A 57,671-nucleotide genomic window follows, 5' to 3' on the forward strand; every position below is an offset into this window, starting at 1 on the left:
GATGTCACGTTGAGCAGATTTTGTTGGAAGCGGGGCGAGCTGTAGGTGTAAAGTTACGAAATGGTGAAATCCTCAATGCGCCCATAGTGATTTCTAATGCCACAATTTGGGACACCTACAATCACTTGTTACGTCCTGAAGATTTACCAGCTAATTATCGTCAAGAGGCGTTACAGACACCAGCTGTAAAAAGTTTTATGCACCTGCATCTAGGTATCAGGGCAGATGGGTTAGAAAATTTAACAGGACATCATGTAGTAGTCCATGATTCTGGTGAAGATATTACTACCCCAGGCAATACTTGTATGATATCGATTCCCAGTGTGTGGGATGCGGCTCTTGCCCCAGAGGGACATCATGTAGTTCATGCCTATACCCTAGAATCCTACGCTGGATGGGAACGGAACGATGGGTATGCAGTGAAGAAAAGGGAAAAAGCCGAGTCTTTATACCGTGCTTTAGAACGCATCATTCCCGATATTAGAGAGCGTGTAGTCTTGGAACTCATCGGTACACCCTTGACTCATGCTCATTATCTACGCCGCCATCAAGGAACCTACGGCCCTGCCATTGCGGCTGGTCAGGGAATGTTTCCGAGTACACATACACCCATTCAGGGTTTGTATCGTGTTGGTGATAGCACTACCCCAGGCATTGGTGTACCGGCGGTGGCCGCTTCTGGTATTTTATGTGCAAATACCTTGGTAGAGCGATCGCAAACAACTGATTTATTAAATATTCTCCATAAAAAATAAGGGAGAAGAAAAAGACAAACTTTTAACTCCCTAGTTACCCACAAACAACTCATCCCAATCAGTAATTGCTTCCTGTTGGGCAATTAATAGTTGCTGAATTCCTGTTTCGGCGCAATCTAATAGCTGATTCAATTGGGTACGGCTAAAACTACCTGCTTCTGCTGTTCCCTGAACTTCAATAATTCCTAAGTTTTTATTCATCACAACGTTGAAATCTACCGTTGCGGCTACATCTTCTATATAGTTCAAATCTAAATATGCTTCTTGTTCTAATAAACCCACAGAAACGGCGGCGACTTGTCCGCATAGAGGCGATCGCTCTAATACCCCTCGCTGCAATAATTGAGAAATAGCCTCAGCTAATGCGACAAATCCGCCTGTAATTGCTGCCGTTCTTGTACCTGCATCGGCTTGTAACACATCTGCATCTACGGTTAAAGTCCTCTCTCCCAAGGCCTCAAAATCTAACGCTGCTCGTAAACTACGCCCAATTAAACGTTGAATTTCTTGCGTCCGTCCAGATAACTTCAATAATTCTCTTTCATGCCGTTGTTGTGTAGCTGATGGTAGCATCCGATACTCAGCCGTTAACCAACCTTTGCCACTACCTGCAAGAAACTTGGGTACACTTTCTGCAACACTCACAGTACACAATACCTTCGTCTCACCGCATATTGTCAGAACCGAGCCAGGGGCAAAACGAGTAAATTTAGTATGAAAATTGATAGGACGGAGTTCATAGGGTTTTCTACCGTCGGGACGCTGCCAAACCATGAGAGTCACCTCTAACTTTTAATTGTAGAATACCCCTTTAAAGTTACCTTAGTGGTGCAAAACATTAAGTACTATGCGGGATCAGCATCTAATAACCAGAATCAAATCAAGGAAAGCTGGCAGATATAGCTGTTGCCAGTAGTGTTAGGACATCAATAGATGATACAACCTAGACGCACCAAGACCCTTCACCCAGTCCCCAGTCCCTAGCTATAACTAAAAACTCTAAGTTACTAAAAGTAGTTTGAGGATATTTTGCAACACTAATTCTGGCGCTTGATCACCGTTAATTGTCAACAGGCGGCGGCGACGGTCGTAATACTCTAAAATGGGAACTGTGCGATCGTAAAAAATCTCTACTCGACGCTGTACAATTTCAGGTTGGTCATCTGGTAGAGAACGCCCCAAAGAACGACTCACCATCACTGCTTCTGGTACTTGTAAATAAATTGCCCAATCTAATTTTTGTCCCAACTCATCAAGCAAAAAGTCCAACTCTTCAGCTTGGAAGGCAGTACGCGGATAACCTTCCAAAACCCAGCCATCACTTACATCAAACTTTTTCAAACGCAGTCGGATTAATTCAATGATCATTTCGTCAGGAACTAGTTCTCCTTTAACCATGTAAGGTTGGGCCTGACGGCCTAATTCACTCAGGTGGGAAATGGCTTCCCGTAAAATCTCGCCCGTAGAAATCTGAGTAATTCCTAAATGACTGCAAAGCCTTTGTGCTTGAGTGTTTTTTCCCGACCCTGAACCTCCCAGAATCACTAATCTCACAACAATTCACTCCTCAACCAGTAATATTTAAAACATAATAAATTTGTTTTGCCCAACCCCGTCAGAAATCTAACATTTAGCCAAAGAGTATGAGTCAGGGAAGATGAGGAAAATACATAATTATTCGTCTATCAATCTCCGCTCTTCTATACTCAACTAACTCTTGACTTCAGACAAACCTAGTGTTTGACTTATAAAGCAGATTGCCAGACATATAACGCTGAATCAAAATCAGATTGATTATACAGGTAGATTTTCTCCAAGAATCCCTGCACAACCTATTTTATCTATTGTAATTTTTTGAAATTTACCCTATGGTTGCCCAGTTAGAAACGCCCAGTGCAAATTCGTCCCTCAGCTTACCTTACCCAATTGAAGGGCTAGTACAAGTTTTCACTAGCTCACACCGTAACTTTTTTACCAGTGTCATGGGACAAGCCCTGAGAATTGCTGGGCAAGGTACACCAGTGTTAATTGTGCAGTTTCTCAAAGGTGGTATCAAGCAAGGACAAGACCGACCAATTCAATTGGGTCAAAATTTAGATTGGATTCGGTGTGATTTACCACGCTGCATCGACACCCCACATTTAGATGAATCAGAGAATCAGGCTTTACAAAAGTTGTGGCTACACACACAGCAGGTTGTCGATGAAGACAAGTATTCTCTTGTTGTTCTAGATGAGTTAAGTTTGGCGATTCACTTTGGGCTAATTCCTGAAAGCGATGTTCTAGCCTTTTTAGCCAAACGCTCTCCCCATGTCGATATTATTTTTACTGGAACAGAAATGCCCCAGTCTATTTTAGATGTGGCAGATCAAATTACAGAGATTAGGCGTAGTCATTGCCCCTAAACAAGATATCCTAGTAATTCGGTTGCAATTACCTGTGAACTTGTGATTAAGAACGACATCTGGATTACTGAAATGGCTCAAAAAGGGATGATTGCTCCTTTTGAGTCTAGTTTAATCCGAAAAATTCCCAAAGATACCCTTGTAGCCGCTCAACCCGTCATCAGCTACGGCTTGTCTTCTTACGGCTACGATATTCGCCTCTCATCAGCTGAGTTCCGCATTTTTCGCCACATCCCTGGAACTGTAGTTGATCCCAAAAACTTTAATCCCCAAAATTTGGAACCAACACCACTACATACAGATAAAGACGGCAGTTACTTTATCTTGCCAGCTCATAGTTATGGTTTGGGGGTTGCCCTGGAAAAATTAGAGGTGCCAAATAATATTACAGTAATTTGCATAGGTAAAAGCACGTATGCTCGTTGTGGTATTATAGCTAACTTAACACCTGCGGAAGCGGCTTGGCGGGGTCATTTAACTCTAGAGTTTTCTAATTCTTCTAGTGCTGACTGTCGTATCTACGCTAATGAAGGCGTTGTACAATTACTCTTCTTGGAGGGTGAACCTTGTGCTATAAGTTACGAAACACGTCAAGGTAAATATCAGGATCAGTTGGAGAAGGTGACTCTGGCTAAAGTTTAGTTTTTGAATCTGGGCATATTCTTTGGCGATCGCTCTTCATCCCATCCCAATATTATAGAGATGATAGGGCGATCGCCTCTGATAGTTCATTCTGAATGAATCAAGTGGGATTCCAGTAATATAGATAGAACAATAATTAATCGGTTTTTATTAAAAGCTTATGTCTTCTACTCCTCTTGTGCTGAACCTAGTTGAAGGTTCAGTGTCTTTCAGTTTTTCCCCCCAGGCGGCGCGGGAATTAAAAGCAGCTATTAATCAATTAATGGAGAGTCTAAAGGCTGTTAGCAGCAAACCAGCTTCAGGTGGTAAGGTCAATCCCCAGCCACCATTAGAATATCGTTACACTGGCGATGTCTTTTTAGAAATTTTCTGTAATCCCAATATCTGGCCTACTCCCTTTGCAGCAAAAGTACTACTGACAATTCGTGATGTCAGCATTCGTTTGACTACAGAAGCTGAACTCACACGAGTAATTGAAGATATTAATCAGTATTTAGAGCAAGTGGGTTAGGCTTTCTCGATGGGAAATTATGAAGTTTTTATCAACAAGTTTGATATTGTGAGTCAGTGGTACTTAGACTTATGAGTCGTTCTTATGGAAATATTCCCTGAGAAATTAACGGGGCAGTTTAACACGGTAAACTACCCCGAACAGAGATTTTACATAAGTTAATCAAGTTATTACACAGGATCTACACAAAAGCTTGTTTTTTAGACGTTCATTAATGGGAAAAGTTGTAAAAACAAAAAATAGAGGATTCTGGATCGGGACGGAGTTATTAAAACCAGAGATTATCCCTCAGCTTGGGAAGTGAATCTTTTGTTGTCAAATCCAGTCATCCAAAAATAAACTCCCAATCCAAAATCACCAGTATTTATGGATCTTGGATTAGTCGTTGTCCCATTGTTCACGACCAATGAGGTCACCAATGCGATCACGTAATAGAAAGTCACATTTCTCTAACTCACACTCTACACAAACCCACTCTCTAGCAGGAATATATTGGCACAGAGTATAGATAGGCTGTTGTCTGCTGACCATTCCTTTTTCTACTAGTCGGCGTGCTTCGTCCTGAATTACGTCTAGGGAGTAGTAATTGATAGAGGGCACCGTATTCACACTCATGGTTTTTACTCACAAATTTACACTTAAGATAGTGTTCCCACCAAATCAAAGGGAACAAACATGACAGGAATTGGACTTGCGCTTAGGGTTTTGTATTTTGCTATACGGAACTAATTTCATTTTGACGCTAGACACCCTCAAATAATTTAAAGAAATGTTAAGTTTGTCAAAATTTCCTGACATTAGTGACATAAGCATCACACAATCAGATATTTAGTCTGCTAACTTAATTCGTGAAAGAATTCATAGTTAATGTGAATCAATAAGGTGTGAAACTCTTGCTGTTTCCGGCTTGAGGTATTAATGGGTAGATGACAATTCTTCATAAAGACAGATTGCTGAGGTCAAAAATCATCGAAGTGGGAGCATTTATTACCACCCAAAAATCAGCAAACTCAACAGTTAAGGGAGAATAAAGGTATAAACTGTTGCGTAGCCAAGGTTACCCTACACTAGGAAGACTTGCAAAGTGCCATAAGTTAATAATTTCTTAAAGCAACTCATAAGGTATGAAGTTGATGAATTTCATTTGAATGAAATGATCCCTTGAAATCAACATCTGTCGTCCCTTGAGATGACATCCCTCTAGAGTAGCAGTGTTTATATAAAGGTATATCCTGCTTGAGATGTAGCTAGAAAGGATTGATTGTTACAACTATTACTTGAGTCATAATTTCATGACATATATTTACGTAAGTAAATTTTGTGAAGAATATGAATTTTTGTTAAAGATAAGGATTTTCCTGTCAGTGAACTTATCAAGACCGGAAACAATAAGTTTGGCGTTCAAATCCTAACATTGCCGACCAGTAAAGTCTTAGGGGTTCTCACCCCTGATAATGGAAGTCCAACTAAAAAAATATCCAAAATGTAGGATGCGTCAGTGGGATGTAACCTAAATCTAGTCAGAAATTATTCATCCTTAACCACCTTACCGAACCATCTATTTCGGATAATTTATTTTTTGGTGTTCTCTAAGGAATTAGATACTAATAAATTTAAACAGACGCGATTGAGTCACGTCTGTCAACTGTTGGTGAGTTCTGCGGAGATTGATTGTTCTCTAGTCACATTATGATTGAGGCCACAGGGAAGTTATGAACGCTGAGAGTGATTGCTGGTGGCTTCATGTCTCCTGGTTCCTCTTAATCCCTAGTCTCACAAAAAATTATGCCGAATCTATGCCTAATCTTCGTCTAAAGAGTCATCTGCTGACGGTATATCATCAAGCGATCGCGCATTCTCAAGTTTGTTCAGCAAAGTTAGCACTTTTGTTCCTCGTTCTATGGAACGATCTTCAATGAAAGTCACTTCGGGAGTGCGACGTAACCTTACCCTTGCCCCTAATTCACTACGGACAAAACCTGTGGCTGATTTCAACCCCGCCATTGTTTCTGCTTTAGCTTCTTCTGTACCATATATACTGACATAGATTTTGGCGTGTTGCAGATCCCCAGAAACATCTACGTCTGTGACACTGACCATGCCCGTACCCACACGATCATCTTTAATACCGTTAATTAGCATTTGGCTAACTTCCCGTTTGATCAATTCAGCAACACGGGAGACGCGGCGATTTGTAGCCATAAAAACATTCCCTCCTCACAGAGGTTGGACAACAACATAAATTTTAGTTAGATAGGACAGCAAAACTATGGGGAATACCCTCTAGAAAAACCTGCCGACAAAATCTACAAACCTTATTCATTAAGCATTTCCTTGATTTTGTGGTCTGAATTTCTTTCTTCGCTTTGGTATGTCCTAATCTAGATTGTACCGAAGCCAAGCATGGCTCTTAATGTAAAAGTGATGAACGCTAGCCCGCCTACCAACAAACCCACAATGGCGATTAAAGTAACGGGGCGTTTTAACAGAGGGAATAGTGGCTCAAAAGTGTTTAGGAAAATACCTAATACAATAGTGATCAAGTAACGGGGGTAGCGAAAAACGTTATCCCAAAATCCATCAAACATTTTAATTGAAACTGCCTTCTTATATACTTAACGTTCATTTTGATTTACTTTATCAACATAATTGTAATATATGACGCTAGAAAAATACTCGATCAATATAAAATATGGTTCGTTGGTTATATTTGCTATATTTAATAGCCTATAGCGTAGTTCCAGCCTTATGGTAAGCCAAATCCCTAAAGAAACTTGCCCACGTCCATTTTTAAAGTGGGCTGGGGGTAAAAGTAGGTTAATTCCGCAATATCTGTCACATTTACCCAAGAATTATCGGACTTACCATGAGCCATTTTTGGGAGGTGGTGCTTTATTTTTCTATCTCCAACCGAGCAAATCTATTTTAACTGATATTAATTCTGAGCTAATTACTACTTATCGCTGCGTCCGCGATCGCATCGAGGAATTAATTAGCCTTTTAAAAGAGCATAAAAGTCAACATAATAGAGATTATTATTATAGTGTCCGAGGAAAAACTGTTGATAATGAGTTAGAACAAGCCGCACGATTTATTTATCTCAATAAAACTTGTTACAACGGTCTTTATCGAGTAAATTCTCAAGGTCGATTTAACGTTCCTTTAGGGAAGTATCATAATCCTAATATTTGTCAAGAAGATTTACTGAGAGCCGCTTCCAATGTACTGGCTACATCAGAAATTAAACAAGCAGATTTTACAGAGGTGCTGAATTACGCTACTGGTAGTGAGGATTTCGTTTTTTTTGACCCGCCATATTATCCTATTAGTAGTACTAGCTATTTTACAGGTTATAGTAAAAATTCTTTTGGAGAAAAAGACCAGTTAATTTTAAGAAATACTTGTGTAGAACTGGCTAGCCGAGGTGTTAAAGTAGTTGTGTGCAATTCTGACTCCGAATTTATTAAGAATATATATCAAGAAATAGGGTTTAATATTTATTTTATTGAGGCAAAAAGGTCAATTAATTCTAATATAAAAAAACGGGGTTTAGTTAAAGAGTTACTCATCACGTCATATTAAAATTCTGGCGCTAATGAATGAATTAATAATTTAATTTATCTAGGCAAAACTTGATATTTTCTATAATGAAGTAATAATTTAGAGGTTTTTTATAAAGAAAAAATAAAATTACTGTAGGGTGTGTTAGGCGCTGATTTCCCAGATGATTGGTCACAAAATAAATATCCTCGCGCCTAACGCACCATCCGTGAGGCGGTGCGTTACGGCTAAATTTTCTTGTCTTTCCGTCCCAAATCCTTTCATAGCCGTAACACACCCTACTTAAGATTTACTTTATAAATAGTCTCTTAACAGAGTGTTTTAGCATTTCTTGTAGGATTCATACTTAATTTTTGAAACACACGTAGGTGGGCAATGCCCAGCAAAACCATGATACGGTGGATATTACCACACCCTACAGATACTTAGATTCTTGTACGTAAGCGCAGGCTAAGCCAACAATAATCAAATTGGATTCCTATATGAGTGGTTAGTGATAATCATATCCCCCAATTTTTGCCTGCATAATTAATGCGATAGACCACTAGCCAGTGCTACAGTCACCATAAATCCAGTGTAAAGCTCAGTATATTGAGGAAGTTCCTCAAATGTTACACATACTTTTCCCAAAATACTGGAAGCATAAAATGTCAGAATGTTAAATGTAAACTTTCATCACAAACACACTTATGCCAAGAGCCATCTGGAATGGAGCTGTGTTAGCCGAGAGCGATAACACCGTAGTCGTGGAAGGTAACCATTATTTTCCGGCTGATGCAATTAACAAGGAATATTTTCAAGCGAGTGAAACTCACACCACTTGTCCGTGGAAAGGTGTCGCCAGTTACTACAGCATCGAAGTTGATGGACAAGTTAACAAAGATGCTGCTTGGTACTATCCCAGCACTAAAGAAAAAGCAAAGAATATTGAAGGTTACGTAGCCTTTTGGAAAGGTGTAAAGGTTGAGACTAAATAAGCATAATTAGCCAAAAAAACTCAACCTTGTGGAGACGCGAGTAATCGCGTCTTTTTTTGTATCATCATAAATTTTTTTCATCTACCATCAGGTTCTCTTGTCACCAGGAAATAATTAGGAAATTTCAAGTAAGCTTTAAATTTCATATTCAAAATTTAGTCGTAAATTAGATAATATTCATTATTTTTATCGTAAAAATTACTGTTACTAGTGAATTAAACTATACCTTGGGAGAAATTTAATTATTTGTTGATGTATATTTGTTTTCGAGCAAATCAAAATGACGACGATGTTTCTTTAAATAAAGAATAAAAAATTTAGTTGTAATTATTTTAGCGATCGCCCACACCTACACTATCCCTAAAAGCCCTAAAAAAATTAGAGATATTGCCTTACATACTAATATGTATAAGTAATACAAGTCACTTAATTACATTCAAGTGAATTAAATATATTTGTATTTAAAATATCCTTACATATAAAAAATTACCTGACTACTGATTAATTAGTGGCGTTATTTATAACAACCTGTTAGTTGAAAAAATCATCTAAATATTACTTCTAGGATATCAATAAGGATATCATGAAAAAATATCAGAGAAGTTGACACTACAAATACTCTTGTTTTAAGCTCAATATGCTTGTTGCCCATTTACTATGCAATCAATAATTTTAGTTATTGTACAAGCAATATTTGTATTTAAATCAAGTATAAATCTGTCCGTAATATGACTTTTGATATAAACATTATGCTTAAGAGAATATTCAAGTAAAAATATTCATTTCTTCTAGAAGCTGACCGATATTAGAGGGATTATATAGTGGCTAACATCAGTTTAAAACAAGGACAATTTGTTACCAACTCTTTGTCAAATGAATGGAAGTTTAGACATCTTACTAAAATTCTTCTAAGACGACGTTTTATAGTGTTGGGCGTTTCTTGTATGGTGATGTCAGCTACTAGCTTTACAGCCATAACAAACAAACCCACTTATAAAAGCCAGATACAAATATTAGTCAGCCCTAATGTATCTGAAGAGGTAGGTGCAACAAATAATAATATAGATATTCCCATAAATATTGAGCAATACTCTGTGCAGAAAAACTTGATGCAGAGTTCTAAATTAATAGATAAGGTGGTAAACATACTAAGTTTTGACTATCCCAATATTACTAAAGAACATATTTTAGGGAACACAGAGAATAGTGAAAATTCTCGCTTAAAAGTAACTCAGATAGAGACTAACAAAGGAGCAAAACAAGTTCTTAGCCCCGTATTTGAAATTTCTTTTCAAGATAACGACCCATTGAAAACTAAAAAAGTACTTCTAGCTTTACAAAAGGTCTATCAGGATTACAATCTAGAGCGAAGACAAGAGCGATTTAATCAAGGATTAGCATTTATTAATGCTCGGTTACCAGTAATTAAACAACAGGTAAGACAAGCTGAGAGAAAATTAGAACAGTTTCGTAAGAAGCACAATTTACTAGATCCAGAATTACAAAGTCAAGTTTTAATAAAATCCTTGACTAAAACGCAAGAACAGTTACAAGTAACTCGTACCCAATTACAAGATATTAATTCCCGCTATCAAAACTTAGAAGAAAGAATCACAGAGGCTAGTCAAAAAGCGCTCATATCAATGCGTTTGGCTCAATCAAGTCGTTATAAAACACTGACGAGTGAATTACAAAAGACTGAACAAACTCTGGCCAAAGAGCAGCTACGTTATACAGATGACTCCCCTATTGTGCAGAGTCTCAAGCAGCAACGCCAGAGTCAATTAACTTTAGTACAGCAAGAGTTAAAACGGTTAACTGCGGAAATTAGAACAGAAACAACTCCAGAACCAGGACAACTGGTTGGAGTTGATCCAAATTTAGTGGAAGAATTTGTTCAAGTACAGACGACGGCTTTAGGATTAATTGCTAACGAAAAGAGCCTCAGAGAATCAGAACAACGTATCCGTTCTGAATTGAGAAAATATCCTAGTTTGATAGCAGAATATCAACGTCTTTTACCAGAACTAGAAACGCAACGCAAAACACTTGAGCAAATGTTGCAAGCACAACAATCAATGGGGATGAAAATTGCTCATGGAGGTTTTGATTGGTTGGTATTAGAGGAACCAAATCTGGGAACTTATGTTGGTAATGATAGGTTTTGGTTAGTACTTGTCGGTATGATTACTGGCCCGATTTTGGGTGTTGTCTTGGCGCTGATTTGGGGAATGCGTCATCAGATTATTCATTCTGCACAAGATTTGCAGAAGGTAAGTAACTTAAGATTACTGGGAACAGTACCGAAGTTAGCACCCCGGACGATGGAAAAACGCCTTCCCAATTTATCTTGGCTTGGGGGACGCAACGTAGCTGAGTCTGAGGAAGTAGGTAATTCTTGGCTACCTTGTCACGAAACCTTGGATATGGTCTACCAAAACACTCAAATATTGAAGTATCCTGTCCCTTTTAAGTCCGTGATGGTAACTTCAGCGCTACCAGGGGAAGGAAGGACAACTTTAGCGATGGGGTTAGCAGCTAGTGCGGCTCATATGCACAGACGAGTGTTACTAATTGATGCTAACTTGCGATCGCCTAAACTCCACAAAATTCTCCAACTATCAAACGACTGGGGATTATCTTTACTACTCCTCGATGAGACAAACACTGAAGTTCAAGATTATATCCAGCCAATTCACCCTTCTATTGATATTTTGACTGCGGGGCCAACACCAGAAGACACGGTAGAATTGCTCAGTTCTCAGCGATTGAAAGATTTAATTGAGTTATTTGAGGAAACCTACGACTTAGTATTGATAGATGCTCCACCCATTTTAGGCACAGTCGATGGTAGGATTGTTGCCTCCTACTGTCATGGAATTATGATGGTAGGGCGCATTGGTTGGGTAACACAAACTGAACTCACCCAAGCTGTGGAAATCTTAAACAGCTTAAACTTAGTTGGCATTATCGCTAATGATATGAGTAGTTATCACAAGGGTTGAAATATTTTCTTAGAACTTACGCACTCAGAGGGTGTTTGAAAAGTCGAAAAGTATACTAGAAACCCCTCTCCAAACCTCTCCCCGAAACGGAGAGAGGCTTTGAAACCCCCATTCCCTCGCAGGGAAGGGGGGCTAGGGGGTTAGGTTTTTAAGATTTTGGTGTTAGCAATGATACTTTTCAAACACCCTCTCAGGTAATCTGTTGAGAATGGGTGTAAGGGTGTAAGGGTGTAAGGGTTTTCAAAATTTATACCCCTATACCCCTATACTCAACTAACTAAAACCTTGGATTCTACTTCTGGTTGATAACGGATCTCATTGGGACAAGAACGACCTTGCTCAATATCAGCAATGTTGTTTAAGGTTGTCTCTGCTATGTTGCGTAAAGCATCTTCTGTAAAAAATGCTTGGTGTCCTGTGATAAGTACATTGGGAAATGTTGTCAGTCTTTGGAAGATATCATCTTGAATGATTTCCCCTGATAAATCCTCAAAAAACAATTCTGATTCCTGCTCATAAACATCTACACCCAAAGAACCGATTTTGCCAGTCTTGAGTCCTTCAATTACAGCTTGGGTATGAATGAGCGCACCTCTGCTGGTATTGATTAACATTACCCCTGGCTTTACCTGCTCGATTGCTTCCGCGTTGATTAAGTGATGAGTTTGCGGCATCAGGGGGCAATGGAGAGAAATAATATCAGAATTGGCAAATAGTTTCGGTAATTCTACGTATTCCCCCCCTAATGCTAACATTTCTGGGTTGTGGTACACATCATAGGCGAGTAGGCGACAGCCAAACCCTTTCATGATTTGTCCCAAAATCAAACCGATTTTACCAGTACCGATAATTCCCACCGTACGTCCGTTGATGTTAAAACCTAAAAGTCCATCTAAAGCAAAATTACCTTCACGGACGCGATTATAAGCGCGGTGGATTTTGCGATTGAGGCTCAAAATTAAACCTACTGCGTGTTCGGCTACACCATAGGGTGAATAGGCGGGAACACGAACTACATTAACACCCAACTTATTAGCAGCTTTTAAATCTACATTATTGAAACCTGCACAACGGAGGACAATCAAGCGAGTTCCTCTTGAAGCAAGAATTTCTAAAGTAGCTGCATCAACTTGATCATGTACAAATACACAAACCGCCGGAAATCCGGCGGCTAAAATGGCGGTATCTTGATTGAGACGGGGTTCAAAAAACACCAAATCATGTTGCTTTGGAGCATTTGCAGCTTCTAAAAACTGCCGATCATAGGCTTTTGTACTGAAGACTGCTACTTTCATGCCAAACCTCAGGCTATATGCCGGATATTTTTCACATACATATTAGCTTGGTGTTTGAACAGTTGATGTCCACTAAGGGCTAGCTGAAAATCTCAATTATGCTTACCAGTTATAGATTTTAGGTTTTTTTTACCTGTAAATATAACTAAAGCAAAAATTAATGCTTTGAGTATCATCAATCATTCATTAGCTGGTATAACTTTCCTTAGTGAATCAATGTTGAGTTCTAACTTTTCTCCCAGCCACAAGGCAAAACGGGTATGGTCGCTGACATCATCTCCTGTCAAGGGATGAACGAGAATATCTAATTCCTGACGGTGAAGCATTAACCAGGGGACAATTTGAGCGAACTCTGTTGACGGGAAGGCAACTTGGTACATGGATTTAGGGTGGGGGCCAATGGGTTTTTCATGCGATCGCCCAAGCTGTACATTGAATCTATTACCTAATTCTTCACGGATACTCATAGCTGTAGCAAAACTAGCGCTATCAAAGTAAACGTGAGCGTGAAAACCAGTGATGTTGAGAGATTCTTCTTTCATAGCTTTAAGTGCCAATTTATTGCGCTGCTCGTGTCAGTTTTTGAAAGGATCTGGTTTAATACCCCATCCTCTCGTGGGTAGTTTTTAGGCGTTTTTGCCACTGACCACTGACAAATGACGCGAAATCCCACTACCTTATGGGTGGAGTTTTTATAAGCTTATTTACTCCGAATATTTGTTGATTTTGAATTAACTTCTTGAGTTAGGGTATTTTTTATTTGCCAAAGTCTTCCAGGCTCAAACACTGGAAGCACCTGTTTTTTATTTTGTTTTAAAGCTCCTAATATTTGCTGTGACGGACGAAATGTCAACAATTGATTATTTTGGGAAAGGAAAAGATTTAAATTAGCATTCTCCAAATTAGTAGGCTGAGTTAAGAGCAGTAATCTTACATGATCTTGAAGTGAATAACTCTGGGCAATTAGATCGCCAGTGTTGGTGTATTCATCTCCAATATCACTGACTATCACTGGTGAGGAACTACCGTTAATCCGATTAATTATTTCAAAATTATGATAGCTTAAATCCTTGCTCCACCAAGTATGTGCAGAAGCACTAACAGTAGCTGATGCGATACTGCTTGTGAAAATAAGTAGGGTCACACCTTGCCATAACCAGCGTTGGGAAATAATTTTAGTTCCTAATAAATAAGCAACTGCAAGTTGCACACCAGGATAGGAAGATATCAAGTAACGGCTGACAGTAGAGCGTCTACCCCCTAGTAGTAAATCTGGCAAAGCTAAACTGAGAAAAGGAACGAGAATTGTAGTAATAATAAATAACCAGGTTGCTCTTTTAGTTTGATGACACACTAAATAAGTTGCCCCAGCTATTAACATAATAACGGCTAGTTTCAATAGAGAAGAACGGATACCGTTCCAGATAGTGTCAAAACCAAAGTCTAAGTCAAAAAATAAAGAACTAAAACTAACTAGCCATAGTTTTAATAAATACCATATATCAACTTTATCTCCAGTCCAACTTGTGGTTTCTACTACCCTTTGACGGTTGGTGACTAGTATTACTAACCAAGGAAGATATAAAATAAGCGAGCTAGCGATCGCCACTAAGAAATATATGAGATTCTTTCTCAAAGATTGCCTATTTTCTTGCCGGAATGTCTGCCCTAAAAATATATAAGTTCCTTGAGCAACTACCGTTAGAACAAAAAAAGGATGGGTGTACCAGCCTATAATATTACTGAGAGTATACAAACTCCAATTTTGCCAGGTAGATAAGCGCCAAGCCCGTAATAATAAAAAATTGCTCCCAATGACTGCTACTGTTAGTAAGCTGTACTGTCTGGCTGTCTGAGCAAACAGAATATCAAAAGGAGACAAAGCTAAAAGCACTGTTGCAAACAAAGCCACTGTTGTAGAAGCAAATAACTCCAGCCCCAAAGCATACATTAATGGCAACGCCAACAAACTCAGTAAAGCGGGCAATGTCCGCGACGCAGTGAGAGAACTGCCAAACATCTGCATCCAAAAGCGAGCCATTAAGAAATAAAGTGGTGGATGATGCGGGTCTTCAATTTTTAGTGAGTTAATTGTATCTACTACGGTGCTTCCTGGTTTCAATCGCTGAAACTTCAGTAAATATGGTGCTGGTATGATGTGATTTTGAAAAATTTCTTGGTCTATTTCTTGCCGTGTGAAGCCCGCCGCCCGTATAGATGTATAGGCTTCATCGTGCCAGTAAATTTTGTAGTCGAGATGAAAAAAGCGGAAAAATACACCTGTTACCAATAGTATTAGTAAAAATAACCTCAACCAACGCGGAGTAAGTTTGAGATCCCGCATAGCAAAATCACCGCATGAATTACAAATCTAAAGCATAGTGACTGTAATCATCACAATCACTCATGCTTCAGCGAAGTACCTGCTTAATTTCGTGTAGTGATACTAGTTGCGGTGTAAATACACGCCCATCGGCAATGTCTATAACTTTGACAACAGCGTAATTACGAATTACCCTACTAGCCACCATACACAATTTCACTGCGGTTAGTATTCCCCAGATCGGGTAAAGATTTAGGTGAATGGGGGGTAAGGGCTGTGGGTGTGCTAGGGGCTACTTGTAATTGCTGTACTAGACGTTGTAAAAGTTTGTCTTGTTGTTGGCGGAAAGCGCCAATTTGGGGGCCACGGTTAATAATAGCGAACCAAACCAAACCGCGATCGCGTGTGGGTACAACGCCAGCTAAAGCACTCACATCCCGCAACGTCCCAGTTTTCATCACAGTAGCCATCGGCAAATGTCGAGAGTGCATTGTGCCTCGGTGATCAAAGCCAGAGATGGGAAACAAGTCTGCTAGATTGAGTTGAGCCGCAGCAGCTTCATGTTGCAGCGCCATTAACATTGCACAAACCGCCCTGGGAGAAATCCGATTTTCTGGGCCAAGTCCCGAACCATTAATTAATTGAATTTCTGTCTCTGGCACTCTTGCTAGTTTGGCAGCTTTGGCTTGGACTACAGTATGGCCTCCCACCGCTTCTGCCAACATCTGCGCCATCTCATTATTGCTGTAAACGTTCATCTCCTTGATCAATTGTTTCAAGGGTAAGGAACGGTGACGCACAAGTAAAGTTTGTTTGGGGTTGGGCTGGGCGAAAAATTTGATTGTGCCATTAATTACTACCTGGGGCTTTGGTGTTCCCTTAGGCATGATGGAATGTATATAATTTGCTGGACGAGTCCAGGTTTTAGAATTTAGTGATTGTTTGAGCATTTGCCCAGCCAAGAGGGGATGGCGTTGGAAATTCATGGCGAAATTGCCTGTAATTACCAAATTGCCCTTTACCTGCTTGATGCCCATTTTATTGAGCGTATTACCCAGGGCGATCGCTTCTTCCCAAACAAACATCGGGTCGCCGCCGCCATTAATGATTAAATCACCTTGTAATACGCCATTAACAACTGAAGCATTAGTGGCGATCGTCGTTTCAAATTGATGTTCTGGGCCGAAAGTAGTAAAAGCCGCCAGTGAAGTAGCAATTTTAGTGAGAGAAGCTGCCGGCAGAGGAGTAGTTCCTTGATGATTAGCCATCAACATCGGCCCTGACTGCAACCAAATTCCTTGGCTTTCTGCTAAATTCTCAGCAATCAATTTTGTCGTGACTAATCCCTTCAGATATTCCTTGACTGTATTAATTCCTGCTGGATTCGGATCAGGTGCAATAACCAAGCCTGGGCTACTTTGCCAAGTTAGTGCATCTAAAGCATCCGCAGGCTTGATTTGCACACCGGCCATTTCCAGCCAGATAGAAACCAAACCCGAACTCAACAATTCCAGCATGATTCACTCCCCACTTATGACTGTAATATATTGTTTCCTGTGCTAATATACGCGCTTTATGGTGTTCATCAGCATTGAGTCATCATAACTGGTATTTTCTTCTCCTCTCAAAGTAAGTTGGACGGTATTAAGTATTAGGTATTAATTACCAATTACCAATGACTATTTCCTCTCTGGATGTACCTGCTCTTTGGTAGCAGGAATACCCATTTGATTAATTACCGCAATCATCTGATATAAACGTCCCAAGTCCCGTTGATTGAAGGATAAAACTAGGCGAGGTAGTCCCACAGTTTCATCTTGGTTTTCTTGAGGCAAAGACTCACTTCTTTCTATCTTTCCTTGGACGAGAATGTCACTAAATTCAGCATTCAGTTGCTCAACCTCAGCATCTGATAATTCTTGGGTTAAGCGAATTACCAAGCGATCGCCTACATAGCGACAGGAATGATAAACCTGATAAAAGCGGGTTATGGCATCACAGGCTACTTCTAGACTATCTGTGACGGTGTACAGGCTAGGGTCTTCAGGATTTACCAAACCTGTTTTCACTAGATGCTGATTGATGTATTCGCTCCAAGATTGCCAATAATCACCGCCAGGATGATCTATTAAAACTACTGGTACAGGGCCAAATTTACCTGTCTGGCTTAAAGTCATGCACTCAAACGCTTCATCTTGAGTACCAAACCCACCAGGAAACAAAGCTATAGCATCGCTTTCTTTGAGGAGAAACAGCTTGCGGGTAAAGAAATATTTAAAGTGAATCAGCTTGGGATCACCCTCAATAATTGGGTTTGCTTGCTGTTCAAAAGGCAGGTGAATGTTCAATCCAAAGGAATTTTCTCGTCCTGCACCCTCGTGACCAGCCTGCATAATACCACCTCCTCCTCCGGTCATTACCATAAATCCCATCCGAGTTACCGCACGGCCAAATTCCACTGCCATTTGGTACTCTGGGGCTTGTGGCAATAGACGAGCCGAACCGAAGATGGTTACTTTGCGGACGTGTCGGTAATCATAAAATAATTGGAAGCCTCGTTCCATATCTGCTAAAGCCGCAGATAATATTTTCCAATCGAGACGTTCAATATCGCTGTCCGCTAGACGGACTATTGTTGCCAAAGCATTATAAATAAGTTGCCGATTTTTTAATGTCGGTAAGCGATCGATTAGTTCAACAAGATCGGCTTGGAGAGACTCAAATGTTTCAAACGACGCAGATGAGGTCATGATAGATGCCACCACAATGGCATTACATTCTACCTAATTTTCGAGTGCAATTTTACGAATAAACCGGATTCCTATCACGTCTCAAAATAATAGCTTAGGAACACCTCTTAAGTAGGAAGAATTTATTAGTTTACTAATGGTGACGTATATTTGTTTCGTCCATAAGAAATATTATGAGGTGCTATAATTTGCACCTCATAAAGTATTGGACAAATATTACCTAAACTTAATGGCAATAGATTACTCAACAAGAGCTTACTATTGATTGAGTTTCACAGATGCTTTTCTAGGGTTTGAGATAATGTTGTTTTAGGCACCGCACCGACTACCATATCGACTTTCTGCCCACCTTTAAAAATCATAAGTGTGGGGATGCTGCGGATGCCGTACTGACTTGCAACTTGCGGATTCTCATCAGTGTTGACTTTCACCACTTTTATTTTACCTTCGTACTGTTGAGCTATTTCATCGACAACAGGAGCGACCATTCTGCAAGGACCACACCAAGGGGCCCAAAAATCAACCAAAACTGGTACATCGCTGTCGAGTACTTCTTGCTTAAAAGTAGAATCTGTAACTTGTGCGGCTGCTGACATGCCTAAAAACCTTTGCCAATTATATTTCTGACTTTCGTGAAAATTCTACCATAGCAAAAACAACTGCCCAAAACACAAGGATGTACATTTGCAAAGAAGCTGAAGAATTTATGTAATACATAAGGAACCGCCCGAACAGTAGTCCGGGCGGAGTGTGGTGTGAGGAGTGAACGGAAACATGCGTCTCCGCTATATCTATTGTAGGCGACATATGTGATTTTTCCAGTGGTTGTTTAAGAGTCTGGAAAAAATTTCTGAATAATTTAAAGTTGGTAATCCGGGATAGGGTAGAAGGCATACTAAAAAATTTATTTCTAATTAATCATTCGCCATTCCCTATTCCCTTTTACCTATTCCCTTTATTTACCCATACCTAATTGTTGAGCTTTTTGGTAAACTTTGCCCTCAGTTAACAAGGAAGGAGCAATTACAACTTCAACTTGCTGCATTTCTTTAATATCTTTTGCTCCCAAAGTACCCATGCTAGTTTTTAAAGCTCCCAATAAGTTATGAGTACCATCATCTAGGCCGGCTGGCCCAGTTAATATTTGTTCAAGAGTGCCAGTTGTACCGACGCGAATCCGTGTCCCACGGGGCAATACAGGGCTAGGTGTTGCCATACCCCAATGGAAGCCTCTTCCTGGAGCTTCGGCGGCTCTAGCGAAGGGAGAACCGATCATTACGCCGTCAGCGCCACAGGCGATACATTTACAAATATCACCACCAGTAATTAAACCGCCGTCAGCGATGATGGGGATATAATTACCTGTTTCCCGATAGTAATCATCCCGTGCGGCGGCGCAGTCAGCGATCGCAGTTGCTTGGGGTACTCCTACACCTAATACCCCACGAGAGGTACAAGCTGCACCAGGGCCAATCCCTACTAAGACAGCCGCCGCCCCAGCTTTTAACAAGTTCAAGGTGACTTCGTATGTCACACAGTTACCCAAAATTACGGGAATTGGCATAGAACGGCAAAATTCAGCCAAATCCAGGGGTACTACAGATTCTGGTGACAAGTGGGCGGTAGAAACTACCGTAGCTTGAATAAAAAATAAATCTGCCCCGGCTTGGGCTACTACCTCACCATATTTGCTGGCTCCTATTGGAGTAGCACTAACAGCTGCAATCCCACCTTGTTCTTTAATTTCTTGAATACGCTTGGTAATTAATTCTGGTTTGATGGGTTCGGCATAAAGCTCCTGCATTAAAGAGACAAACTCATCTTTGCCTACCGAAGCAATCCGATCTAAAATCGGTTCTGGGTCAGCATAACGAGTTTGAATGCCTTCCAAGTTGATAACTCCTAATGCCCCTAGTTGCGATAAACGCACCGCCATCTTGACATCAACAACCCCATCCATTGCGCTGGCAATAATCGGGATTTCTCGCTCGATATTGCCAATTTTCCACCGAGTATCAGCTAAACTCGGATCGAGTGTTCTGTTACCGGGGACTAGAGCAATTTCATCAATGCCATATGCTCTGCGAGCTGTCTTTCCCCGCCCAAGTTGAATTTCCACGCTGTTAACTTTTCTCAATTCTGTTCTAGCTAGGGTATCAAATTGTGAGATAGTTTGCAGCGATTTTTTTTAATTGATGGCTAAGTTTATGCGTTGCACGATTAAGGACGGGTGGGGATAGCTACCCCATAAATCCCGCTTTTTTTAACGTAGAGGGTGCGCGGTGAACCAGCGTTGTAGGAGGGTTTCCCTGCGTAAACGACTGGTGAACCCAAAAGGAGGTTAGCGCAGAGGGGTGTGGAGTATTTTGAAAGTTAATTGACTAGGAATTTTGGGATTCCTGCATAAAAAATCAATCAGTAACTTATTGATGAATAGCTGTCAGGATTTACGGATTTCACCAAGTACGTAAGTTGGATGGCAAGAGTCACTGTTGCTGGAGGTTGTAGGAAAATGCGAGTTAGAAATTACAGTCAGTTTACAGGTTTAGCGATCGCCGGATGGTTATTGTCGAGTTTTTCTACTGTGGCGACTGCTGTTAATGTCTCTCAAGTTGTAGCGCCAGCTAGTATTAATCCCTCTTTTGGGAATATGGTTCAGTTAGCATCTAATCATCTTCCTCAGCCAAAATTAGTATTTCAAGGTCAGGAATCTTACACAAATGCAGGCAAAAATTTTCAAAGATATAAGTTGGCTGTAGCTAACTGGTCGGCATTTCCGGCGCAATTGTTTGATAGCTCTCCTGACCTTCCTCCCTGCGGGCTGAATAATAACTCTTCTCGAACTTGGGTAGATATTTATAACGCCCAAAATAATCAGCGAATCTATGGTTTTTGTGCTTTTTCATCGCCGCAAAACTTAAATTCTCTCTGGTTTGCGGTTGAGCAAGGTCAAACACCACCTAGTTCTGTATATATTGTCCTTAATGATAGAAGGGCAAATAAAACCTATCGTTCTAACTCAATTTCATTGCAAAAAGGGCAATCACCGCCAGCACTCAGGGAAGATTGTATTGCTTTTAATCCCAATAATATTGCTGTTAATCAAGTTAATGGTAGTTGGAAAATAGTTGAAGGTGGTAATCATTGGATGTTTTATTTTGGTAATAAAGCTAATGAGGCAAAACGCGCTTTCCAAATCATTAAGAATTACCGCATGAACAAATCCTGCTTTGTTGGTAGACCACAACCATCTTTCACATATTTATTAGTAAATAATCTTGCACCCTCTGGTTCTGTGCTTGGTGAAGATTGTGTGGCATTCAATCCTGCTACTACAACAGTCAACAAAATAAATAATCGCTGGAAAATTGTAGATGGTAATCACTGGATGTTTGATTTTGATAATAATAAATCTGAGGCAGAACAATCACTAGCAATCATCCAAAAATATCAATTTACTCGCTCCTGCTTCGTAGGTAGACCGAATGCGAGTTTTAGTTATTTACGGAAATAAGACAGTGTAAGAAATATAACAACAGTTAACAGTTAACAGTCAACTGTCAACTTAATTCATTTCAGCCTTTAAGAATTGGCTATAGAGAGGCTAGAATTGTTACGATCACTTCAGATTTGATTTTGCAGCCTTGATTCAATCTGAAACTTTAGAACTACTGGAATGGTATCGCCTTTGTCAGCATCTTTCTACATTTGCGGCAACTAAACTAGGGGCGATCGCATCTCTTCATCTGCAAATCCCTGCATCTCAAGCAGCAAGCGAGCAGTTGTTAGAACAGACAAAAGAAGTTTATCAACTGGAAAGTCGTCTGGCAAGCGGTTTATCTTTTGAGGGTATCCAAGATATTGGTGATGCCTTGGAAAGATCAGAACTGCAAGGGATCTTGGCGGGGGATGAACTTTTGGCGATCGCTACTACTCTCGCAGGCGCAAGAAATTTACGACGTATAATCGATAACCAAGAAGATATACCAATTTTAACTGAGTTGGTGGCTGAGTTACGTACTTACCCTGAACTAGAACAGGAAATACATCGCTGTATTGATGAACGGGGTCAGGTGACAGACCGTGCCAGCACGAAATTAGGTGACATCCGTACAGAATTGCGGAAATTGCGGAGTCAGATCACCCAAAAGCTGCAAAATATTTTACAAGTAAAATCTAACGCGGTTCAGGAACAACTGATTACTCAACGGGGCGATCGCTTTGTTATCCCTGTCAAAGCACCGCAGAAGGATGCTATTCCCGGTATTGTTCATGACACCTCAACCAGTGGGGCAACGTTATACATAGAACCTAATTCTGTTGTGCCGATGGGTAACCAACTGCGGCAGACAATTAGAAAAGAGCAAGCCGAAGAAGAAGCGATTCGTCGCGCACTCACGGAAAAAGTAGCAGCAGTTAAACCTGATTTAGAACGGTTATTAGCCATTGTCACGACTTTGGATATGGCAACTGCTAGAGCCAGATATAGTTTATGGCTCAAAGCCAATCCCCCTAGATTTATTGACCGCCAGGAACAAGAAATCATTACCTTGAGGCAGTTACACCATCCCCTATTAGTTTGGCAACAACAGCACGAACAAGGTCATGCGGTGATTCCTGTGGATTTGTTAATCAGCCCCCATATCCGGGTAGTAACGATTACAGGGCCTAACACTGGTGGGAAAACGGTAACCTTAAAAACCCTGGGACTGGCAGCCTTAATGGCCAAGGTGGGCTTATTCGTCCCCGCCCGCGAGCCAGTAGAAATTCCTTGGTTTGACCAAGTATTAGCAGATATTGGCGATGAACAATCCCTACAACAAAGCTTATCGACTTTCTCGGGGCATATTCGTCGGATTAGCCGGATTTTAAATGCTTTAGGAACCGAGGACAGGGAAGGATCTCATCCCCACTCCCTAGTTTTACTGGATGAAGTTGGCGCAGGTACAGATCCGGCTGAAGGGAGTGCTTTAGCGATCGCTCTTTTACAATATCTAGCGGATCATGCCCAGCTAACTGTGGCTACAACTCACTTTGGCGAATTAAAAGCCCTGAAATATGAAGATCAGCGCTTTGAAAATGCTTCCGTAGAGTTTGATGATGCTACTTTGTCGCCTACCTATCGTTTGTTGTGGGGTATCCCTGGACGTTCTAATGCTTTAGCGATCGCCCTCCGTTTGGGTTTAAAGGCGGAAGTGGTAGAACAGGCAAAAACTCAAGTGGGAGAAGCAACTGACGAAGTTAACTTGGTAATTGCGGGGTTAGAAGCCCAACGTCGTCGCCAGGAAACCAAAGCCGCAGAAGCGCAGAAAATATTACAACAAGCAGAACGCTTGTATAAAGAAGTATCTAACAAAGCGGCGGCATTACAAGAGCGAGAACAATCTCTACGGGCTTCCCAAGAAGTCGCAGTACAACAAGCCATTACCCAAGCCAAAGGCGAAATCGCCAAAGTAATTCGCCGCTTGCAGCAAGGTACAGCCACAGCCCAAGATGCCCAGCAAGCAACCAACAACCTCAATCAAATCGCCCAAAAATATCAACCAGCACCGCCACCAAAGGCAAAACCGGGGTTTGTTCCCAAAATAGGCGATCGCATTCGCATCTCCCAATTTGGGCAAACAGCCGATGTGTTAACCGCCCCTGATGAAGATGGTGAGTTAACAGTCCGCTTTGGCATTATGAAAATGACGGTGAAGCTAGAAGATATCGAATCTCTCGATGGTCAAAAACCGGAACCAATCACCAAAGCGAAGCCAGCCCCAGTTACTCCACCCCCACCAGCCCAACCGGTTCTAGCGATTCGTACCTCCAAAAATACCGTGGATTTACGAGGTAAACGGGTAGCAGATGCCGAATACATTTTAGACAAAGCCATTTCTGAGGCAACTGGCCCAATCTGGATTATTCACGGACACGGTACTGGCAAACTCCGTCAAGGTGTCCACGCCTTTTTAGAACAACACCCTAGAGTTAGCCGTCACGAGCCAGCAGAACAATCTGATGGTGGTAGTGGGGTGACAGTCGCGCATATTTCGTAAAAGGGACTGGGGACTGGGGATTGGGGATTGGGGATTGGGTTTTTAAATGAAAATTACGGCATTCCTATACCCTTAACCCCTTACACCCAGTCTCAAAAGACAACTTGGGTGGGTAAGTCTTAATTACATAGTCACTTTTATAGGTTGTTGACTGCTGACGGTTAACTGTCAACGGTCAACAGTTCTTAGTTAGTAGTTATGCAATTTAGACGCGCACTAGCTTACCTTTCTTGGATGAATTTTATTTATCCAGCCTGTAGCAATAAATTTTACTAAGTTCCTAATTTGATTACGAGTATCTAATTATTCATTCTTTGATGAAGCTTATTGTTAATAATTAGACATTAGATTTTCTGATTATATTTATTTATACTTAAGTACTTAATTAGGAGATAATAATTAAGTATATTTTACCATGACAATTCACTTTCTACACTGTTGAAAATAAATTTTCATCAAGTAGAGTAAGACAGTGACAATTGCTGTTTACCACAGTTCAGAAAAGATAGTGCAGTTAAGAATCCAGCAAAGACTCATATTCAAACTTTTTCACATTCTGATTTGAAGAAAGGATTAGGAAGTGGTGAGTCCTGAATGGTGAGTAAAAATTTCTCTCCCTGTCCCCGTTCGTGTAGCGTCCCGTAGGGAAGTTCGATCGGAGGGAAACCCTCTTTGCGACTTCTCTTCCTACCTCTCCTCCTCCCTTCTTCTTCCTGCCTCTTTCAGAGGAAACCAACTCTAATTATTCAGAGTCTGGTTTCAAAATGGGTAACAGCAACAGCCCCTACCAGCCTGATCACCTATGCTTAAAGTTATGCAATCGGCCGCTGATCCAGCCACTCCCAATTCCCAATGGGAGGACTTAATTAAACTCCCAACCCCAAATGTCGTTGAATGGGACAACATCAAAACTCAGTTAGATTTGGTACTGTTGGCACTGGAAACCCTGACGGGAATTGGCTCTGAGGCTATGCTCTCGGCGGCAACCAGTCTAAATCTAGAGTCGAAAGTGCCAGACCGCGTAGCTTTATGGCGTTTGCGTCAGTCAAACCCTCTACGCAAAGGTCAAGGAGGGCGGAAAAAGCTGGATGTAGAAGAAGCGCGATCGCTTGTTCTCATCATCTGCTACCTCGCCAAACAGCACCAGGAATTAATTCGTCGTGCGGTGGGTCTACTAGAACAAATGGCGGAAAAAAATCGGGAACCTCATCAGGCTGCTTTACTTGGAGACTACATAGATGCTTTCTGCAACACCTACCAAGAGCGGATGGAAGAGGATGAGCAAATCTCGACGGATTTACTAACCAACCTAGCGCTGAAACTACTTGTAGATTTGCTGTTTTATAGCGCTCCTGGTGGACACCGCCGTCTTTGGCTAGCACTCATCGACCGTTCCGCAAAATTTTGAAAACATCTCCTTTGCAGTTCCTGCCATGCCTCTATCTAATTCTGTCATTCGTCGCTACACACCACCTACTTGTACGCTAGAAGTATTGGCGCAAAGCTCCCCTTTGTCACGTTGGATGGGCAAACCAGTACTTAGACACTTAACCTTTGAGTTGCGCTTTGATGACCCGCAATTGCCCGAAGAAAACAGAGTACCAATTCGAGGCGATCGCGACCAACTTGAAGCCTTATGTGATGCTGTTACCACTTACGTACAACAATTTCTCCAACAGCCACCAGATAGTTTTCGTTTTAATGTCTCTGAACTGGAAGATTCAACTAAAGTATCTACTGAAGAATTAACAGATTTTCATCAAGCTTCACTCTTATCTAAAACCACAAAATCTTTTATACCCCAAATACCAGGGACAAAAATCTATTTAGAACCGGGCGATTATTTAACACACAATTTATTTCTTGGTTCCTTAGCTAATCAAGCATCTGGCTATGTTATTCAACTAAGTTTGCTACAACTGTTCGATCTCGCAACAGCCTTAGATGAATATTCGACAGATGTCATGGCATTACCATCTCTCAATAACACTAGTTCCGTGGTACGGTTCCCGGCTTGGGCTTCTGTTGCTGCTGTATTAGTATTAGCTTTAGGTTTAACGCCTTTAACTTGGCAATATGCTAATAACACCAAACAAAAAGAGCAGCAGACAGCAACAAACAGCAATCCCAACGATGAACAAATAGCTTTACAACCAACCCTACCTAATTTTCCCGCACCTCAATCTGAACTAGCCCCTGCTAATAATTCATCGTCTTTGCCTTTAGGTTCGGCTCCGCCACCTCCTCCCAATACTGGTTTACCGACAACTCCCCTCATTCCTCCTAATACCAGTTTCCCAGCTAATTCTGCTTTACCTCCCAACTCTGTAACCTCAAAACAACCATTAAATATACCTCAGACAAATATTCCACCAATCTCAGGCAATGCAGGAGGTATTACTCTACCAGGGCAACAAGTTGCTATTCAACCAAATCCCTCAGGGGGTATTAACTCAGCAGGCATTACTCTCAAGCGGAATTTACCCCCCAGATTATCCACCTCTACAGGTAATATTGCCTCTGGTATCCCACCAGTACCACCACCACTGGCTACCATACCTAACAATGCAATTCCTCAGGCCTACTCACCAGTAACCTCACAAGCCGCAAGAAGTAGAGTCAATACTTCCCCAGAGTTGGCTGACACTAGCTCATTAATAGATAGTTCGAGAAGTGAACCCAAGACAACTTCGTCTGGTGACATTGCTACGAGTAACACTGGCACACTGTTTGATACACCACAGGTAGCAGAAGCTAGAGAGTTTTTCAAAAAGCGTTGGCAACCACCCTCAGGATTTGCACAAACCCTAGAGTATAGCGTCATGCTGGGGGTAGATGGCTCAATTGAGCGGATTTTACCTTTAGGCAAGGCAGCTAGAGATTATGTTGATTTAGTTGGAATGCCTGCGATCGGAGAACCTTTTGTTTCAGCTAATCGCTCTGGGCAAATGACACGAATTCGGGTTCTTCTCAGCCCAGATGGTAAAGTACAAACTTTTCCAGAAACTGAATAGTCAATCATCAGTTGCTTGGCAAAACTAAAACTTTGAGAATATCAACTATAACTTGATGACAATCCTAAAACTGGTACATTTCCTGTGCCAGTTTTTACTTATTTTTATTAGTTAAAAATTACTTTCCTGAGTCCAGTTAATAAAGTGGATTGATTCTAAAAATCAGCGAATTTAGTAATCAATATAATCATATTTAATCTTAATTAGGGAACAACAAAAAATAAATTATCCAAAATTCATGGTTTAGTAGGGTGCGTCAGTGCCATAGAACCTAACTATACTCATAAATTCTTCATACTGACGCACCCTACATTTTGGATATTTTTTTATCTGGAATTCCCTTATTAAACATTAAAACATACACATAATTATTCTTAAGAAATCTCATCACAGGTGAAAAATATGCAAACTATTGGGCCTCAGAAAGATAGTGCGGCTTGGGTTATTCAAACATGGGCTGCTTTTGTGCTTTCTATTTCTATGACTAGTTTTGGAATTGCGAATTTACCTGTAGATAACTGGGTAAAAGGCTTTATGAGTATGGGTTTGGCTTTTTCTGTTGGTTCAACTTTTACTCTAGCTAAAACCACTAGAGATTTGCATGAAGCCAGAAGATTAGCTGCGCGCATTGATGAAGCGAAAGTAGAAAAGTTGTTGTCACAACATGATCCTTTGAACCTTAAATAAAATCCAGCTAAATTCAATTTAGTTAAGCCCATGAAATGAGGTTAGGCTCAGGAGTAATCAACAAAGGTGCATACCGGATTGATGCTAAATTGAAACTTTAAAAAACCACAAAAATAAAAGGGCTGTTATGAACAGTCCTTTTATTTTTATAGATTTAATTTTTTATGTTAATAACGGGATTTTTTATTTTTTGACTTTTGCTTTTTCCGCCGCTTTTCGGTAGTTGCAACTGCATGGTCTACTGGATAGCCAACAACAGGAATTACCTGGAATTTACGGTCTTCTTCTAAATTTTTGAGTTCGGTGTAATCAACCCAATGAATACAATCAACCGGACAAGTGTCGATTGCTTCTTGAATAACTTCTTCTGCGTCCCCATCTTGACGAATTACACGCGATCGCCCATAATCAGGCTCAATGTAGAATGTGTTCCGCGCCACATGAGCGCAATGCTTGCAACCAATACAGGTGATTTCATCAACATAAACACCTTTTTGCCGCAATATTCCGCCCAACTCTGGTTCAAAACCAGAACGCTCCGGGGCATCCCGCAAAAAACCCCCTAGTTCTGGCTCAAAACCGGAACGATTCTCTTCTTGTTCTGGCGACGGCAGAAAATCAGCCATTACGCACTCCAGCGCTGTACAACTAGGCGAATCGAACCATCTTCATTTTTTTGTTGTTCGGAGACTTGGAAGCCTACACGAGCAGTTTCTTTCACTACTGTTTGGTAAGCATAACGTTGGGTCACTTGGCGCAAAAAACCATCAACTGACAGGTTTTGTTGCCAATATTGTAGGTCTGCCACTAGTTCATATTCTTTGCCATTCCATCTAAAGCCGATGTCATAGCCGTTTTCCTGCTCAATGGTAATTTCCGCAGGATGGGTTTGACCGCGATAGCCGCGTACTTCTTGTGGGCCTGGTTTCCAGTCTATGCCCAAATCGGTGAGCGCTTCTTGTAAAGATTCGAGGTTACGGATCTGAGTCTTAATTTGGCTAAAGTGTGACATGGTGGTTGTAAATCAACGACAATGAACTGCTATGAGAACTTACCAATCGCTGTAAGTGGTTTGCGTATTTGCCACGCTAGATTCTTGAACCTGGGTGGCGAAAAATTCTGAGGTTGGCTGATGAGTAAGTACTTGCCCTAGTTGTGCTTCTATTGCTGCTGTAACCTCAGCACAGGAAGCCCCTACAATGCCAGTGACCGTTTCTTGTACTCGACCGTCTGGATAGATGATAAATTCTAATGTTTCCATACTCTTAGCCAACCACAATAAGTCCGCTTGAATTTTACTGCCTTAGCAGCAAGCTATATGTATAGCTCTAGGAACATTGTTACTTAGATACAAACTTGCCATTTTTTAACTAATGTTCCATCTCTCAAAATAAATATCTCAGAAAATTTACAAAAATTATTAATTTTATAAGTCAACGCATCCGTCATTAGTTAGTTTCTCTTAACCTAATCCATAAGTCAAGGTTAATTTTATTTGGCTTTTTCAGGCGATAAAAGCCTAAACATCAGTGGTAGCAGTGGTATAGCTAGCTGTGTGAGCTTCTCAATTATCGAATTTATTGAAAATCTTTATCATTATCATTGATTTTAATCAAACTTGAGTGCTGAGTGAGGAGTAATAAATTATCAGTAAGGGTAAACTCGCTCATGCTCAACCTTTTTTTCCTTAAGCTATGTGTAGCAAACTAAACTTCAAAATCATGGAGTTTACTGACACGACTTTAGCTGATATTCTGAAATGTGATTTTTGAAAATATATTATTGCTATCTCAAATAACTTTACGGTGTGGCGATTAAGCTCTATGAGAAATTATCCGTTAGACTCCTTTGTCAGTGCGATCGCTTCTAAAAAATTTGCTGTTATCTTTATCTCAATTTTCACAATTGTTCTAATTTTATACTGTCTCAAGACCAACCCGATTAGACAAGGCGATGGCTATGAATATGCTTTGATTCTCCAAGGGTTCTTTAATCATTTCAGCCCAGATATTAGAGAAGGTGATATTACCAGTCTGATCAAGATTGTGGAAACTCAACCTAGTTCTTATGATGTTAAGGTTCTCCAAGGAACGCTGGAAGCTTTGAGAAATGGGGAAAATGAGATTTATTTGGGCATTCTCAAGTCTACTAGGGGAGAGTATTTTGGTTATCACTTCTGGCTTTATCCGCTAATCAATCTCCCTGCTAAAGCTTTTCTTGCTGTTTTGGGACTCAATGAACTTAAAGCTTTTCAGCTAACCAACGCAATTTTTATCAGCTTCACTTTGGTTTATGTTTTGTTGTTTTCCCGACAATCTCCTTTAGTACGTTGGGTGATCGCCTTATTATATTTAGCTGGGTGTGTGTTCTTTTATCTGCGATGGCCTCACCCTGAAGTTTTCATTGCTGCATCTATTTTAATTTCCGGATGTGCCTTTCTTGAGCAACGAATTTATATTGCGGCGATCGCTGCGACTTTAGCAACCTTACAAAACCCATCAGTAGTTTTTCTTTTGGCATCAATTTTAATATTTTTTGTCCTGAAAAACTTTAAATCCAATATAGTAAATAATCCCTTACAGTTCATCAAGAAACATATTTGGCTGGCTTTAATAGCGGCTTCATCTCTTTTTCCTTATGGATTTTTCTATTATCATTACCAAATCCCAAATTTAATTGCCAAAAGAGGATTTGTTAACCCTAGTTTAATTAGCTGGGAACGCTTTACTTCTACGTTATTTGATTTGAATCAGGGACTAATTGTTGGGTTTCCAGGTCTAATGATTGGTGTTTTGATTCTTCTGGTATATCGTGTACTTTTGGTTGTGATCAAGAAGAAACAGCCAGCATTCAACCAAAGTGACGTATTACTAGTAGCATTTTTCTTAATGCTCCAGCCAACTTTAAGCCAAACAAACTGGAATCATGGCCAGGAGATTTTCAGTAGATATGCTTTTTGGGCGGCGATGGCTTTGATTGTCTGGGTAGCTGCAAATATAGATGATGTAAAAGGGTTATTAAAATATTCTCTCTTACCTTTGATGTTAATTTTACAGCTTTTTCCCAATGAACTTTTCTTTAAACGTCCTTGGGATGGGCATTATTTAAAAATGAAATCCCAAGCAAATTGGGTTTTATCGAATTTTCCTAATTGGTACAATCCAGAACCAGAAATTTTTGCTGAACGAGTCAGAGAATATGAGCGATTTGGTGAAGCGATCACACCTAATCAAATAGACTCACCTTTTATTTATGTAAACAAGGCTGGCGATATTATCAAAATTCTGGTATACCGAGATTTTGTCAATCAAACACAAGAACGTCTTTGTGGTACGAAAGGAAAGCTGATTAGTCGCAACCCACAAGATTCACTGGAGAAACTATTAGCTAATATTTCTTTTAACCGTCAAGGTTGGGGATATCTCAATGGAAATTTTCGATGTGCTGTACCATTGAGTATAAATTTTGCAGAAAGTGGCAACTTGCGTAATTTTACTCGGAAAGGTTGGGGAAAAGCTGAAGTAGATGGCAGTTTAATTAAATCTCCAGAATCTGAATTTATTTTACCTATTGATACTCAGAAATTAGAAGATTTGAAGTTAATGGCTAAAATAGATAATCTATCAGTAGAAGCAAATTTAAAAACAAATTTAGAGTTAATAGTTAATAATCGTTCTATTACTCAATGGACTTTAAACAATTCAAATCAGACTAGTGAATATGAGGCGGTTATTCCTAGAAAAATAGTAGGTTCTAATTCTCCTGTTTCTGTGAGCTTTCGTGTTGTTGGCGCGTCAAAGAAGTTAGACAAATCTGTAAAAATTAAAGTTGTTTCTGTGAGAGTAGATAGAGTTAGTCCTTAAACAAATATTTGATGATTGAAAATATCTAAGTATCTGTAGGGTGGGCATTGCCCACCTTATCATGGTTGTGGTGGGCAATGCCCACCCTACGTATATTTCTAATAGGTAATGGGTAAGCTTTTATGCTCAATTACCAATTACCTATGACCGATTACCAATGCTAGTTTAATTATTGCCCAAAAACTTATAAATAGCCTGATAAGTCTCTTCTGGTGCTTCTTCTGGTAGAAAATGACCACAAGGCAGAGACTGACCTTGCACATCAATGGCTCGTTCTTGCCAAGTTTCTAAAACATTGTATTTGCGTTCAATAATTCCTTTTTCACCCCACAGCACCAGTACAGGACATTGAATTTTCTGTTCTATGTCGAGTTCATCATGTTCTAAATCAATCGTGGCCGCAGCACGATAATCTTCACAGGTTGCGTGAATTACAGCAGGCTGACAAAAGCAGCGTATATATTCGGCTAAAGCTTGAGGATGAAAAGCTGAAAAATCTTTACCCCATTTTTCTAAACAGTTGCGTAGATAATATTCGGGATTGGCTCCGATTAAGGTTTCTGGTAAATTATCGGGTTGAATCAAAAAGAACCAATGATAATAAGCTGTGGCAAATTCTTGATCGGTTGTCCTGTACATTTTATGGGTGGGTGCAATATCTAGTAAGGCTAGTTTTTTGACACGATGAGGATAATCTAACGCCAGACGATGAGCAACTCGCGCTCCTCGGTCATGGCCGACGACATAAAATTCTTCGTATCCTAGCTTTGACATGACCTCGACTTGATCTTGCGCCATCACCCTTTTGGAATAATTGATGTGATTGGGTGTACTGGTGGGTGTGGAACTGTCACCGTATCCTCTTAAATCTGTGGCGACTACGGTGAAGTTTTCAGCTAAGAGAGGGGCTATCTTATGCCACATGACATGGGTTTGAGGATAGCCATGTAATAAAAGTAGTGGCGCGCCTTGACCTCCTTTGACTAGATTGATTTGAGCTGCTGTTGTATCAACTATGGTTTGTTCAAAGTTGGTGAACATGGTTTTTCCCTGACAATCTTGACCTACTCCTTTGGTAAAAGTGCTTCCCACCAATGGCGATGAGTTAGATACCACTGGATGGTGTGGCGTAATCCGGTCGAGATTGTTTGTTGGGGTTCCCAGCCTAATTCTGTTTTGATTTTTGTCGCATCGATCGCATAACGGCGATCGTGTCCGGGGCGGTCTTTGACGAAGGTAATGAGTTTACTGGCGGGAGAGACGGGTAAATCAGGGGCTAATTCGTCCATTAACTCACAGATCATCTGAACAAGGTCAATGTTTTTGATTTCGTTATTACCGCCAATGTTGTAGGTTTCTCCTGGTTTACCCTGATGAATGACAATATCTAAAGCACGACAATGGTCTTCAACATATAACCAATCACGGATATTTAACCCATCTCCATAGATAGGTAGAGGTTTACCTAAGAGAATATTGAGGCATATTAGGGGAATTAATTTTTCGGGGAAGTGATAGGGGCCGTAGTTATTGGAGCAATTTGTAATTAAGGTTGGTAAACCGTAGGTGTGGTAATAAGCTCGTGCCAAATGATCACTACCTGCTTTAGAGGCGGAATAGGGACTGTTGGGGGCGTAGGGAGTTGTTTCTGTAAAAGCTGGATCATCTAGTTCAAGGCTGCCGTAAACTTCATCTGTAGAGACGTGGAGAAAGCGGTAGTTTGCTGGTTTGCCTTGTTTTGTCCAGTGATGGCGAAAAGCTTCTAATAAGGTGAATGTACCTACAACGTTGGTCTGAATGAAAGCATCTGGCGTGACAATTGAGCGATCAACGTGAGATTCAGCTGCAAAGTGGGCGATCGCCTGAATCTTTTCTTCCTCTAGTAGCTGATCTATAAGGGCGCGATCGCCTATATCTCCCTTGACAAATCTTAAATTTGCTTTTCCTTCTATATCTGCTAAATTTTGGCGATTCCCTGCATAGGTGAGCGCATCCAAAACAATTATGCGATCGCCTGGGTACTGTTCATACCAATGATGGACGAAATTGGAGCCAATAAAGCCTGCACCACCCGTAATCAGAATAGGTACAGCCGCACCAGATGTTGTCAATAGTTCTGTATCATTTTGTATCATGGATTTATTTTTGCTTTCGTTTGGGAGAAAACACCGCAGAATTCACAAGAAACAATATCAATAAAGTTTACCGTTGACAAAATCTTCCATCTTTAGGCTGAAAACATATAAATTTTGTAAATAAATTCTTAATTATTTCTCATAATTGACCTGATGTAAAAGCAAAGGTCTGCAAATTTTGTTTTATCAGTAAATTTCCTCAAAATATCTGCTCAGTATTTTAGCGATTGAGAGATCAAAAATAGGCTGCTATGAATTTTATGCCTGTTTATGAGGATTCAGAGATATTTCCAGAATATAAGTGTTTTATTTTACTCTCCATCAACTAAAGTAAGCACAATAAAGATAGCTGATTCTTCTCATAAAAAATTTTTCAGTACTGTACGCAACAAAATCTAGGCTAATTTCATCGAATCTTCAGAAAGAAATATTTTTTTTCATAAACTGAAGGAGCTAAAGTTTTGTTAAGATGCAATTGCTAGCAGTTTCTCGACGGAATTCCTGACTCAGGAGGTGGAGAAACAAAAAGTACTAGCAGCACAGAATTCAACAGGTGAAGCAATGACCACCTACATTTTTTTCGATGAAGCCTTGCGGATGCTAACCAGCGCCTTTCTGCTATCGGTAGTACTGTTGATTACAGCTTCTGGTATAGGTCTGGCGGTTATTGAAACAATTGAGAAGACAGGAGAACATTAAATCCACTCCTAAAGGTATACTTTTAGTCGCAACCCATTAATTACTAGTGTTCGCTATACAAAAATCCTGGGAACACTAAATTATGTTAAGTCTCACAGCGATGCAGACTTATCTGTAAGCCAAAAACAAACGGGTAACTGTACCGCTATTGAGACCCCCACCAGGAGCGACTATCATGAATTTATTAGACACCTTCCTGGGCAGAGAAAACCAAGCCCCAGAAGTACTCAGTTCCACAGAAGCTTTTGTTGCTATTATTTTATTGGCGACAGCGTTAGATGGTTATTTATCCTATGAACAAGAGCGTTCCATCTCTTGTGAACTGTCTCGCTCAAAGCCTTTGAGAAATTACTCCACGGAAGCGATCGCCCAGTTGTGTGACAAAACCTTGATGATTCTCCGGCGAGACGGTTTTAATGCCTTATTTAATTTGGCTAAAGAATCTTTATCTCTAGAGTTACGAGAAGTAGCTTTTGCCGTAGCCAGTGATTTGGTTTTGAGTGAAAATCATGTTACTGAAGAAGAAACAAACTTTTTAAACGATTTATATCAAGCTTTGGATATCTCCCCTGATATAGCAGCACGAATTTTACAAACGATGTCGCTCAAAAACCAAATTTAAGCTGATCACAAAATTATTTCTGGCAATTAGCAAGCCATAATTACCAAATACTTATATACTAAGTGTGCCAAAGGAGTTCACCTTCTTTGGCATATTTAGTTTTGAATTTTGAATTTTATATGTCTTGGTCTGTTACTTTAAATCAACTAATAGAAGTTCTTTTAGCTCGTCCTGTAAATATATCTGAAGCGGCGTTAGCACAAGTTAGCAGTGGTATCCAAACAGATACGCGGATTATCAAACCTGGGGAAGTTTTTTTGGCTTTTCGGGGGGAAAAGTTTGATGGACATGAGTTTGTCCCGACAGCGATCGCTAATGGCGCGATCGCGGCTATTGTTGATGATGATTATGAGAACCCAGGATTACCTGTTTTACAAGTCAGCAATACTCTAGAAGCTTATCAAAAACTGGGTAGATGGTGGCGTGATTGCTTCGATATACCAGTGATTGGGGTGACGGGTTCGGTAGGTAAAACTACTACCAAAGAATTGATCGCCGCAGTATTGGGGACAAAAGGCAATGTCCACAAAACTTATGGTAATTTCAATAACGAAATCGGTGTCCCGAAAACTCTCTTGGAACTGAACGCTGAACACGACTACGCCGTGATTGAAATGGCGATGCGGGGTAGGGGACAAATTGCTGAACTCGCCCAAATAGCCAATCCCACAATTGGGGTGATTACCAACGTCGGGACGGCACATATTGAGTTATTGGGTTCAGAAGAGGCAATAGCTGAGGCAAAATGTGAGTTATTAGCCGAAATGCCCAAGGATAGTGTAGCGATTCTCAACCATGACAATCCTTTGTTGATGGCGACGGCGGCAAAATTTTGGTCAGGGGAAGTGTTAACCTATGGTTTATCTGGTGGAGATGTTCAAGGTTCCCTAGTTGATAACGCCATTGTGGAAGTGGCTGGATTACGTCTACCTTTACCTTTACCCGGTCGTCACAACGCCACTAATTACTTAGCAGCTTTGGCCGTGGCAAAGGTGTTAGGGATTGAATGGTCGAGCTTGCAAGCTGGTGTAAGTGTGAATATGCCGACTGGGCGATCGCAGCGTTTTAGTTTGCCCAATGATGTATTAATATTAGATGAGACTTATAATGCCGCACCAGAAGCTATGTTGGCAGCGTTGCAATTATTAGCCGACACACCAGGAAAACGGAAAATTGCGGTGTTGGGGGCGATGAAAGAATTAGGCGAGCGATCGGCACGGTTACACCAACGGGTAGGGGAAACGGTACGGAATTTAAAATTAGATGGTTTGTTGGTGCTAGTTGATGGGGAAGATGCGGAAGCGATCGCCAAAAGTGCTGAGGGAATCCCATCGGAGTGCTTTGCTACCCACGCTGATTTAGTTGCGCGATTGACGACATTTGTGCAGGGGGGCGATCGTTTGTTGTTTAAGGCGGCTCATTCTGTGGGATTGGATCGGGTTGTGAGTCAGTTACGGGCTGAGTTTTCTAGTTAGGTGGAGGTTTGCCTAAAGTTGGAGCTTTTTAAACGCGGAGGGGCGCGGAGGGGGGCGCGGAGGTACGCGGAGTTTTTTACTTAGTTTCTGTGTTCAATAGGGCTATTTGTTGTAGTTGTTGGCGATTGATTTTACCTTGTGGGTTACGGGGTAAGGTATCTAATGGAATCCAATGTTTGGGGATTTTAAATCTGCTGAGTTGATGGGAGATGGCAGTTTTGATTTCACTGACAGATGTATTGGTGTCTTTGGGAATATAAATTGCTGTTAATGCTTGTCCCCATTGCTTATCTGGTATGCCAATTACGCAAATATCAGCTACCATTTGTGTAGCTCGGATGGCTGATTCTATTTCTATGGGGTAGATGTTTTCTCCACCTGTGATGATTTTGTCGCTGTTTCTACCGACAATGTTTAAATAACCATGCTCATCTAAAAAACCTAAATCATCTACCTGAAAATAGTTTTGGTTTTGTACAATTTGGGGATAATAACCAAGGGATAAAGATTGAGCTTGAATTGTGATATTTCCTATGTGATTTGTTGGTAAAATTTCCCCTTGTTGATTACAAATTGTCACTTGAGCATGGGGAAGAATTTGACCACTGTTAATTTTACCATTTAAAAAATCATCTGGTTTGAGGGTGGCAATTTGGGAGGCGGTTTCTGTCATTCCATAGGTGGGTGCTAATCGAATGTTATGGAATTTCGCTTTTGCTAATAGTTCATCCCAAGCCGGCGCACCACCTAAAAGTACAGTGTTGAATTGGGATAACCATGTAGTTAATTCTAAGTTTTGTAGTAGGCGTTGTAATTGTGTCGGTACTAAAGATATGAAAAATTCTCTAGGGTTGATTGGGGATGGTTGATTTAATTCTAATGATTTAAACGGTTGAATTACTAACTTACCGCCTGTGGTAAAAGAACGCATAAACTGCATTAAACCACTGACATGATATAGCGGTAAAACACAATATGAATTAACTTGTTTGATTTGAAAATATTCTATAAATCCCTGCACTGAAGCCGTGAGGGTTTCCCAAGTGTGGATAGCAAATTTAACTTGTCCCGATGAACCACCGGTGGGAATCATGATGAGTGCTGTAAAGCCTTGCGGGCATAGCTGCGCTTCGAGTGGTAACGGGAGTTGAGCAGCGTGCTGAGTCTGTAAGATATTTTCCCCCTGCTCCCTGCCCCCTGCCCCCCTGCCTCTTAAGATTCCCTCCCTAGTTTCTAAGCCTAAAATAATATCGGGTTGTACTAAATTAAATACTTGATGCCATTCTTGTTCGCCCCAGTCTGGGTTACAGAGAAAAACTTGGCAATTAGCAGCACAGGCGGCGATAAAACTAGCTAGAAAGTTTACGGGTTCACGTTCGGCTAGGATGATTTTTGGTGATGTTTCTGGTGTTGATAATTGGGTGAGTTGCAAGTACAGTTCTGTGGCTTTTTGGTGAAACCCTCGGCTGTCATAACCAATCAGCCAATCATGGTGAGTGAGGCGATTCAGATAGGCTAAGGGTTGTTCCATAAACTTTGCAGCCAGTTTTCTGCTTCTTGGTGAAAAAGGTGGTTAACGCCAAAGCCAACAGCCCTGTTGTGACGAGATAATTCTGCTGCTAGTTGGAGTGATGCTTTTCTGGCGATCGCAGTTTCAAATACTGATGAGAATACCGCGTCAATTTTATGCTGTTGGCAAAACTGTCGCAGGCGAGAGGGGGAACCAGCGATCGCAGGTTTAATCACAAACACGTCCCGCCAACCCTGTGCATAACAAGCAGCTAGTTGCTTGAGGTTAGCCACAGATTCATCTAAAGCGATCGCTGTAGGATAAGCTTCACTCAATTCCAACATCTGGGAAAATTGCTCAACGGGTAATGGTTGTTCGATAAATTCCACTTCTACGGGTAAATTATCACAAGCCTGTAACCATAGGTGAGCTTCTGGATAACTCAGTCCACCATTAGCATCTAAGCGCAGTTTGGCGGATGTAGGTAAACTTTGGGTGAGTAAGTCAAAAATTCTCAATTCTTCACCTATTTCACCCACTGCAATTTTCCATTTAAAGGTGCGATATCCCTCCTCCCACAAGCGCCGCCATTGATGTATTGCTGCTTCCCCGGCTGGTAATAAGGCGCTAAATTGAGCATGAGTTATAGTTACATCTTCACCACTCCCCATTGCTTCCAACGCTGACTCAAAGCCAAATTGACACGCTGGTAAATCATCGGGAATGGAAAAAATGATTTCTTGGGTGATTTCTTCTGGTAATTGGCGACAAAAATCTAAAGCCTGTTCTAACGTCTCCGAACCAAACCAGCTAATGGGTGCGATTTCTCCCCAACCGACTTTACCTGTGGTATCTGTCAGCCGGAGAATAATCGCTTCCCTTACTTCCCAGATACCATGACTAGTAACAAGCGATCGCACAAATTTTCGGGCTATGGGGCGAAAGCTGAATTCGTAATTGGAAAACACAATATAACTGGGGACTAGGGACTGGGGACTGGGTGAAAAGTCTTATTGTGTCTAGGTTGTATCATCTATTGATGTCCTAACACTACTGGCAACAGCTAGAATACCAACTGGAAAAAAGACTGGGACAAATGAACCATCTGTAGAGATGCGATTCATCGCGTCTTCTTCACCCAAAGATGTGTTGCAATCATTAATCGAATTGGTATAAGTATCAAATACCAGCAATGACAAACCCCACACCCAACAGTAAGCAACTCCAGAAATGGACAGCTACGGCGATGAATTTACAATTGCTGACTTTTTCTGGTTGGTTGTGGTTTTGCTGGACATGACGACATAATTTGAAGGTGTAAGGTAGACTTAGCCAGCTTAACAACGTCCACACAGGGAAGAATCCCAAAATTACAAACAGCAAGCTAAAGGGGTAAATGCTGGCTGTAAACCAAGTGAGAACTTTTGCACCGTTGGCTGTTCCTAGACGGACAATGGGCGATCGCTTACCTGCTTTGATATCATCATCAACTTGGTGGAAGTGGGAGCAAAATAAAATTAAGCTGGTGACAATCCCGACAATGACGGAGGCAGCTAAACTTGTGATTGACCAAGTTTGAGTTTGGCTATAGTATCCTGCTGACACTCCTAACGGCCCGAAGGCAAAAAAGCACAGAATTTCACCTAAACCTTGGTATCCTAAACGAAAGGGAGGGCCTTGGTACATATAGCCCAAACCACAGCATAACAAGATGATGCCGATAACTGTGGGGTCTTGTTGCCAAGTGGCGATCGCTAATATCCCCGATAGTCCAGAAACTAAACACAAGTTTCCTAACCAAAACACCAAAGCCTTCTTGCCAGTTAAATTTACTAAAGAATGATGTTTATTTACATCAATTCCTGTTTCTGAATCGAATACATCATTACTGATATTTTCCCAAGCCAGAATTAAAATTGCGGCAAAAATAAAAGTAGAAAATACTGCTAAATTAAAAACTTTATTCTCAGCAAATGCAACTGCGCTTCCTACCCAAATAGGCATGATGGCAACACTATACATCGGCGGTTTAATTGCCGCCATCCATAGCTTAATTTTAGTATGAGAAATTTGCTTTGTAGTCATCAGTTGTGGTAAACAATTCAAAATTGAAAATTATAAACAATACCTCTAGCTAGTAGAGTACAGGTTAAATAAAGCTAGTATCTTTTTTGGAAGTATCTCTCACACCCCCACATCCTTATACCCACCCCTAAAGAGCTTTAGTAAGAGTCTGGGAACACCATCAACAAGAAAAATCATACTCTGGTGAAATGGTGACTGAATATGTTACCTGTAGAAATACGACCATGATTAATTACACTTTGGAAGATAACTTAAAAAAAATTTACTATTTTTTACATCCATGACAGTTTCACCATGTCGTCGTAGCTTATTAGTCGAACAAAAAGACCTCTATCAATTTTTGTTAGCTGTGCAAGAAAATTGCCTCAAAAATCATTGTAGGCAGATTGTGAGTATTTCTTTAGAAATTGACTGGGTTGACCCTTTAGCCGTATTAGATAAATTAGCGCAAGCAAATGCAATAAATTTTTACTTTGAGAACAGAGGTAAAGGAGAAGCGATCGCCGGCATTGATGCAGTCACTAAATTACAAATTGATGGAAAAGAACGCTTCATTCAAGCCGAGTATTTTATTAAATCTAATTTAGAAAATATAGTTAATTTTGGTAACACTAGCCAACCTTTTGCCGGGCCTCACTTTTTCTGCTACTTCAGCTTCTTTGCGGAGAAAAATAAACTAGACTATCCCTTTCCTTCCGCGACAGTCTTTTTACCACATTGGCAAATATCTGTAAAAAATCAATGTTGTACATTGGTGATGAATACGGTTATTAACTCTAGCGTTAATATTCAAATATTATTACAAAATTTACGAGATAAAATAGAAATTATAAATTCTTTAGAACCTTATTCATCTAATCTTGATTATTTCCCCACTAATCTAAGTAAAAAATTATTTACTAATGGGGAAAGATATAAAAAATCAGTGGCATTAGCATTAGAAAAGATTCAGTCTAAGGAATTAAGCAAAGTAGTTCTAGCAGATATCTTGGATGTGAGTTCAAATCAGCATTTTAATTTGTTAAATTCATTAAATAATTTGCGTAGAACTCACCCTAATTGTTATATATTTTCTACCAGTAATGGCAAGGGACAAAACTTTATTGGTGCTAGCCCAGAAAGATTAATTACTATTCATAATCAACAGTTAATTACTGATGCTTTAGCGGGTTCCGCGCCACGAGGAAAAACACCTGCTGAAGATGCGGCTAATGCTAATCGCTTACTCAATAGCGAAAAAGAAAGGCATGAACATTTATTAGTAATGGATTTCATTACTCAACGCCTCACCCAACTAGGCTTATTACCCCAAGTATTACCACCGCGTTTACGACAATTATCTAATATCCAACACCTGTGGACACCAATCAACGCCATAGTTCCCGCTAACGTCCACCCATTAAAGATTATTGCCCAACTACACCCCACACCAGCCGTAGCCGGTGCAGCCAGGGATATAGCCTGTGAGGAAATTCGTCGCTATGAAACCTTTGAGAGAGGTTTATATGCTGCGCCTCTGGGTTGGATAGACTCTCAAGGTAACTGTGAATTTATTGTGGGGATTCGTTCCGCCTTAATAGATGGCGATCGCGCTAGACTTTATGCAGGTGCTGGTATAGTTGCCGGTTCTGATCCTGAGAAAGAATTTGCGGAAGTGCAACTTAAATTACAAGCTTTACTCAAAGCACTGGTTTAATTCGTAATTTGTGAAATGTAGGATTTGTAATTTTTTTGAAACAAGCTTATAGATCAATACATTTTAGTTAAGGCTGACAACTTAGACTGGTGTAGGTTGGGTGGAGGAACGGAACCCAACATTCTCAAAACTGGGCAACTCCTACAAAAAAAATCAAAAGGTGGGCATTGCCCACCCTACTTGAATTACAAATTATTCATCTACCATTTGTACTTAATCCATTCGTAAATATCTAAATATTCCGTGCCTGGATTATTCCATGAGTAGTCATATTTCATTCCCTGAATCGCCAATTGTTGGAACTGTTCAGGAGACTGATACCACAAATCAACTGCCCGATTCATCGCTGACTCTAAAGCTTGGTTATCAGATTGATAAAATACGTAACCATTGCGTTTTTCTGGTGGTAAATTTTGGTCATAATCTCGGTCAAACACCGTATTTACTAACCCACCAACACCGCGCACAATGGGAACAGTACCATACTTCAAGCCAATCATTTGTGTTAAACCGCAGGGTTCATAATTGCTGGGAACAACAATCATATCAGCCCCGGCGTAAATCAAATGGGACAATTCTTCGTTAAAGCCCAATTCTAAATGGACATCAGGATTGTTATTTAAAAACTGTTTTTCATGCCGGAAATGAGCATTGATTCCTGCTTCTGTTGCTGAACCCAATAATACAAATTGCGCTCCTTTATTCAAGGAATGATAAATGGCGTGATGGACAAGATGTACACCTTTTTGATTATCTAAACGCCCAATGTAAGCAATGATTGGTTTATCAGCAGCTTGCAGCAACAAGCGCTCGCGTAAAGCTTTTTTGTTATATAGTTTTTGTTCAAAGTCTTCTTGGTTGTAGTTGTAGGGGATGTAACGGTCAATTTCTGGATTCCAAAAATCGTAATCAATACCGTTAAGAATCCCACTAAATTTATCTTTGTGTAGATACAAAGTATGCCCTAAGCCACAACCAACGTCGGTATACTGTGCTTCTAAAGCGTGGTTTGGTGAAACTGTGGTAACAGCATTTGAGTAGACGATACCGCCTTTCATGTAATTTAAGGCAAAGGGGTTAAAGTCATCCTGTAACTTATCATTTTGGAAGTAATAAGCTTCTCTATTTAAGCCTGTCGCCCAGAGAGTTTTGACACCACCAATTCCTTGATGTTTAAAGTTGTGGATGGTGTAGCAAACCCTTTGAGTGTCCATACCATGATACTTGTAAATCTCATAGAGCATTACAGGAACTAAGCCTGTTTGCCAATCATGACAATGGATAATATCAGGGCGCTTATTGCTTTGATGGAGGAATTCTAAGGCAGCTTTGCTAAAAAAGGCAAAGCGCATATCGTCATCATCACAACCATAATAGCAGCCCCGATTAAAGAAATTATCCTCAGAATGGGGTTCAATGAAGAAACACACCCGTCCATGTACCCAACCGCAGTAAACAGTACAGTGAATGGCTGCACCAAACCAGGGAACCCACAGGTTTAAATAAGCCTCATGTAATCCCCAAATATGGTCGTAGCGCATACAATCATACTTGGGCAGAATTAGTTCGACGCAATTGCCCCGAATCTCTAATTCCCGACTCAATCCGTAGACAACATCCCCCAAACCCCCTGCCTTAATTACAGGAGCGCATTCCGAGGCAATCTGTACAATGTACATCCGTAGTCCTCGCTTCACAAAAATTTATCTTTACTATACTAGTGAGTACATGAAATATGTACTCATTGACAAGTGACTAAGGGGATGTTAGGCGGAGATTTTTGCTTAAAATCTGGGTTTGGTGAATATATATTCAAGATTTCTTGACTTTGGAAAAGTGAGGATACAAGGGTGTAGGGGTGTGAGGATGTAAGGGTGTAGGAGGTGTAAGCGAAGAATTTAGACTTTACTTCTTCCCCTATACCCCTATACCCCTATACCCCTAAATTCTGTCAAAATCTTCTAAAGGTGCGATCGCATATCGTCCCTGTTCATCTTGACTAACTAAACCTAAAGTTAGTAAATCTTTGTCAATAAATAACTTTGTAGCTTTACCGCCTGCGTCGATTTTGGCGTTAATCAATCGTATGGCGTAGCAAATTGTGTCATAAACCCGTTGGGGATTTATTGCTGTGCTGATAGGCTGATATCTACCTACTGACTCACACAGTCGGTAAACTCCATGTGTGGGCGACTGGGGATAGCCATAGTGTTGGACAGCGCGTTGTAAGAAATAGCCGGCAGTAATTGGCTGATTTCCGGAAGGACGTACACAAGAGTAGCTGCAATCACCAGGTGTATCAGCCGCAAAACTTCCCGGCATAAATCGCAATATATTAAAGTTCAAAAAGTCAGGATGGCATTCTTCTAAGCCAAAGCGAATTGTCTTCAAATCATCTTCTAAAGTCGTTGGTTCATAACCGATGATTTCGGTTTTATCTTCATTCAGCTTGGCTTTTGGTAGTCCTAAAATCAAAAAGTAACTGCTGGGTAATCCAGCTTTATTCATATCTTGAAATGCTTTTTTTATATTAGATGGATAATCAAAGGCTTGCTTGATTTGGCTTTGAATCGAGCCATTAAATTTATGATTAGCTAAGGATACTTCTGGTAAGCTATGCTCAACACCAAAGAACATATAGACACAGTTATACTCTACCAAATAGCGCATTTGTTCATAGTCAATTTTGTCAATTCTCGTATTGGAACCCCAGACAAAACCTTCCTGTTTAAGAATTTCTGCTTCCTTTTTAGCTGCTGTTACATGGGCAGTAAAGGTATCAACATCGAGATAAACTGCTTCATAACCATGCTGTTTTAATTGCCGCAGCTGCTGACGAAAAGAAGCTTCACTCAATCTGACTATATGATTATTCTCCTGACTTTTATTACAGAAGCCACAGCCCCAGGGACAACCTCTTTGAGTAAAAAGCTGGGCTGTTTTTAGTTGCCTGCCGTCTTTAGTTTTAAAAATATCCATATTATGAATTTGGGGAATATGAATTAACCCCAAATTTTGGTCTATGTCATCAAAATTCTCAACTCTAGGCGCAATAGAATGGTGAAATTTATGAGGCTGATTATGGTTAGGGGCAACGCGGTAAAATTCCCTCTCTTGATTCATGAAACACAATCCAGGTAAATGTTTCATGTTTCTGTAGAAGTTCCCTTTGGCAACTGCATAAGCAATTTCTACAATTGATTCTTCACCCTCACCATCACAAAATCCGGTGATCCAAGGGGTAAGTTGAGCAATATCTTTGACGCTTTTTGTTGCATAACCACCAACTAAAATTGGAACATTTTCCCGTCCATGTTTCTTTAGTTCTGTAAATACTTTTTTGCTATGTTCATCAATTTCTTGCCATTGAGTAGTCAAGCAACCAGCGAAAATAATTAAATCAGCGTTTATCACCTCACGTAAAACATGATCAATAGTCAAGTCAGGGCGCTCTAAATCTAGCTGAATAACTCTGTTAAACCCAGCATTTACTAAACTAGATGCCAGTACAGGCAGAGCCTTGTTAGCTCCATTAAAAGTTCTATATTTAATATATTCGCCAATCAAAACAATTTTTGATAACTTCCAACGGTTATCAATTGGTTGCCATATTGATGATGGTAGTGATAAAACTTTTGTTGTATCTACCATATCTTGTACAAAACCAAGAAATTTTATAAATTTATTTGGCGGATTGATGAGATTTAAAAACACTTTTCACCACCTATCTTTATAGATTTTGATTGGTGGTAATGCACACCTGTTTAAGAGTATAATCCTCTCTAATTTCAGAGATATGACTCAGGAAATTATGTTGATCAAAGAATAACAAACCAAAAATATACACCGACATACATATATCTATGGAAGTATTTATAAAACATTTTTTCCTCATCAAGGTAACATCTGCAAAGTTTCAGATCCCAACTTCTTGAAGAAATCAGGGATCTGGTTTAAAGAAACTTAACTTTCCTCAACTGCACCCAACATTTTCAAAGAAGCTTTTTCCGCGTCTGTAATACCTGTGATATCGGTAATGTCCATATTTTCATACAAGCGAGGAGATTTGAGGGTTTTCAGGCGGCTACAATTTTGCATATCCCACAGTTGAATTTTTTCATCTTCGCTACCACTCGCAAGCAATCTGCCATCAGGACTGAAAGCTACAGAACGAATTGCGGCTGTATGCCCATGTTTGAGAGTGTCAATACATGAACCTTTACTGATGTCCCACAGCTTCACGGTGGTATCTTCGCTACCACTAGCTAAAATTTGCCCATTGGGACTAAATGCAACTGAGTAAACCTGTTTATTATGTCCTTTGAGGGTGTGGACACATTCGCCTGTTTTCAAATTCCATAACTTGACTGTTTGGTCTTCGCTAGCGCTGGCGAGTAATGTGCCATCGAGACTAAATGCTACTGACCAAATCATGCCCAGAGGATCTGTCAAGGTTTGCAGACATTCACCGCTAGCAACATCCCAAATTTTAATTTCACTGTCAGCACTACCACTAGCTAAGGTGCGGCCATCAGGGCTAAAAGCTACCGTCCATACCCAATGGCTGTGTCCCTTTAATTTCTGGAGACAATCATCTCTATCTTTATCCCACAGGCGGATGGTGCGGTCTTCACTGCTGCTGGCCAGGGTTTGCTTGTCGGGACTAAAGACCACAGTCCATACCCAGTTAGTATGTCCTGTAAGTGTACGAATACATCTACTGTGGTGAGTGTCGCTGATATCCCACAGCTTAATGGTGTTATCTGCGCTACCACTGGCGAGTATTTGCCCATCGGGATGAAAGGCGACGGAACGAATGCGTCCTTGATGTCCCCGTAGGGGGTGACATTCTCCTGTGTTTAAGTTCCAGAGTCCGATAGTGTAGTCATCACGACCACTGGCGAGAATTTGACTATCGGGACTAAAGGCGACTGAATAAACATCACGGGTGTAACCGCGCAGGATATTAAGGGAATTACCTGTGATGACATCCCAAAGTCTGGCTGTTTGGTCATCGCTACAGCTAATTAGTGTACGTCCATCGGGACTAAAGGCGATCGCCCAAACTTGGCTAGAATGTCCCCATAGGGTATTGGTACATTCACCGCGTTGAATATCCCAAAGTTTGATGCTGCGGTCTTCGCCACAGCTAGCTAGGGTTTGTCCATCAGGGCTAAAGCGTACAGAATAAACTTTTTTACTATGTCCCTCAAATACTTGCCAGCACTGACCTGTTTTCACATCCCACAGTCTGACGGTGCTGTCTTCGCCACTGCTGGCTAAGGTTTGACCATCGGGACTAAAGCTAACAGAGTGAACCTCTTTGGTATGACCTTTGAGAGTTTTCAGACACTTGCCTGTGGCAACATCCCAAAGTTTGATATGCTGATCAGCGCTGCTACTGGCGAGTAACAACGGCTTATCATCGGTGACTGGACTAAAGGTGACAGACCACACCCAATCATCATGACCTGGGAGAGTTTGTTGACAATTCCCTGTGGCTATATCCCAAAGTTTAATGGTTTGGTCTTGACCGGCACTGGCTAAGATACGACCATCAGGACTGAAAGCGACTGAGTAGACTTTGTTGGTATTTTTTGAGAGTGTTTTTAGACATTCGCCTGTGTGAACATCCCAAAGCTTAATTGTCGAGTCAGCACTACCACTAGCCAACATTTGACTATCAGGACTAAAGGCAAATGCCCAAACCCAAGCGGTATGACCTTTATAAATACGCAGTTGTTTATTATCTGAGGTTTGCCATAGGCGAATTTCTCCATTCATCAAACCTGTAGCAAAGTATTTGCCATCAGGACTAAATCTCACTGACACCACACTAGACATGGTTTCAGTGAAGACAGAACCAGTTAAGTCAGAGTTGGCAAAGATGGTTTCTCTTAACTTCACCTCTTTAAAATAAGCTTGCCAGATGGTTAAACCAGAAAAATCTCGCCCACTCAAATCGATTGGGGATTCATCGGGAAACTTATCTAGTTGTAGTTGACGCAAGAGATTAATCAAGTTACCGGCAGCATAGCCTTTTTTTGGTAGGGGTTCTTTTTGTAAAGTTCCCAGCATTCTGCGTAAATGCAGTTCTAGTTCTGTGCCGAAAAGATTGAGTAATTTCTGCTTGACTGGTTCTAATATTAATCTTTCTTGAATCTGGCGGATATAATCAAGCGATCGCGCCTTCATCAAGGGATAGGTGTTAATAAAATCGAGTTTTTTTTTCTGACTAAATTCCTCCACAGAGTTTTCGATAAATTTGGCGGTGATATATTCCATGACCACAGATTCCAGTCCAAATTTACTGGATTCTGCCTCTTTTTCTCCTTGAGTAGATGAGGCTTTTTCGATGAGTGATCGCCGCAATAAAGACTCCAGCGCTTCCATAACTTTGATCGGCGATTCTGTGGTTAGCCAATCGTCTTTAAGCTCCCGAAAAGAAACATACTCACGATTAGCACCCAGGGAGTACATCACTTTCTTTTCTAAATCTGACAGTCGTCGGAATTGCTGTTTTAAAAGTGTGCGAATATCTCCATATACAGCACTTTCCTGGTGAATTTGGGCTAAAAATTCACTGATGTTATTACTAAATAACTCATAAACTGTAGTCGCCACTATCTTCAGCGCTAAAGGATTGCCAGAATAACGTCTGACTAATTCATCTAACTGTTCATCGGTGCAGTAACACCCCTTGTCCAGCAAAATTTCCCTAGCTTCTGCTAAGTTAAGACTTGATAGCTGCAACACTTTGACTGGCAGATTTTTACCTTCTAAGGCTGCTACTTCTTTGGGTTTTTCTCGGCTAGTTAATAACAAGCAACTTTCGTGAGATGCTTCGGCTACTTTTTTAAATAAATAACCGTAGTTTTCGTATCCTGGTTGATATTCACCAGCCCATTCTTGATTTTTGCCCTCGCCACTACGAAGGACTGATTCAACATTATCTAAAATTACCAAACATCTTTTTTTTCTTAAAACATCTATAAGTCTGACTATTTTATTGTTATCAGTGTCTGTTAAATCATTTTCATTTTCATTAGCTAAAAAGCGCAGCAGTTGTGTGAGAATATCTCCCAGAGATGGAGCATTGCGGAGCGATCGCCAAATCAAATAATCAAACTCCTTTTGGACTTTCTTAGCGACCATCGCCGCTAATACGGTCTTGCCTATTCCCCCCATTCCCAATACCGCCACTAGGCGACAACGATTAGAACCATTACCTTCTATCCATTGTTCCAATTCTAGAAGTGGTTCCTTTCGCCCCCGAAACCCAGCCACATCAACAGCTTCCCCCCAGTCTTCCGATGAAAATACAGGGTGTTGATAAGTGAGCTGGTATTGCTCATATAGCTTTTGCCTCAGTCCATTAATTTTTTTATTGCCCTTACCCTCTATACCTAATTTGCGGTAACTCTCTCCTAGTCTTTTTCTTACCGCAGGTTGAGAAATATCTAGCTTGGCAGCAATCTCAGCACCAGAGTGATCGTGTAATGCCAAAACTAAGGCATCAAGCTCTGTTTTTGTAACACCATATTTGGTTGCTACTCCTGTGATGAAATCTTCTGGAAGCTGAAACACGTCAGCAGCAATCATCATTTCATCTTGGCTCCACACAATATATTCACTTAGTTATCAGTATGTGAGATAACTTCTTATAACACAGTCCCTTGCTTCGGGAAAGGGTATTTATACACATTTCACAATAACTACACAATAAATGTTTGCTACTAGGGAAGCACTAAAAAATCACTTATTCCCAGTTCACAGTTAGTAGGGTGCATCAGTCCGAGAAAACCTAGCCATAGCAATAAATTATTCATACTGACGCACCCTACATTTTGGATATTTTCTATCTGGAAGTCCCCAGTGATAACAAAGCATTTAATCCAAGATTATTAAGTAAAAATACTTATCAAAGTCCTCTATTTTATCCCTGGGGATGAATTTTTGTGATTGGGACTGGTTTCCCTAGCGATATACCCTAGTGATATAAATATATATAAAAAATATATCTATTTTCATGGATAAACCTCTTGGGTCAAAAAAATGCCACTAAAGTACTTGCAAATTTTAATTAGATGTGATTATCTTATACCTAAGCTATATATATGTGAGATAAGCAGATTAGTGTAAATCTCAACAATCAACATCACGGAGCATCTAAATATGAATAGCTTCTCACAACTGCCAGAATTCATTAAGGGTTCTAACACTCTCAGAATGCAGCTAAAGATAGAGGAGAATCCTTGGGAAACTTCACCTAAATCGGGACTGGAAGACAAAAGTCAGCCAAAAATTCTGCCGATACAATGTTATTCAGTTGATTTACCGCCAGTTTTTTCTCACATGACCTTTCTCTTAATTGAGACTTTATCTGCAACTCAACATGGTGAGTTTGTGACTCGCAGTAAACAGGGTAAATACGAAACTATTGTCGAACTTTCCGGCCACGTTAGTCATCGTTATGGCTTGACTCATCAAGAATTGGCAGAAATTCAGACGATATACGACCAAATCCTCGAAACATGGATAGCGTGGAGGATAGCGAATAAAAAGACCTAATCTGCTCAATCTGCCATAGCTATTTTACAGTTGAGAAGATTGATAGCTTGGTGAGAATGATGATTCGCAACTAAATAGGTGAAGTTTCTAGAGACATTTGGCTTTTGATAAATGAGAAGTTTACAAGCCCGGTAGTGTGATTCAGCACTGACGGGCTTTTTGCTTAGGTTTGTTCTACATCGGAGGAATGATCATGAAATCGAATTTCGACAACAAACAAAATGTGATTTTAATTTGGGCTGGTAGAGGGGTGAAATATTTTCTGTTGATGCTGGTGGGTATGGCGATCGCTTTCGTCATCTCCCACACCTTTACGGTTCTCCCCGTACTGATGCTACTGCGATCGCCAGATACATGGATTTGGATTGCCAGAGTGGCAGTTTCACTGGTTTGTTTACTGGCGATCGCCATGATCTTTGAGTCTTGGAGTTAATTTTGCGCCATGATTACCCACCTTTGGCTAAATTATCCCAGCCAAAGGTTCCCAACTACTAGGAAGGAGGTTAGGTTATGACAAACAACAACAACGGTTTCAAAAGCGATGCACTCTCACCAATTTTAGTCATCTTAGTTGCAGGGTCGATATCTCTGGCGATCGTCAACAAAGAAAATCATCCAGCATATTTTGACATTGTGAAAATAGCGATGGCTTACAGTTTTGGGTCATTCAAATCTCACAAGTCCTCTAAAAATTCTCACAACCAGGATGATGCAGACAATAACGAAGTCAAGTAACGTCGGGTTAATCTAACTGGTACGGTAATACAATTCAGCATATAAGGAAAAAATGTCTTGCCTCACCCTGTCGGGTAAAGTATTAAAAACGCCTCATGCCAAGAATTTTTCTATATGCCTTGATTACGAATTACCACCATGCCCCAAATTCTCGAACAATCAATTCAAATTAACGCCACAGCCAGTACAGTAGAACGCTGTATTACGGATTTAACCCTCATGCACCGTTGGCTAAACCCCGTCCTGCGCTGCGAACCGGTGGGTGAAACGTGGAGTACGGATATTGGTAGTAAAAGCCGCTTTATAATTCAAATTCCCCTACTTCAACCTACTTTAAACACCGTTGTAGCCGAACGCCAACCTGGTTTAGTAGTATGGACATTTCAGGGATTTTTTCAAGGAAGCGATCGCTGGGAATGTCAACCCATAGAACAGGGAACCCAACTAATTAACCGCTTTGAATTTGACATCCCTAATCCTATAGTCAGTTGGGGCTTCAACACCTTCGCCGCCGCCTGGACAAAACAAGATATGCAGGCGCAACTCCGCCGCCTCAAACGGGTAGCGGAAAGTCAATAGTCAATAGTCAATAGTCAATAGTCACTTCATCTCTCCCAACAACCGCCGGATAGTTACCGCATCTTCGGCATAGGGGACATTTGCTAGGTAGGTTTCTAGGTCATTGGTAGCTTGAGGATAGTAACCTAGTTGATAGTAGAGTAAACCGCGATCGCGCAATTCTGAAGTTGCCTCAGGAAACAATAATAAAATTCTCTCAACGACACTTAAGCTTTTTTCTAATTGCTGCTGTCTCAGGTAAATATATTTTAGGTTCGTCAACATCCTTGCCAAAAACTGCCGCTTGCTGACTCTAGCCAAAAATTCCGGGCGCAAATTCACCGATTCCTTAAACATTTGATTTAGCTTGTCTTGGCAATCTTGGGCAAACATCACCTCACCACGATTAAACGCATCCACAAAAATCTCCATATCAGAGATAGCTGGACGGATGAGGAAATGTCCTGGTAATCCCACCCCTTCCATTGGAAAATCAATCCTTTGGGCAATCTCCAGATAAACTAAAGCTAAAGTAATCGGAATACCAACTCGACGGTCAATTACCTCATTGAAGAAACTATTGCGTGGGTCGTAATAATCTTTCTGATTCCCCACAAATCCTAAATCGTCATACAAATACTGATTAATACCTTGAATCACCCGTAACGGATACCGTGAGGATGGCAAGCGTTCCTCAACTTCCATTGCCATTGTATCCAGTGCGTTCAGATATTCCTCTACATCCAGTCTAGGATATTCTTCCTTAGCAATATACAAAGCTGCCCTGGCTAGGTCAATATCCGCCTCAGATTGCTGAATCTCTTGATAAAAATATTGTCGTGCTGAAGAAAAATTCATAGTTAAGACTAGGGGGTAAAGTTAGTTAAACCCTCACATTCCTCTGCGCTAACCTCAGCGCACCTCCGCGTTTCAAAACTCCCCTCAAAATAGACACAGAGAATGAAAAAAGAGGTCTAAACAGACCCCTCTCATAACTTAACTATAATAATTTTCGGCCTATAGGAATTATTGCAACCCAGCATTAGTACCTTGCTTACCAGTTGCGAGTTCCACCTTGATAATTTTGCCCCCTGCTTTTTGAATGCGCTGTTGTTCGCGGAACCAATTTTCATAAGGAACCAACTTGGTAAAGTAGGTGTTTTGTAGTTCGCGTTGGGTACGGGTTCTGCTGAGGCTAGGAACAAGCGCTGTAATTTTAAACAAACGGGACATAACTTGAAATCTCCTATCAGTATTCTGGGAAAAATTCTTTATCTCAAAAAATCTTGAGCGCAAATTAATTAATTAATCATTCCAAGGCTGGAAATCAAGCATCAATACCAGACCGCTAATACTCATCAATGTAAGCAATAGAACGTCCTAGCACTCACGATTGATTTCCAGACCTTCATCAAGCCGCACTTAATAAACTAAGTGCGAAACAGCTTCTAGCTCAAGCCAGAGGAGATATAGTCTAGGTAGATACCCATTTCTTTACCAGCATCAGCACCAACTAAGCTAGCGGTTACTTCTTTGATAGCTTGGATAGCTTGTACGGTAGCGCCAACGGGTACACCCAAGGAGTTGTAGGTTTCTTTCAAACCGTTCAATACACGCTCATCTAGGATGGAAGGATCGCCAGCTAGCATAGCGTAGGTAGCGTAACGCAGGTAGTAATCCAAGTCACGGATACAAGCTGCATAACGACGGGTTGTGTACATATTACCACCGGGACGGGTGATGTCAGAGTACAACAAAGATTTAGCTACAGCTTCTTTAACGATCGCAGCTGCGTTAGCGCTGATTGTTGTAGCTGCACGTACGCGCAGTTCGCCAGTGGAGAAGTAAGCTTTGAGTTTTTCTAAAGCTGCGGTATCGAGGTACTTACCTTGCACGTCAGCAGAGTTAATGACGGCGGTGATTGCATCTTGAGCCATGTTGTTAATTCCTTATTTCCAACCTTATTGCAATATTCCAGTTTCAGCAGGGAAACAGCTGCACCCTACTGCAACGCACCTACTACGTAGTCAAAGTAAGAGCCAGCTTCAGCAGCATCTTCAGCAGACAGAAGGGTGGAAGCAGCATTTTTCAATGCACGTACGCCTTCACCAACTGCCTCAATAGGAGTGCCGAGGGACTTGTACATTTCACGAACACCGATTACACCAATTTCTTCAATAGGAGTAACGTCGCCAGCAACAATTCCGTAGGTAACAAGACGGAGGTAGTAGTCTAGGTCACGCAGACAGGTAGCTGTCATTTCTTGACCGTAAGCGTTACCACCAGGAGAAACAACATCAGGGCGCTTTTGGAACAATTGGTCGCCAGCTTGCTTAACCAAACGTTCGCGGTTGTCGGTCAAAGCTTGAGCAATGCGGAGGCGTTGTTGGCCACCAGCAACGAAGCTCTTGATCCGATCTAATTCGCCAGGGCTGAGGTAGCGGGCTTCTGCATCAGCATTCACGATGGACTTCGTGACGATACTCATTAATGGATTCCTCCAGTACGAAATGAAACCAGAATTTGATTAAACTGGTGCGATTTTAAATTTGGGTGACTGAGATTAGTTCCCATCTTGTGGACACAGCAGTAAAAGAAGTGACTGCTATTGTGACTACAATACAAGTTCGCTTGAGTTAATACAACTACACAAGCTTTAAAACTCAGTGACCTTCCGCAAAATATTCTCCGGCATTCTGTTGAGCATTTATGACTGCTCTTAACAGTTTGTAATATTTGTTTCAGATTTACTGCGATCCAACAATAGTTACAGCAAAACTAGGGATTGGGTATCGGGGACTGGGTATTGGAAAATCGTTTCCCAATCCCTAATCCCTAGTCCCTAATCCCCAGTCCCTAAACTGAGACTGGGTATTGGAAAAATTTTTTCCCAGTACCTAGTTCCCAGTCTCCTGTCCTACAAATTAGCGATCGCCTGGTCTACCTGTAAGGGTGGATGGCGACAAGCTAGACCAAGATTGTTTTACTAAGTCAGCAGCTGCTTGGACACTACCGAGGTAGTTACCTGCGGGTAGTGATGGGAAGCGTGGGTAAGGAACCACATCTTCACCGAAGTAGCGGCTGTATTCTGGACTATCCACAATTGCTTCTACCGCAGCACGCAAACCGTGATCAGCCAACAGCTTGTTATATTGACGGATTTCGCCTTGAGTTGCTGGCGCACGTCCCAACAGGTGACGGAATAAGAATTCAATTACCTTGGTGTTGGGATAAGGTGTGTAGAAACGCTTGCGATAGATTTCGGAACTAGCTAATTCCCGCACGAATTCCCGTACAGAAATTTCCCCATTCCGCAGTTTGCTATCTAGTTCTGTGCGGCGGTAATAGTCTGGTACTTGTCCGCTAAATACGTCCAATACTTGACGGTAAGCGGCGTTGATTACCAGTTGTTTTTCAGCTTGACCAATACCATCGGTCAGGCGGTAAATACGTGCAGGTTTACGGCGAGTTGTACCCACACCCACTTCTACAGACTGTCCACGACCATCGTTGTAAGAGCGACCCAATTCAATAAACAGAGGCTTGCTCTTGTCGATTTGTTTGGCTTGGGCGGCTAAATCTGCGATCGCCTTCGCTAAAATTGGTGTCTTATCAGACTGTATCCGCGCTTGTACAGGCTTAAAGCTGGGGATAACCACATCATTATTTTGTTTGGTGAGTTGGTTATACAGCTTTTGGGTATTGGGGAAGTTCGCCGCAGGTAAGGTCGGGAAGCGTCTGTAAGGTACTGTATCTTCACCAAATACCTCGTTGTACTCCTGGCTATTTACCAAAGCGTTAATAAAAGCCCGAATCCCTTGGGTAGCCAAAATTTGGTTATACTTGCGGATTTCTGCTTGGTCAATTGGTGCGCGACCGAGGAAGTGCTTGGTTCCCAACTCGATTACTTTGGTGTTGGGGTATGGTGTGTAGAACTCCTTCAGGTAGAGGTTAGAGTAACCCAAACCTTCAATAAATTCTTTGACAGTGATTTCACCGTTACCCAGTTTGCTTTCCCAAGCTGAAAATTCATTCTGAGCAATGTATGGTGCAATATCGCGCTCAAAAATTTGCCGATAAGCCGCACTAATCAAGGTTTGGGTCGCAGTTTTATCGTTGTTAGCCGCTACCCGCTTGAACACCTTGGTTTGTTCACGCTGCTTGGTAACACCTTGGTTGATCCGGAAATCGATATCTGGTTGAGTCCGATTTTCCTTGACTGTACCCAGTTCTACAAAACGTGGTGTTTCTTGTTTTTCAACATTCGCCACATCTTCCCGGATAGTACCAACACGTAGCTGTCTGAGTGCTACACCAGCCGGAGTTAGATAGCGTTCGTAAGGAACTGTATCTTCGCCGAAGGTTTCGGTATACTCTAGGCTGTCCAGAATGGCATCAACTACAGCATATAAGCCCTTCTTAGAGGCGATATCGAAGTACTTGTTGTTTTCTTGACGACCGTAGGTAGGACGACCTAATAAGCGACGGTGGATATATTCGATCGCCTTACAAACATAGAAAGGTGTCCAGTAAAGCTTACGGAATAGATCGGATTTAGCCAAGGCTCTGACAAACTCTCTCACAGAAATTTCGCCGTTTTCCAGCTTAATTTCTTGGACTTTCAGTCGTTGACCTTCGTACACATCCCGACCGAACACTTGCAAGTAAGTAGCTTTGATTACTGCTTGGGTTGAACTTTCGGAGAACTTGACACTTGCACCCTTAGCTGCTTTTCTACCGATAGTTCCAGGTAATTGATCTAACTTGAATACTTTCGGCCCAAGGGAACCAGGAGCTATACCTCGTGCGCTGGGGTTACTAACTTGGTTGTTAATTCCCGGCCCTTGGTGAATCAAGATCCGTCTGGTGTCCTTACCAAAAGGTGCGGGACTGGTGCTGGGGTTGCGGGTTTCTTTCGGGAAAATCGCCCCAAACTGAATTTCTAATGGGTCATTACCAGAACCATAAGGGTGTTGATCTGGGAGTGGGCGATCGTACGCCGCAAATGTGGTGATAAACTGAGGTACTTTACGGAAAGGCGCACTGTAGTTAAACAGGTCTTGCTGTGGTCCCCAGTTACGACATTCTTGAGCTTCTTGACCCAGACCACGTAGGTAAGGTACTGTCTCCTCCCCAAAGTAGTCCCCATATTCCGCCGAATCCACCAAAGCATCTACTAAAGCTGGTAGACCGCCGTTAGAAATGATTGAGAAATATTTTTGAACTTCTTCACGGCTACTTGGCCCCCGTCCCAAAATGTGACGGAAAGCTAGTTCGATAACGCGGCTGTTAATAAAAGGTTGGTAAAACTGTTTTTGGTAAAGAGGAGATTTTGCTAAACGACGGACAAACTCCTTCATGGAGATGTCGCCGTTCTTAACTTTGGATTCTAGGTCAGAGATTGACAAGCTGTAAGCACGGGTAATATCGCGCTCAAAGATTTGTCTATAAGCTGCTTTTACTACTTCATTTTTCTCAGTCGCTGATAACCCCGGTTTCATCACAAACTTGGGTCTTCTTTCAGCCGCACTGAAGTAAATTTGAGGTAGTTGTAAGCCTTGTTGGTCACCAGAGGGACGTTGACGCAGCTTATTGGATGGTGTGGGTGCTTTGAATTCTGTGATCAAAACATCCATGTATTGAGACACAATCTCTGTGGCTTCTGGATCTTTACGGAAATAAGAAAGTGACGCAGCTTTGATTTCCTGCAAAGCAACAATGGTTGCTTCACCAGAGCAAGCATTTTCGATAATTTC

General features: G+C 41.0%; 49 protein-coding genes and 1 pseudogene (2 of these 50 only partly in view). 21 read left to right on the plus strand and 29 right to left on the minus strand.

All coding sequences use genetic code 11. The annotated features are described in order from the left end of the window. Nucleotides 1-755: the final stretch of a phytoene desaturase family protein gene (locus tag ACM5QX_RS03470; protein WP_414752393.1), read on the plus strand. Its footprint begins 787 nt before the window's first position; the window shows 755 of its 1,542 coding nt (coding positions 788-1,542); its start codon lies off the left edge, out of view; the stop codon is at nt 753-755. A gap of 30 nt (nt 756-785) precedes the next feature. Here the strand turns inward: ACM5QX_RS03470 and rph are convergent, their stop codons facing one another. Next, nucleotides 786-1,529, minus strand: coding sequence for a ribonuclease PH (rph, locus tag ACM5QX_RS03475; RefSeq protein ID WP_414752394.1), 744 nt, complete (start codon nt 1,527-1,529; stop codon nt 786-788). 225 nt (nt 1,530-1,754) lie between these two features. Further along, nucleotides 1,755-2,309: an adenylate kinase family protein gene (locus ACM5QX_RS03480; RefSeq protein WP_414752395.1), complete on the minus strand. Its 555-nt coding sequence runs from the start codon at nt 2,307-2,309 to the stop codon at nt 1,755-1,757. Nucleotides 2,310-2,623: 314 nt separating this feature from the next. Here ACM5QX_RS03480 and ACM5QX_RS03485 point away from each other — a divergent pair, with 314 nt between their 5' ends. From ACM5QX_RS03485 to ACM5QX_RS03495, 3 genes are all read left to right on the plus strand, one after another. Continuing rightward, the gene (locus tag ACM5QX_RS03485) at nt 2,624-3,160 is read left to right on the plus strand and encodes a P-loop NTPase family protein (protein WP_011319425.1); all 537 of its coding nucleotides are present in this window, start codon (nt 2,624-2,626) and stop codon (nt 3,158-3,160) included. 72 nt (nt 3,161-3,232) lie between these two features. Beyond that, entirely contained in the window at nt 3,233-3,802 is a 570-nt protein-coding gene (gene dcd / locus ACM5QX_RS03490; protein ID WP_414752396.1) for a dCTP deaminase, read from the plus strand. 160 nt (nt 3,803-3,962) lie between these two features. Then, nucleotides 3,963-4,313: a hypothetical protein gene (locus ACM5QX_RS03495; protein WP_011319423.1), complete on the plus strand. Its 351-nt coding sequence runs from the start codon at nt 3,963-3,965 to the stop codon at nt 4,311-4,313. A gap of 378 nt (nt 4,314-4,691) precedes the next feature. Here the strand turns inward: ACM5QX_RS03495 and ACM5QX_RS03500 are convergent, their stop codons facing one another. The 3 genes from ACM5QX_RS03500 to ACM5QX_RS03510 all read right to left on the minus strand — a co-directional run bounded on the left by ACM5QX_RS03500 (nt 4,692) and on the right by ACM5QX_RS03510 (nt 6,901). Then, entirely contained in the window at nt 4,692-4,928 is a 237-nt protein-coding gene (locus ACM5QX_RS03500) for a DUF4327 family protein (protein WP_011319422.1), read from the minus strand. A 1,185-nt stretch (nt 4,929-6,113) separates the two neighbouring features. Next, complete coding sequence (gene rbfA / locus ACM5QX_RS03505; RefSeq protein WP_011319421.1) at nt 6,114-6,515, minus strand: 30S ribosome-binding factor RbfA; 402 nt, start codon at nt 6,513-6,515, stop codon at nt 6,114-6,116. 179 nt (nt 6,516-6,694) lie between these two features. Then, complete coding sequence (locus ACM5QX_RS03510) at nt 6,695-6,901, minus strand: DUF751 family protein (RefSeq protein WP_011319420.1); 207 nt, start codon at nt 6,899-6,901, stop codon at nt 6,695-6,697. 160 nt (nt 6,902-7,061) lie between these two features. Between ACM5QX_RS03510 and ACM5QX_RS03515 the strand changes: the two genes are divergently transcribed. The 3 genes from ACM5QX_RS03515 to ACM5QX_RS03525 all read left to right on the plus strand — a co-directional run bounded on the left by ACM5QX_RS03515 (nt 7,062) and on the right by ACM5QX_RS03525 (nt 11,856). Next, nucleotides 7,062-7,895: a DNA adenine methylase gene (locus ACM5QX_RS03515; RefSeq protein ID WP_414752397.1), complete on the plus strand. Its 834-nt coding sequence runs from the start codon at nt 7,062-7,064 to the stop codon at nt 7,893-7,895. 668 nt (nt 7,896-8,563) lie between these two features. Next, nucleotides 8,564-8,851, plus strand: a complete 288-nt coding sequence (locus tag ACM5QX_RS03520) for a DUF427 domain-containing protein (protein WP_011319418.1) — start codon at nt 8,564-8,566, stop codon at nt 8,849-8,851. An 821-nt stretch (nt 8,852-9,672) separates the two neighbouring features. Next, nucleotides 9,673-11,856: a GumC family protein gene (locus ACM5QX_RS03525; protein WP_414752398.1), complete on the plus strand. Its 2,184-nt coding sequence runs from the start codon at nt 9,673-9,675 to the stop codon at nt 11,854-11,856. 269 nt (nt 11,857-12,125) lie between these two features. Here ACM5QX_RS03525 and ACM5QX_RS03530 read toward each other — a convergent pair whose 3' ends face one another. The 7 genes and pseudogenes from ACM5QX_RS03530 to ACM5QX_RS03560 all read right to left on the minus strand — a co-directional run bounded on the left by ACM5QX_RS03530 (nt 12,126) and on the right by ACM5QX_RS03560 (nt 20,343). Then, nucleotides 12,126-13,151, minus strand: coding sequence for a 2-hydroxyacid dehydrogenase (locus ACM5QX_RS03530; RefSeq protein WP_414752399.1), 1,026 nt, complete (start codon nt 13,149-13,151; stop codon nt 12,126-12,128). A 179-nt stretch (nt 13,152-13,330) separates the two neighbouring features. Beyond that, on the minus strand, nt 13,331-13,693 hold the full coding sequence (locus ACM5QX_RS03535) for a DOPA 4,5-dioxygenase family protein (RefSeq protein ID WP_011319414.1): 363 nt from the start codon (nt 13,691-13,693) through the stop codon (nt 13,331-13,333). Nucleotides 13,694-13,851: 158 nt separating this feature from the next. Beyond that, nucleotides 13,852-15,495, minus strand: a complete 1,644-nt coding sequence (locus ACM5QX_RS03540; RefSeq protein ID WP_414752400.1) for a glycosyltransferase family 39 protein — start codon at nt 15,493-15,495, stop codon at nt 13,852-13,854. Nucleotides 15,496-15,671: 176 nt separating this feature from the next. Next, nucleotides 15,672-16,991: a D-alanyl-D-alanine carboxypeptidase gene (locus ACM5QX_RS03545; RefSeq protein WP_414752401.1), complete on the minus strand. Its 1,320-nt coding sequence runs from the start codon at nt 16,989-16,991 to the stop codon at nt 15,672-15,674. Nucleotides 16,992-17,153: 162 nt separating this feature from the next. Further along, complete coding sequence (locus ACM5QX_RS03550) at nt 17,154-18,224, minus strand: LOG family protein (RefSeq protein WP_011319411.1); 1,071 nt, start codon at nt 18,222-18,224, stop codon at nt 17,154-17,156. Nucleotides 18,225-18,496: 272 nt separating this feature from the next. After that, a pseudogene (gene trxA / locus ACM5QX_RS03555) lies at nt 18,497-18,844 on the minus strand (thioredoxin); the annotation flags it as partial. A 335-nt stretch (nt 18,845-19,179) separates the two neighbouring features. Then, a complete protein-coding gene (locus ACM5QX_RS03560; protein WP_414752402.1) occupies nt 19,180-20,343 on the minus strand; it encodes a GuaB3 family IMP dehydrogenase-related protein in 1,164 nt (387 codons plus the stop codon). Between the two features lie 393 nt (nt 20,344-20,736). Between ACM5QX_RS03560 and ACM5QX_RS03565 the strand changes: the two genes are divergently transcribed. The 5 genes from ACM5QX_RS03565 to ACM5QX_RS03585 all read left to right on the plus strand — a co-directional run bounded on the left by ACM5QX_RS03565 (nt 20,737) and on the right by ACM5QX_RS03585 (nt 27,966). Next, nucleotides 20,737-21,738: a hypothetical protein gene (locus ACM5QX_RS03565; RefSeq protein ID WP_414752403.1), complete on the plus strand. Its 1,002-nt coding sequence runs from the start codon at nt 20,737-20,739 to the stop codon at nt 21,736-21,738. Between the two features lie 130 nt (nt 21,739-21,868). Continuing rightward, nucleotides 21,869-24,265: an endonuclease MutS2 gene (locus ACM5QX_RS03570; protein ID WP_414752404.1), complete on the plus strand. Its 2,397-nt coding sequence runs from the start codon at nt 21,869-21,871 to the stop codon at nt 24,263-24,265. Between the two features lie 802 nt (nt 24,266-25,067). Further along, complete coding sequence (locus ACM5QX_RS03575) at nt 25,068-25,673, plus strand: DUF3038 domain-containing protein (protein ID WP_010994225.1); 606 nt, start codon at nt 25,068-25,070, stop codon at nt 25,671-25,673. A 25-nt stretch (nt 25,674-25,698) separates the two neighbouring features. Further along, nucleotides 25,699-27,279 (plus strand): DUF4335 domain-containing protein, encoded by a 1,581-nt coding sequence (locus tag ACM5QX_RS03580; RefSeq protein WP_414752405.1) that lies wholly within the window; start codon nt 25,699-25,701, stop codon nt 27,277-27,279. 402 nt (nt 27,280-27,681) lie between these two features. Next, nucleotides 27,682-27,966 carry a YiaA/YiaB family inner membrane protein gene (locus tag ACM5QX_RS03585; RefSeq protein ID WP_011319406.1) on the plus strand — a complete coding sequence of 95 codons (285 nt, stop codon included), beginning with the start codon at nt 27,682-27,684 and terminating at the stop codon, nt 27,964-27,966. Nucleotides 27,967-28,133: 167 nt separating this feature from the next. On the opposite strand, the gene ACM5QX_RS03590 is transcribed toward ACM5QX_RS03585, so the two are convergent. Genes ACM5QX_RS03590 through ACM5QX_RS03600 form a run of 3 tightly spaced genes read right to left on the minus strand, consistent with a single transcriptional unit; the run spans nt 28,134 to nt 29,227 of the window. Next, nucleotides 28,134-28,592 (minus strand): ferredoxin, encoded by a 459-nt coding sequence (locus ACM5QX_RS03590; protein ID WP_414752406.1) that lies wholly within the window; start codon nt 28,590-28,592, stop codon nt 28,134-28,136. Beyond that, nucleotides 28,592-28,978 (minus strand): DUF1257 domain-containing protein, encoded by a 387-nt coding sequence (locus ACM5QX_RS03595; RefSeq protein WP_011319404.1) that lies wholly within the window; start codon nt 28,976-28,978, stop codon nt 28,592-28,594. Before ACM5QX_RS03595 ends, ACM5QX_RS03590 begins: the two co-directional genes overlap by 1 nt. Nucleotides 28,979-29,017: 39 nt before the next feature. After that, nucleotides 29,018-29,227, minus strand: a complete 210-nt coding sequence (locus ACM5QX_RS03600; protein WP_011319403.1) for a DUF2997 domain-containing protein — start codon at nt 29,225-29,227, stop codon at nt 29,018-29,020. 562 nt (nt 29,228-29,789) lie between these two features. Between ACM5QX_RS03600 and ACM5QX_RS03605 the strand changes: the two genes are divergently transcribed. Beyond that, the gene (locus ACM5QX_RS03605; protein WP_414752407.1) at nt 29,790-31,829 is read left to right on the plus strand and encodes a hypothetical protein; all 2,040 of its coding nucleotides are present in this window, start codon (nt 29,790-29,792) and stop codon (nt 31,827-31,829) included. A gap of 165 nt (nt 31,830-31,994) precedes the next feature. Here ACM5QX_RS03605 and ACM5QX_RS03610 read toward each other — a convergent pair whose 3' ends face one another. Both ACM5QX_RS03610 and rfbB read right to left on the minus strand, forming a co-directional pair. Beyond that, the gene (locus tag ACM5QX_RS03610) at nt 31,995-32,945 is read right to left on the minus strand and encodes an alpha/beta fold hydrolase (protein ID WP_414752408.1); all 951 of its coding nucleotides are present in this window, start codon (nt 32,943-32,945) and stop codon (nt 31,995-31,997) included. Beyond that, on the minus strand, nt 32,894-33,964 hold the full coding sequence (gene rfbB, locus ACM5QX_RS03615) for a dTDP-glucose 4,6-dehydratase (protein ID WP_414752409.1): 1,071 nt from the start codon (nt 33,962-33,964) through the stop codon (nt 32,894-32,896). Before rfbB ends, ACM5QX_RS03610 begins: the two co-directional genes overlap by 52 nt. Before the next feature lie 561 nt (nt 33,965-34,525). On the opposite strand from rfbB, the gene ACM5QX_RS03620 reads away from it, so the two are divergent. From ACM5QX_RS03620 to ACM5QX_RS03630, 3 genes are all read left to right on the plus strand, one after another. Continuing rightward, on the plus strand, nt 34,526-34,663 hold the full coding sequence (locus ACM5QX_RS03620) for a hypothetical protein (RefSeq protein ID WP_041456794.1): 138 nt from the start codon (nt 34,526-34,528) through the stop codon (nt 34,661-34,663). A 175-nt stretch (nt 34,664-34,838) separates the two neighbouring features. Next, nucleotides 34,839-35,285 (plus strand): tellurite resistance TerB family protein, encoded by a 447-nt coding sequence (locus tag ACM5QX_RS03625; RefSeq protein ID WP_414752410.1) that lies wholly within the window; start codon nt 34,839-34,841, stop codon nt 35,283-35,285. 119 nt (nt 35,286-35,404) lie between these two features. Then, nucleotides 35,405-36,760, plus strand: coding sequence for a UDP-N-acetylmuramoyl-tripeptide--D-alanyl-D-alanine ligase (locus tag ACM5QX_RS03630; protein WP_414752411.1), 1,356 nt, complete (start codon nt 35,405-35,407; stop codon nt 36,758-36,760). Nucleotides 36,761-36,836: 76 nt separating this feature from the next. Here ACM5QX_RS03630 and ACM5QX_RS03635 read toward each other — a convergent pair whose 3' ends face one another. Genes ACM5QX_RS03635 through menA form a run of 4 tightly spaced genes read right to left on the minus strand, consistent with a single transcriptional unit; the run spans nt 36,837 to nt 40,355 of the window. After that, nucleotides 36,837-38,291, minus strand: a complete 1,455-nt coding sequence (locus ACM5QX_RS03635) for a 2-succinylbenzoate--CoA ligase (protein ID WP_414752412.1) — start codon at nt 38,289-38,291, stop codon at nt 36,837-36,839. After that, nucleotides 38,276-39,238: an o-succinylbenzoate synthase gene (locus tag ACM5QX_RS03640; protein ID WP_414752413.1), complete on the minus strand. Its 963-nt coding sequence runs from the start codon at nt 39,236-39,238 to the stop codon at nt 38,276-38,278. Before ACM5QX_RS03640 ends, ACM5QX_RS03635 begins: the two co-directional genes overlap by 16 nt. 51 nt (nt 39,239-39,289) lie before the next feature. Further along, nucleotides 39,290-39,469 (minus strand): hypothetical protein, encoded by a 180-nt coding sequence (locus ACM5QX_RS03645; RefSeq protein ID WP_414752440.1) that lies wholly within the window; start codon nt 39,467-39,469, stop codon nt 39,290-39,292. Continuing rightward, entirely contained in the window at nt 39,450-40,355 is a 906-nt protein-coding gene (gene menA, locus ACM5QX_RS03650) for a 2-carboxy-1,4-naphthoquinone phytyltransferase (protein WP_414752414.1), read from the minus strand. The genes ACM5QX_RS03645 and menA overlap by 20 nt, the downstream gene beginning before the upstream one ends. A 280-nt stretch (nt 40,356-40,635) precedes the next feature. On the opposite strand from menA, the gene ACM5QX_RS03655 reads away from it, so the two are divergent. Further along, nucleotides 40,636-42,051 carry an isochorismate synthase gene (locus tag ACM5QX_RS03655; protein ID WP_414752415.1) on the plus strand — a complete coding sequence of 472 codons (1,416 nt, stop codon included), beginning with the start codon at nt 40,636-40,638 and terminating at the stop codon, nt 42,049-42,051. A 200-nt stretch (nt 42,052-42,251) separates the two neighbouring features. On the opposite strand, the gene glgA is transcribed toward ACM5QX_RS03655, so the two are convergent. From glgA to ACM5QX_RS03670, 3 genes are all read right to left on the minus strand, one after another. Next, a complete protein-coding gene (glgA, locus tag ACM5QX_RS03660) occupies nt 42,252-43,730 on the minus strand; it encodes a glycogen synthase GlgA (protein ID WP_414752416.1) in 1,479 nt (492 codons plus the stop codon). 262 nt (nt 43,731-43,992) lie between these two features. Further along, the gene (locus tag ACM5QX_RS03665) at nt 43,993-45,765 is read right to left on the minus strand and encodes a B12-binding domain-containing radical SAM protein (RefSeq protein WP_414752417.1); all 1,773 of its coding nucleotides are present in this window, start codon (nt 45,763-45,765) and stop codon (nt 43,993-43,995) included. A gap of 249 nt (nt 45,766-46,014) precedes the next feature. Continuing rightward, nucleotides 46,015-49,656: an NB-ARC domain-containing protein gene (locus ACM5QX_RS03670; RefSeq protein WP_414752438.1), complete on the minus strand. Its 3,642-nt coding sequence runs from the start codon at nt 49,654-49,656 to the stop codon at nt 46,015-46,017. Nucleotides 49,657-50,226: 570 nt separating this feature from the next. Between ACM5QX_RS03670 and ACM5QX_RS03675 the strand changes: the two genes are divergently transcribed. From ACM5QX_RS03675 to ACM5QX_RS03690, 4 genes are all read left to right on the plus strand, one after another. Next, complete coding sequence (locus ACM5QX_RS03675) at nt 50,227-50,622, plus strand: hypothetical protein (protein ID WP_414752418.1); 396 nt, start codon at nt 50,227-50,229, stop codon at nt 50,620-50,622. Nucleotides 50,623-50,815: 193 nt separating this feature from the next. After that, entirely contained in the window at nt 50,816-51,055 is a 240-nt protein-coding gene (locus ACM5QX_RS03680) for a hypothetical protein (RefSeq protein ID WP_224311691.1), read from the plus strand. A gap of 77 nt (nt 51,056-51,132) precedes the next feature. Further along, nucleotides 51,133-51,357, plus strand: coding sequence for a hypothetical protein (locus ACM5QX_RS03685; protein ID WP_414752419.1), 225 nt, complete (start codon nt 51,133-51,135; stop codon nt 51,355-51,357). 138 nt (nt 51,358-51,495) lie between these two features. Then, a complete protein-coding gene (locus ACM5QX_RS03690) occupies nt 51,496-51,936 on the plus strand; it encodes an SRPBCC family protein (protein ID WP_414752420.1) in 441 nt (146 codons plus the stop codon). Nucleotides 51,937-51,957: 21 nt separating this feature from the next. Here ACM5QX_RS03690 and ACM5QX_RS03695 read toward each other — a convergent pair whose 3' ends face one another. The 5 genes from ACM5QX_RS03695 to ACM5QX_RS03715 form a co-directional block, all read right to left on the minus strand. Continuing rightward, nucleotides 51,958-52,773: a SirB1 family protein gene (locus ACM5QX_RS03695; RefSeq protein WP_414752421.1), complete on the minus strand. Its 816-nt coding sequence runs from the start codon at nt 52,771-52,773 to the stop codon at nt 51,958-51,960. A 168-nt stretch (nt 52,774-52,941) separates the two neighbouring features. Continuing rightward, nucleotides 52,942-53,148, minus strand: coding sequence for a phycobilisome linker polypeptide (locus tag ACM5QX_RS03700; protein ID WP_010994200.1), 207 nt, complete (start codon nt 53,146-53,148; stop codon nt 52,942-52,944). A 215-nt stretch (nt 53,149-53,363) separates the two neighbouring features. Continuing rightward, on the minus strand, nt 53,364-53,852 hold the full coding sequence (apcB, locus tag ACM5QX_RS03705) for an allophycocyanin subunit beta (RefSeq protein ID WP_010994199.1): 489 nt from the start codon (nt 53,850-53,852) through the stop codon (nt 53,364-53,366). Between the two features lie 65 nt (nt 53,853-53,917). Further along, entirely contained in the window at nt 53,918-54,403 is a 486-nt protein-coding gene (gene apcA / locus ACM5QX_RS03710; RefSeq protein ID WP_010994198.1) for an allophycocyanin subunit alpha, read from the minus strand. 436 nt (nt 54,404-54,839) lie between these two features. After that, nucleotides 54,840-57,671 carry the 3' portion of a phycobilisome rod-core linker polypeptide gene (locus ACM5QX_RS03715; protein WP_414752422.1) on the minus strand. 567 nt of this gene lie beyond the right edge of the window, so only the last 2,832 of its 3,399 coding nucleotides appear in the window; its start codon lies beyond the right edge, outside the window; the stop codon is at nt 54,840-54,842.

Source organism: Anabaena sp. CCY 9910 (assembly GCF_963920875.1).
Lineage (GTDB): Bacteria > Cyanobacteriota > Cyanobacteriia > Cyanobacteriales > Nostocaceae > Trichormus > Trichormus variabilis.

What these genes read in the sequence shown, in the direction of transcription:
- ACM5QX_RS03605 (WP_414752407.1), top strand. Translation starts at nt 29,790, where the DNA reads ATGAGAAATTATCCGTTAGACTCCTTTGTCAGTGCGATCGCTTCTAAA.
- ACM5QX_RS03585 (WP_011319406.1), top strand. Translation starts at nt 27,682, where the DNA reads ATGCAAACTATTGGGCCTCAGAAAGATAGTGCGGCTTGGGTTATTCAA.
- ACM5QX_RS03590 (WP_414752406.1), bottom strand. Translation starts at nt 28,592, where the DNA reads ATGGCTGATTTTCTGCCGTCGCCAGAACAAGAAGAGAATCGTTCCGGT.
- ACM5QX_RS03635 (WP_414752412.1), bottom strand. Translation starts at nt 38,291, where the DNA reads ATGGAACAACCCTTAGCCTATCTGAATCGCCTCACTCACCATGATTGG.
- ACM5QX_RS03685 (WP_414752419.1), top strand. Translation starts at nt 51,133, where the DNA reads ATGACAAACAACAACAACGGTTTCAAAAGCGATGCACTCTCACCAATT.
- rph (WP_414752394.1), bottom strand. Translation starts at nt 1,529, where the DNA reads ATGGTTTGGCAGCGTCCCGACGGTAGAAAACCCTATGAACTCCGTCCT.
- apcB (WP_010994199.1), bottom strand. Translation starts at nt 53,852, where the DNA reads ATGGCTCAAGATGCAATCACCGCCGTCATTAACTCTGCTGACGTGCAA.
- ACM5QX_RS03535 (WP_011319414.1), bottom strand. Translation starts at nt 13,693, where the DNA reads ATGAAAGAAGAATCTCTCAACATCACTGGTTTTCACGCTCACGTTTAC.
- ACM5QX_RS03620 (WP_041456794.1), top strand. Translation starts at nt 34,526, where the DNA reads ATGACCACCTACATTTTTTTCGATGAAGCCTTGCGGATGCTAACCAGC.
- ACM5QX_RS03630 (WP_414752411.1), top strand. Translation starts at nt 35,405, where the DNA reads ATGTCTTGGTCTGTTACTTTAAATCAACTAATAGAAGTTCTTTTAGCT.
- ACM5QX_RS03655 (WP_414752415.1), top strand. Translation starts at nt 40,636, where the DNA reads ATGACAGTTTCACCATGTCGTCGTAGCTTATTAGTCGAACAAAAAGAC.
- ACM5QX_RS03670 (WP_414752438.1), bottom strand. Translation starts at nt 49,656, where the DNA reads ATGATGATTGCTGCTGACGTGTTTCAGCTTCCAGAAGATTTCATCACA.
- glgA (WP_414752416.1), bottom strand. Translation starts at nt 43,730, where the DNA reads ATGTACATTGTACAGATTGCCTCGGAATGCGCTCCTGTAATTAAGGCA.
- ACM5QX_RS03530 (WP_414752399.1), bottom strand. Translation starts at nt 13,151, where the DNA reads ATGAAAGTAGCAGTCTTCAGTACAAAAGCCTATGATCGGCAGTTTTTA.
- rfbB (WP_414752409.1), bottom strand. Translation starts at nt 33,964, where the DNA reads ATGATACAAAATGATACAGAACTATTGACAACATCTGGTGCGGCTGTA.
- apcA (WP_010994198.1), bottom strand. Translation starts at nt 54,403, where the DNA reads ATGAGTATCGTCACGAAGTCCATCGTGAATGCTGATGCAGAAGCCCGC.
- ACM5QX_RS03520 (WP_011319418.1), top strand. Translation starts at nt 8,564, where the DNA reads ATGCCAAGAGCCATCTGGAATGGAGCTGTGTTAGCCGAGAGCGATAAC.
- ACM5QX_RS03485 (WP_011319425.1), top strand. Translation starts at nt 2,624, where the DNA reads ATGGTTGCCCAGTTAGAAACGCCCAGTGCAAATTCGTCCCTCAGCTTA.
- ACM5QX_RS03545 (WP_414752401.1), bottom strand. Translation starts at nt 16,991, where the DNA reads ATGCTGGAATTGTTGAGTTCGGGTTTGGTTTCTATCTGGCTGGAAATG.
- ACM5QX_RS03695 (WP_414752421.1), bottom strand. Translation starts at nt 52,773, where the DNA reads ATGAATTTTTCTTCAGCACGACAATATTTTTATCAAGAGATTCAGCAA.
- ACM5QX_RS03495 (WP_011319423.1), top strand. Translation starts at nt 3,963, where the DNA reads ATGTCTTCTACTCCTCTTGTGCTGAACCTAGTTGAAGGTTCAGTGTCT.
- ACM5QX_RS03700 (WP_010994200.1), bottom strand. Translation starts at nt 53,148, where the DNA reads ATGTCCCGTTTGTTTAAAATTACAGCGCTTGTTCCTAGCCTCAGCAGA.
- ACM5QX_RS03580 (WP_414752405.1), top strand. Translation starts at nt 25,699, where the DNA reads ATGCCTCTATCTAATTCTGTCATTCGTCGCTACACACCACCTACTTGT.
- ACM5QX_RS03540 (WP_414752400.1), bottom strand. Translation starts at nt 15,495, where the DNA reads ATGCGGGATCTCAAACTTACTCCGCGTTGGTTGAGGTTATTTTTACTA.
- ACM5QX_RS03625 (WP_414752410.1), top strand. Translation starts at nt 34,839, where the DNA reads ATGAATTTATTAGACACCTTCCTGGGCAGAGAAAACCAAGCCCCAGAA.
- ACM5QX_RS03550 (WP_011319411.1), bottom strand. Translation starts at nt 18,224, where the DNA reads ATGACCTCATCTGCGTCGTTTGAAACATTTGAGTCTCTCCAAGCCGAT.
- ACM5QX_RS03575 (WP_010994225.1), top strand. Translation starts at nt 25,068, where the DNA reads ATGCTTAAAGTTATGCAATCGGCCGCTGATCCAGCCACTCCCAATTCC.
- ACM5QX_RS03690 (WP_414752420.1), top strand. Translation starts at nt 51,496, where the DNA reads ATGCCCCAAATTCTCGAACAATCAATTCAAATTAACGCCACAGCCAGT.
- ACM5QX_RS03680 (WP_224311691.1), top strand. Translation starts at nt 50,816, where the DNA reads ATGAAATCGAATTTCGACAACAAACAAAATGTGATTTTAATTTGGGCT.
- menA (WP_414752414.1), bottom strand. Translation starts at nt 40,355, where the DNA reads ATGACTACAAAGCAAATTTCTCATACTAAAATTAAGCTATGGATGGCG.
- rbfA (WP_011319421.1), bottom strand. Translation starts at nt 6,515, where the DNA reads ATGGCTACAAATCGCCGCGTCTCCCGTGTTGCTGAATTGATCAAACGG.
- ACM5QX_RS03510 (WP_011319420.1), bottom strand. Translation starts at nt 6,901, where the DNA reads ATGTTTGATGGATTTTGGGATAACGTTTTTCGCTACCCCCGTTACTTG.
- dcd (WP_414752396.1), top strand. Translation starts at nt 3,233, where the DNA reads ATGGCTCAAAAAGGGATGATTGCTCCTTTTGAGTCTAGTTTAATCCGA.
- ACM5QX_RS03515 (WP_414752397.1), top strand. Translation starts at nt 7,062, where the DNA reads ATGGTAAGCCAAATCCCTAAAGAAACTTGCCCACGTCCATTTTTAAAG.
- ACM5QX_RS03565 (WP_414752403.1), top strand. Translation starts at nt 20,737, where the DNA reads ATGCGAGTTAGAAATTACAGTCAGTTTACAGGTTTAGCGATCGCCGGA.
- ACM5QX_RS03600 (WP_011319403.1), bottom strand. Translation starts at nt 29,227, where the DNA reads ATGGAAACATTAGAATTTATCATCTATCCAGACGGTCGAGTACAAGAA.
- ACM5QX_RS03500 (WP_011319422.1), bottom strand. Translation starts at nt 4,928, where the DNA reads ATGAGTGTGAATACGGTGCCCTCTATCAATTACTACTCCCTAGACGTA.
- ACM5QX_RS03675 (WP_414752418.1), top strand. Translation starts at nt 50,227, where the DNA reads ATGAATAGCTTCTCACAACTGCCAGAATTCATTAAGGGTTCTAACACT.
- ACM5QX_RS03595 (WP_011319404.1), bottom strand. Translation starts at nt 28,978, where the DNA reads ATGTCACACTTTAGCCAAATTAAGACTCAGATCCGTAACCTCGAATCT.